Origin of the sequence: Limnohabitans sp. Rim8, assembly GCF_943326455.1 — a bacterium.
GTDB lineage: Bacteria > Pseudomonadota > Gammaproteobacteria > Burkholderiales > Burkholderiaceae_C > Limnohabitans_A.
The window spans coordinates 1-56,436 of record NZ_CALPTI020000008.1; the positions used below are offsets into that span (position 1 = coordinate 1).

General features: G+C 57.7%; 49 protein-coding genes and 2 tRNA genes (1 of these 51 only partly in view). 25 read left to right on the forward strand and 26 right to left on the reverse strand.

Annotated features, from left to right (window positions below; all coding sequences use genetic code 11):
* Positions 1-305 precede the first annotated feature (305 nt).
* From Q1M54_RS07340 to Q1M54_RS07350, 3 genes are all read right to left on the reverse strand, one after another.
* Positions 306-770 carry a DUF4188 domain-containing protein gene (locus tag Q1M54_RS07340; protein ID WP_300555772.1) on the reverse strand — a complete coding sequence of 155 codons (465 nt, stop codon included), beginning with the start codon at positions 768-770 and terminating at the stop codon, positions 306-308.
* 49 nt (positions 771-819) lie between these two features.
* Entirely contained in the window at positions 820-1,053 is a 234-nt protein-coding gene (locus Q1M54_RS07345; RefSeq protein WP_300555774.1) for a transporter suffix domain-containing protein, read from the reverse strand.
* Positions 1,054-1,161: 108 nt separating this feature from the next.
* Complete coding sequence (locus Q1M54_RS07350; RefSeq protein ID WP_300555776.1) at positions 1,162-1,755, reverse strand: TetR/AcrR family transcriptional regulator; 594 nt, start codon at positions 1,753-1,755, stop codon at positions 1,162-1,164.
* An 86-nt stretch (positions 1,756-1,841) separates the two neighbouring features.
* On the opposite strand from Q1M54_RS07350, the gene Q1M54_RS07355 reads away from it, so the two are divergent.
* Positions 1,842-3,020 carry a DUF418 domain-containing protein gene (locus Q1M54_RS07355; RefSeq protein ID WP_300555778.1) on the forward strand — a complete coding sequence of 393 codons (1,179 nt, stop codon included), beginning with the start codon at positions 1,842-1,844 and terminating at the stop codon, positions 3,018-3,020.
* A 187-nt stretch (positions 3,021-3,207) separates the two neighbouring features.
* Here Q1M54_RS07355 and Q1M54_RS07360 read toward each other — a convergent pair whose 3' ends face one another.
* From Q1M54_RS07360 to Q1M54_RS07420, 13 genes are all read right to left on the reverse strand, one after another.
* Positions 3,208-4,419, reverse strand: coding sequence for an acetyl-CoA hydrolase/transferase C-terminal domain-containing protein (locus Q1M54_RS07360; RefSeq protein WP_300555780.1), 1,212 nt, complete (start codon positions 4,417-4,419; stop codon positions 3,208-3,210).
* An 18-nt stretch (positions 4,420-4,437) separates the two neighbouring features.
* Complete coding sequence (locus Q1M54_RS07365; RefSeq protein ID WP_300555782.1) at positions 4,438-5,571, reverse strand: hypothetical protein; 1,134 nt, start codon at positions 5,569-5,571, stop codon at positions 4,438-4,440.
* A gap of 3 nt (positions 5,572-5,574) precedes the next feature.
* Positions 5,575-6,036: a hypothetical protein gene (locus Q1M54_RS07370; RefSeq protein WP_300555784.1), complete on the reverse strand. Its 462-nt coding sequence runs from the start codon at positions 6,034-6,036 to the stop codon at positions 5,575-5,577.
* Complete coding sequence (locus tag Q1M54_RS07375; RefSeq protein WP_300555786.1) at positions 6,033-7,145, reverse strand: phosphotransferase family protein; 1,113 nt, start codon at positions 7,143-7,145, stop codon at positions 6,033-6,035. Before Q1M54_RS07375 ends, Q1M54_RS07370 begins: the two co-directional genes overlap by 4 nt.
* A gap of 5 nt (positions 7,146-7,150) precedes the next feature.
* The gene (locus tag Q1M54_RS07380; RefSeq protein ID WP_300555788.1) at positions 7,151-8,869 is read right to left on the reverse strand and encodes a thiamine pyrophosphate-dependent enzyme; all 1,719 of its coding nucleotides are present in this window, start codon (positions 8,867-8,869) and stop codon (positions 7,151-7,153) included.
* Positions 8,869-9,303 (reverse strand): Zn-ribbon domain-containing OB-fold protein, encoded by a 435-nt coding sequence (locus Q1M54_RS07385; protein ID WP_300555790.1) that lies wholly within the window; start codon positions 9,301-9,303, stop codon positions 8,869-8,871. The genes Q1M54_RS07380 and Q1M54_RS07385 overlap by 1 nt, the downstream gene beginning before the upstream one ends.
* 2 nt (positions 9,304-9,305) lie before the next feature.
* A complete protein-coding gene (locus tag Q1M54_RS07390; protein WP_300555792.1) occupies positions 9,306-10,463 on the reverse strand; it encodes a thiolase family protein in 1,158 nt (385 codons plus the stop codon).
* Positions 10,460-11,773, reverse strand: a complete 1,314-nt coding sequence (locus Q1M54_RS07395; protein ID WP_300555794.1) for an NAD(P)-binding domain-containing protein — start codon at positions 11,771-11,773, stop codon at positions 10,460-10,462. The genes Q1M54_RS07390 and Q1M54_RS07395 overlap by 4 nt, the downstream gene beginning before the upstream one ends.
* 6 nt (positions 11,774-11,779) lie before the next feature.
* Positions 11,780-12,766, reverse strand: a complete 987-nt coding sequence (locus tag Q1M54_RS07400) for a tripartite tricarboxylate transporter substrate binding protein (RefSeq protein ID WP_300555796.1) — start codon at positions 12,764-12,766, stop codon at positions 11,780-11,782.
* An 81-nt stretch (positions 12,767-12,847) separates the two neighbouring features.
* Entirely contained in the window at positions 12,848-14,005 is a 1,158-nt protein-coding gene (locus tag Q1M54_RS07405) for an acyl-CoA dehydrogenase family protein (RefSeq protein ID WP_300555798.1), read from the reverse strand.
* A complete protein-coding gene (locus Q1M54_RS07410) occupies positions 14,002-15,222 on the reverse strand; it encodes a CoA transferase (protein WP_300555800.1) in 1,221 nt (406 codons plus the stop codon). Before Q1M54_RS07410 ends, Q1M54_RS07405 begins: the two co-directional genes overlap by 4 nt.
* Before the next feature lie 11 nt (positions 15,223-15,233).
* Entirely contained in the window at positions 15,234-16,133 is a 900-nt protein-coding gene (locus Q1M54_RS07415) for a cyclase family protein (RefSeq protein ID WP_300555802.1), read from the reverse strand.
* Positions 16,130-17,782, reverse strand: coding sequence for an AMP-binding protein (locus Q1M54_RS07420; RefSeq protein ID WP_300555804.1), 1,653 nt, complete (start codon positions 17,780-17,782; stop codon positions 16,130-16,132). Before Q1M54_RS07420 ends, Q1M54_RS07415 begins: the two co-directional genes overlap by 4 nt.
* A gap of 192 nt (positions 17,783-17,974) precedes the next feature.
* Between Q1M54_RS07420 and Q1M54_RS07425 the strand changes: the two genes are divergently transcribed.
* Genes Q1M54_RS07425 through Q1M54_RS07435 form a run of 3 tightly spaced genes read left to right on the forward strand, consistent with a single transcriptional unit; the run spans position 17,975 to position 20,745 of the window.
* Positions 17,975-18,748, forward strand: a complete 774-nt coding sequence (locus Q1M54_RS07425; protein ID WP_300555806.1) for an IclR family transcriptional regulator — start codon at positions 17,975-17,977, stop codon at positions 18,746-18,748.
* On the forward strand, positions 18,745-19,959 hold the full coding sequence (locus tag Q1M54_RS07430; protein WP_300555808.1) for a CaiB/BaiF CoA-transferase family protein: 1,215 nt from the start codon (positions 18,745-18,747) through the stop codon (positions 19,957-19,959). Before Q1M54_RS07425 ends, Q1M54_RS07430 begins: the two co-directional genes overlap by 4 nt.
* Positions 19,960-19,977: 18 nt before the next feature.
* The gene (locus Q1M54_RS07435; protein WP_300555810.1) at positions 19,978-20,745 is read left to right on the forward strand and encodes a crotonase/enoyl-CoA hydratase family protein; all 768 of its coding nucleotides are present in this window, start codon (positions 19,978-19,980) and stop codon (positions 20,743-20,745) included.
* A gap of 221 nt (positions 20,746-20,966) precedes the next feature.
* On the opposite strand, the gene Q1M54_RS07440 is transcribed toward Q1M54_RS07435, so the two are convergent.
* Positions 20,967-21,224: a type II toxin-antitoxin system PemK/MazF family toxin gene (locus tag Q1M54_RS07440; RefSeq protein WP_300555812.1), complete on the reverse strand. Its 258-nt coding sequence runs from the start codon at positions 21,222-21,224 to the stop codon at positions 20,967-20,969.
* Positions 21,225-21,527: 303 nt separating this feature from the next.
* Here Q1M54_RS07440 and Q1M54_RS07445 point away from each other — a divergent pair, with 303 nt between their 5' ends.
* On the forward strand, positions 21,528-22,283 hold the full coding sequence (locus Q1M54_RS07445) for a hypothetical protein (protein WP_300555814.1): 756 nt from the start codon (positions 21,528-21,530) through the stop codon (positions 22,281-22,283).
* A 93-nt stretch (positions 22,284-22,376) separates the two neighbouring features.
* Here Q1M54_RS07445 and Q1M54_RS07450 read toward each other — a convergent pair whose 3' ends face one another.
* A complete protein-coding gene (locus tag Q1M54_RS07450) occupies positions 22,377-23,453 on the reverse strand; it encodes an LLM class flavin-dependent oxidoreductase (protein ID WP_300555816.1) in 1,077 nt (358 codons plus the stop codon).
* Positions 23,454-23,747: 294 nt separating this feature from the next.
* Between Q1M54_RS07450 and Q1M54_RS07455 the strand changes: the two genes are divergently transcribed.
* From Q1M54_RS07455 to Q1M54_RS07465, 3 genes are read left to right on the forward strand one after another with little or no spacing between them, the layout of a single operon-like run.
* Positions 23,748-24,740 (forward strand): tripartite tricarboxylate transporter substrate binding protein, encoded by a 993-nt coding sequence (locus Q1M54_RS07455; protein WP_300555818.1) that lies wholly within the window; start codon positions 23,748-23,750, stop codon positions 24,738-24,740.
* A 1-nt stretch (position 24,741) separates the two neighbouring features.
* Positions 24,742-26,949, forward strand: coding sequence for an acetate--CoA ligase family protein (locus Q1M54_RS07460; RefSeq protein WP_300555820.1), 2,208 nt, complete (start codon positions 24,742-24,744; stop codon positions 26,947-26,949).
* A 13-nt stretch (positions 26,950-26,962) separates the two neighbouring features.
* Complete coding sequence (locus Q1M54_RS07465) at positions 26,963-28,093, forward strand: nitronate monooxygenase family protein (RefSeq protein ID WP_300555822.1); 1,131 nt, start codon at positions 26,963-26,965, stop codon at positions 28,091-28,093.
* Between the two features lie 333 nt (positions 28,094-28,426).
* Here Q1M54_RS07465 and hemH read toward each other — a convergent pair whose 3' ends face one another.
* Positions 28,427-29,515, reverse strand: a complete 1,089-nt coding sequence (gene hemH / locus Q1M54_RS07470; protein ID WP_300555824.1) for a ferrochelatase — start codon at positions 29,513-29,515, stop codon at positions 28,427-28,429.
* Positions 29,516-29,534: 19 nt separating this feature from the next.
* Between hemH and Q1M54_RS07475 the strand changes: the two genes are divergently transcribed.
* The gene (locus tag Q1M54_RS07475; protein WP_300555827.1) at positions 29,535-30,242 is read left to right on the forward strand and encodes an HAD family hydrolase; all 708 of its coding nucleotides are present in this window, start codon (positions 29,535-29,537) and stop codon (positions 30,240-30,242) included.
* Positions 30,243-30,299: 57 nt separating this feature from the next.
* Positions 30,300-30,950 (forward strand): glutathione S-transferase family protein, encoded by a 651-nt coding sequence (locus Q1M54_RS07480; RefSeq protein WP_300555829.1) that lies wholly within the window; start codon positions 30,300-30,302, stop codon positions 30,948-30,950.
* Between the two features lie 18 nt (positions 30,951-30,968).
* Here Q1M54_RS07480 and hpnD read toward each other — a convergent pair whose 3' ends face one another.
* Both hpnD and Q1M54_RS07490 read right to left on the reverse strand, forming a co-directional pair.
* Positions 30,969-31,808: a presqualene diphosphate synthase HpnD gene (gene hpnD, locus Q1M54_RS07485; protein ID WP_300555830.1), complete on the reverse strand. Its 840-nt coding sequence runs from the start codon at positions 31,806-31,808 to the stop codon at positions 30,969-30,971.
* A 31-nt stretch (positions 31,809-31,839) separates the two neighbouring features.
* Positions 31,840-32,958: a squalene/phytoene synthase family protein gene (locus tag Q1M54_RS07490; RefSeq protein ID WP_300555832.1), complete on the reverse strand. Its 1,119-nt coding sequence runs from the start codon at positions 32,956-32,958 to the stop codon at positions 31,840-31,842.
* Between the two features lie 85 nt (positions 32,959-33,043).
* On the opposite strand from Q1M54_RS07490, the gene Q1M54_RS07495 reads away from it, so the two are divergent.
* The 8 genes from Q1M54_RS07495 (at position 33,044) to Q1M54_RS07530 (ending at position 43,729) form a co-directional block, all read left to right on the forward strand.
* Positions 33,044-34,183, forward strand: coding sequence for an efflux RND transporter periplasmic adaptor subunit (locus Q1M54_RS07495; RefSeq protein WP_300555834.1), 1,140 nt, complete (start codon positions 33,044-33,046; stop codon positions 34,181-34,183).
* Between the two features lie 4 nt (positions 34,184-34,187).
* A complete protein-coding gene (locus tag Q1M54_RS07500) occupies positions 34,188-37,343 on the forward strand; it encodes an efflux RND transporter permease subunit (RefSeq protein WP_300555836.1) in 3,156 nt (1,051 codons plus the stop codon).
* A 116-nt stretch (positions 37,344-37,459) separates the two neighbouring features.
* Positions 37,460-37,546 (forward strand) — tRNA-Leu (locus tag Q1M54_RS07505).
* A 64-nt stretch (positions 37,547-37,610) separates the two neighbouring features.
* On the forward strand, positions 37,611-38,924 hold the full coding sequence (gene tig, locus Q1M54_RS07510; protein WP_300555838.1) for a trigger factor: 1,314 nt from the start codon (positions 37,611-37,613) through the stop codon (positions 38,922-38,924).
* 123 nt (positions 38,925-39,047) lie between these two features.
* On the forward strand, positions 39,048-39,656 hold the full coding sequence (gene clpP / locus Q1M54_RS07515) for an ATP-dependent Clp endopeptidase proteolytic subunit ClpP (RefSeq protein WP_300555840.1): 609 nt from the start codon (positions 39,048-39,050) through the stop codon (positions 39,654-39,656).
* Positions 39,657-39,764: 108 nt separating this feature from the next.
* A complete protein-coding gene (gene clpX / locus Q1M54_RS07520) occupies positions 39,765-41,030 on the forward strand; it encodes an ATP-dependent Clp protease ATP-binding subunit ClpX (protein WP_300555842.1) in 1,266 nt (421 codons plus the stop codon).
* Positions 41,031-41,130: 100 nt separating this feature from the next.
* Positions 41,131-43,554, forward strand: coding sequence for an endopeptidase La (lon, locus tag Q1M54_RS07525; protein WP_300555844.1), 2,424 nt, complete (start codon positions 41,131-41,133; stop codon positions 43,552-43,554).
* Positions 43,555-43,653: 99 nt separating this feature from the next.
* Positions 43,654-43,729 (forward strand) — tRNA-Gly (locus Q1M54_RS07530).
* A gap of 86 nt (positions 43,730-43,815) precedes the next feature.
* Here Q1M54_RS07530 and Q1M54_RS07535 read toward each other — a convergent pair.
* Positions 43,816-44,790, reverse strand: a complete 975-nt coding sequence (locus tag Q1M54_RS07535) for an NADPH:quinone oxidoreductase family protein (RefSeq protein WP_300555846.1) — start codon at positions 44,788-44,790, stop codon at positions 43,816-43,818.
* Between the two features lie 166 nt (positions 44,791-44,956).
* Here Q1M54_RS07535 and surE point away from each other — a divergent pair, with 166 nt between their 5' ends.
* The 4 genes from surE to rlmD all read left to right on the forward strand — a co-directional run bounded on the left by surE (position 44,957) and on the right by rlmD (position 48,927).
* On the forward strand, positions 44,957-45,727 hold the full coding sequence (gene surE, locus Q1M54_RS07540) for a 5'/3'-nucleotidase SurE (protein ID WP_300555848.1): 771 nt from the start codon (positions 44,957-44,959) through the stop codon (positions 45,725-45,727).
* Positions 45,724-46,518 carry a protein-L-isoaspartate(D-aspartate) O-methyltransferase gene (locus tag Q1M54_RS07545; protein WP_300555850.1) on the forward strand — a complete coding sequence of 265 codons (795 nt, stop codon included), beginning with the start codon at positions 45,724-45,726 and terminating at the stop codon, positions 46,516-46,518. The genes surE and Q1M54_RS07545 overlap by 4 nt, the downstream gene beginning before the upstream one ends.
* A gap of 14 nt (positions 46,519-46,532) precedes the next feature.
* A complete protein-coding gene (locus tag Q1M54_RS07550) occupies positions 46,533-47,384 on the forward strand; it encodes a peptidoglycan DD-metalloendopeptidase family protein (RefSeq protein WP_300555852.1) in 852 nt (283 codons plus the stop codon).
* A 106-nt stretch (positions 47,385-47,490) separates the two neighbouring features.
* Positions 47,491-48,927 carry a 23S rRNA (uracil(1939)-C(5))-methyltransferase RlmD gene (gene rlmD, locus Q1M54_RS07555; protein WP_300555854.1) on the forward strand — a complete coding sequence of 479 codons (1,437 nt, stop codon included), beginning with the start codon at positions 47,491-47,493 and terminating at the stop codon, positions 48,925-48,927.
* A 97-nt stretch (positions 48,928-49,024) separates the two neighbouring features.
* On the opposite strand, the gene Q1M54_RS07560 is transcribed toward rlmD, so the two are convergent.
* Positions 49,025-49,717, reverse strand: coding sequence for a Bax inhibitor-1/YccA family protein (locus Q1M54_RS07560; RefSeq protein WP_295503496.1), 693 nt, complete (start codon positions 49,715-49,717; stop codon positions 49,025-49,027).
* Between the two features lie 190 nt (positions 49,718-49,907).
* Between Q1M54_RS07560 and Q1M54_RS07565 the strand changes: the two genes are divergently transcribed.
* The gene (locus Q1M54_RS07565) at positions 49,908-50,315 is read left to right on the forward strand and encodes a heme-binding protein (protein WP_300555857.1); all 408 of its coding nucleotides are present in this window, start codon (positions 49,908-49,910) and stop codon (positions 50,313-50,315) included.
* Positions 50,316-50,385: 70 nt separating this feature from the next.
* On the opposite strand, the gene ilvD is transcribed toward Q1M54_RS07565, so the two are convergent.
* The gene (gene ilvD / locus Q1M54_RS07570) at positions 50,386-52,086 is read right to left on the reverse strand and encodes a dihydroxy-acid dehydratase (RefSeq protein ID WP_300555859.1); all 1,701 of its coding nucleotides are present in this window, start codon (positions 52,084-52,086) and stop codon (positions 50,386-50,388) included.
* Positions 52,087-52,211: 125 nt separating this feature from the next.
* On the opposite strand from ilvD, the gene lgt reads away from it, so the two are divergent.
* Together lgt and Q1M54_RS07580 are read left to right on the forward strand one after the other, a co-directional pair.
* Positions 52,212-53,018, forward strand: coding sequence for a prolipoprotein diacylglyceryl transferase (gene lgt / locus Q1M54_RS07575; RefSeq protein ID WP_300555861.1), 807 nt, complete (start codon positions 52,212-52,214; stop codon positions 53,016-53,018).
* Positions 53,019-53,090: 72 nt separating this feature from the next.
* Positions 53,091-54,470 (forward strand): twin-arginine translocation pathway signal, encoded by a 1,380-nt coding sequence (locus Q1M54_RS07580; protein ID WP_300555863.1) that lies wholly within the window; start codon positions 53,091-53,093, stop codon positions 54,468-54,470.
* 35 nt (positions 54,471-54,505) lie between these two features.
* On the opposite strand, the gene Q1M54_RS07585 is transcribed toward Q1M54_RS07580, so the two are convergent.
* Positions 54,506-55,966 carry an amidase gene (locus Q1M54_RS07585; protein WP_300555865.1) on the reverse strand — a complete coding sequence of 487 codons (1,461 nt, stop codon included), beginning with the start codon at positions 55,964-55,966 and terminating at the stop codon, positions 54,506-54,508.
* 21 nt (positions 55,967-55,987) lie between these two features.
* Positions 55,988-56,436, reverse strand: partial view of an amidase gene (locus Q1M54_RS07590; RefSeq protein ID WP_300555867.1) — the end only. It continues 1,012 nt past the right edge of the window; only the last 449 of its 1,461 coding nucleotides appear in the window; the start codon falls outside the window, past its right edge — the gene reads right to left on this strand; it ends in the stop codon at positions 55,988-55,990.

The window sequence follows — 56,436 nt, forward strand, 5'->3', positions numbered from 1 at the left end:
AATCCCTCTCTCTCCGCCAGCGACTTCTTTCAATATTTCAATCCTTCAAACGCCTGTTTGTAAGTTGTTGATCTGATTGAATTTTTTCTTCTCAAGCTTTCCCCGATCTTGAAGAAAGTCACCCTTTTAAAGGGTGATCGAACTGTTGAGACGGCTTTCTGCTCAAAACCTCTTGACTTAGCCCGTTCAAAACCTGAATTTGAACCGTACCGATTGCACGCGGTTTTATGCGATGCTGCACACCAACATGAGCCCAAAAAATACTCTTGCGAATGCCAGAATCCCGTCAGTCGTCCCAAGGTTTCTCAGCTTTTGAACCTGTCCGATGCTGATTTGAGATGCCCCTTTGCTTCAACCAGCAGACCGGTCTTCCCAAGACCGAAGGCAGGCATGTTCACGTAAAGGTTCTCATAAGTACCGGGGCTGGCTTTGTAGGTTTCGTGCCATATGCCAACACTACCGGCCGTACCAACAGCTTTATTGAACGCTTGCCAAGCTGGCAAATGAGCCGAATCTTTGTTCTTTGCGTAATCAATGAGTTGCTCCATTGAACGCCAGTATTGAACCAAAATGATCGTTCGAGAAAACCACATCTCGTGGTGTAACAAGCCCAACTCTGGTTTTGTATAAAGTTCCGTCAGCATCTTGGGCATCGCATTTAGCACAGGCAAATACTTGTGAACTGCCAATGGCTTGTTGATCCGCATTCCAATGAGAAAGACAACGAAATCGCCATCCATTCGTGCTGTCATTCGGTCTTTGTAAATCATATGTCCTCCAATTGCTAGATCCTATTTGGGTGCTATTTAATCTGAATCTCTATTTTTCTTTTCGGAAAAAATTAAGCTTATTAAAAAAGCTTTTGATTTTTCCTAAAAACTCTTTGCCGAGTAATGCGATGCTTAAAACAAACGCGATCTCACCACCAACAATAAGAGCAGTCGTGATAGCCGCACTCATCTCAATGGATAAATTCAAAAAAGGCAGAATTGCAATTGCAGCCCAAGCCATGAATGACAATACAAAGAGGAAGTAGCCAATTACTTTTTTCATTGTCTTTTTTCTATTGGGGTTTTGCAATTTCCAAGTGTGTTAATTCGTTCTTTAGGAAAAACGATTGGGAGTTTCAAGTGCTCATGGCTGGCTGACCGTTGCGCGGCATCAGGAGGGAAGCAAGCCACCGAACAGATCGGCAATCGCGCAGGCGGTGGCTTTCGTGTCCACTGCCAAACCTACCTCTCTTTCTAGCTGTAGACCGCTGAACAGGGCCAGCAAAATGGTTGCGGTACCCTCGCTATCGATTGACTTACGGATCCAACCCTCAGCCTTTCCCTGCTCGAGTTGACGCGAGATCATCTGTCTCCATCCGTGGTTGACCTCCAGCAGTCGTTTACGACCCTCGCTGTCGCGAGCCAGTTCTAACCAGCTGTCGGTACCAAGCTCGAAACCCTTGGGCTCGATGAGTTGTGCGAGTTCTTCCGCCGTTAACCGGGTCAGCCAGAGGATGCCTTCTCGTGTCGAGAGCTGCTCGATTTCTGATCGCAAGCGCTCGAACTCAACATCGGCGATCGCCGCGATCATTGATCGCTTGTCGGGAAAGTGACGGAACAGGGTGCCTGCGCTTAGACCTGATTCCGCACAGATGTCTTCAGTTCTCGCAAGGTGAAAGCCCTTGGCTTTGAATACGCGGGCTGCTGCTGCGAGGATGTCCTGTCTACGCGTCGCATGCAACGCCTCGTCCCGTGTTCTGGCCATGTGTTACCTCAATAAACAATTATGGATGGAGTAATTCGTCGCATTATATTATGATCGTGGACAGCTTAACTTTATTGAAGTCTGACATGACCACCCCTTCACTTTCCTCGTCTCTTGCCCCGTTGCCGCGGCAAGAGTTCGCTGACGAACTGCGCGGCTTCGCTCTTCTTGGCATCATATTTGTCAACGCCCCATTCCTCGGTATCTCCGCTGAGGGATTCACCGCAGACTCGGTACACGCCTGGTACGACCGCGCGGCAGCATTTGCCGTCGTAGCGTTCGCTCAGGCAAAGTTCTATCTGCTGTTTGCCTTCCTGTTCGGCTACAGCATGCACTTTATAGTCAAAGACGAAGGTGTAACTTCTGTACGTCGCTTCCGGCGTCGCCTGCTGGGCCTCGGTCTTTTGGGTATCGCGCATGCTGCACTACTTTTTGTGGGCGACATCTTGTTTTTATATGCAGTATTGGGTCTTACTCTGACGTGGATGCGCCGTCTCAGTGATCGGATGGTTCTGCGCGTGGCAGTTTTTGCGGGGATTGCTTGGCTACTTCTGCTGGCTGCTCTCCCGATTGCAGTTATGGCGGAGCCAGTCGGATCTCTTACTGATAAGCAGTGGATAGCTGCCGGTCAATCGTTTAATCAAGCGATGCGTGAAGGTGGTTTTTTTGAAGCAACCGTTGCGCGGATTTCTTTCTGGCCATTGGCATCATCAAGTATCTTCTTGCTCAACGGCTTGGGCGTACTGGCGGCGTTTGCACTCGGCCTAGTGGCTGGACGTCGGAGCCTTTTTGCTCGACCCGAACTTCACAGGCCACTTTGGCAGGCTGGTCTGCGCTGGGGCCTAAGCCCTGGACTGTGTCTCGGATTCCTGTCTGCGTGGCTCGTTGTAGGTCCTGGCGCTCAGGTCGGCTCTTGGGAGCTGCGCGAAACGGCAGGGATAGCACTCGGATTTGCCGGAGCGCCGCTACTCAGTTGGGGTTATGTGTCGGTACTCGCCACGATGCATGCAGGTGGAGTGCAGACTCTAGCCATCTTCAGGCCGGCGGGCAGGATGAGCCTGAGCGGGTATATCGGAGAGTCACTCATTTTGTCGATTGTTTTCTGTGCCTATGGTTTGGGCCTGTTCGGCAAACTCAATGCGGGAGCAGTATCGGCGCTGGCTCTGGGTACATGGATCGTGCTGGACCTGCTAGCGAAGGCGACGCAATCTCGCTGGGCGATAGGACCTTTGGAAAGCCTGCTACGGCGATTCAGCGCTAGATGATGGCTGTCATATAGGCATAACAAAAAGGAGTTTGAAAACTCACATAACCAGTTTCTGTCTCAACCTTTAGAAAGATGAACTGACCCCCAAGTGCTTGATTTGCTTACCCATTAAAAACTTAGGTAGTTTGTGATGACGTATGTTCTGGGCCGCCAGTTTGCTGAGCTGCCATAGTGTCTGTGCAGTTTTACTTCTGCCCTGACTGTAACAACGCATCCCGATGTTCTGGCGAAGCAATGGCGGCGATCAGCTGGCAGCGTTCTTGCAGTGTGGTGGCTCGGATGTCTGCCACACCATGCTCCGTCACGATCACATCGACATCGCAATAGGTGGAGGTGACACGATTGCAGTGCTGGATGATGCGGCTGGCACCGCGCCCAGTGCTGGATGTCAGCGCCAAAATTGCCAGTCCGCCGGCTGAGGCGCGTGCTGCACGGAAATAATCGGTCTGGCCGCCCACAGCGCCCACGTAGCGTTCGCCCAACCATTCCGCATTCACCTGCCCAGACAGGTCTACCTCAATGGCCGAGTTGATGGCCATCATCGGCGATCCGGCTATGGGTTGTGCAAGCAGTGCCGGCTGCGCAAATCCAAGAAGACTGTCGCACGACAGCGTGTTGTAAAGATGCTGGCTACCAACTGCCAATGAGCCCAAGCAAGCGTTCGGCGCGCCTGTGTCAATTGCGCCACTGGCGAGCAAACTCAGGAACCAGTCGCCCACCATCCCCGAACGAACTTTCAGCCCGCGACGCGATTGCAACTCTTCTGCAATTGCCCTAGCAAGACTGCCAATGCCCAGCTGCAGCGTGGCGCCATCGGGCACCAGGCTTGCAACGTGGCGGGCCAATTGCCGCTGCAAATCGCCTGGCTCTTCGACCAGTGATTCAAGCAGGGGCGCATTGCTTTGGCGTGCCACCAGCACTTTGCTGCTGTGCAAGCGAGGGGCACCGCGCGTGGTAGGCATGTTGAGATTCACCTCGACCACCACCTGGCGCGCAACCTGGACCGCATCCCAAGCGTAGTCGACTGCGCAGCCCAGGCTGTGGTAGCCCTCTGCATCAGCAGGTGAGACTTGGAGCAACACAACGTCAACTGCAAGTTTTCGCGAGCGCAGCTGTGCCGATAGTTGGGACAGTGAGGACGGCACGAGCCGAGCCCCCTGGCGCGCCAGCAGCTTGCCCATGGTGCCCAGACCACAATAGGTTGTGACGTGCAAACTGTCTGGCACTTGATTCTCCCAAGCCGGATTGAGCGAGTAACCGCAGAACACGTTGAGATGACCCAGTCGAGCCGCTTGTTCAAAAAGGTCTGCGACCAGCCCGACGGGTTCACCACAGGCCTGACCGATCAGGACTCGGTCACCTGGACGAAGGCAGTCAGCGAGCGTGGAAGTGGCCATATCAGTCATGCACACTTGTTAGGGGTTAGCTTGCTGCGACTGCAGCTGCAGGTGTTGCGGCAACTTGCCAGCGATGGTGAGCGTCATGCTGCCCATCCCTGCGCTGATCTCTCCGTTCAAATCGGCGGACAGGCTCACTGGTTGAATACGGTGCCAGTGTTCCTTCTGAGTGCCATCGGGGTAGACAACTTTTGACGGATGCGAGACATCCCAGACATCCGTCTCCAAAAGGTTTTCTGAACGCCAGGCACCGAGACCTTTGCCGTCGTTGTAGCCACCGCTGTAGCCCAGTCCCTGCATCGCAATTGACGCACCACGTGCATGCACGCTGATGCGCAACACACGGCCATCCTCCAGCGTGGCTTCAACGCTGGCCTGACGGAAGCGTCGCGTCCCTTCATGCAGGTCGACGCTGAGGTCGATTTTGGTGGCGTGGTACCGCTCTTGCGTGCGGCGGTCTGTGACAACGCCGGTGGTGTAAGGCTTGTCGTCGCCCCGCCCAGAGAACAGCAGCGAACCACTCATGGTGTCGGTTGAGAAGAACAGAAAGGACATCACATGGCCTTTCTCAGCCAGCGTGACCTTGGGTCCGGTCACGGGCTCTGGCACGCCCATGCCGCGGCGCACGCCCCAGGAGTGATCGCGGCAGGCCCACCAGCGGTCGATTTCAATGCGGCGGCCGCCCGCTTCCAGCCAGCCAATGGCCACGCCAATTTGGTCGAAGCGTCTGTAATCTTCGACGGTGCGCGATTGGAGTCGGGTGTAGTGCGGGTGCTCTTCGTGCGCTGGCTCCACACACTCCCAGCGCAGTTCTCCTTGCAAGGCATGCTCCCCGGGGGCAATGCTAATTTCAAACGACTTGAGCGGCTCGATGGGGCGCACGCGCAGTGGGCCGCAGACAGTCTCAACGCTGCTGCCCAAAGAGCGCGAGACGCGCACGTTGTATTGCTTGTTGTCGACGATCATCACGGCACCGCCGTCTAGCACATTCATGTTGCGATAGGCACCCATGGTGATCTGAATGGCCACGCTGCCATCCTTTGAGTAAATGGCAAACCAGTAGCGATCAAACCAGCGAGGGTCACTGGTCCAAACATGGTCGAAGGTGGTGGGCAACTGGTGACAGAGTGTGTCGTCTAGGGGTGTGAGCATGGTTTAGGTTTTCACAGAAGAAGGCGGGCTGGGCGATGTTGCGACATAGCGCATAGGGACGCGAGACGCGCGCTCGCTCATGTGCTGCACGATGATGCGATGTTGGTCGGCAGAGAGTCCCTGGATGCAAACAGCCTGCGCCAGAAGATTGCGCAGGCTGGTGTTGTGCGCATCGAGGGCGGCCACATCGGTGGGGTCTGGATTGGGTTTGTTCAAGGTGTCGATCACCTGGGCTTGGAGATTGGCAGGCAGCGAGTTGGTCAGAACCAATAGGAGCTGCGCAGTGGTTTCATTGTCTTGTTGAAGGAAGCTTGGCACAGCGGGTAAGGCAACAGTGAGCATGCGCAAGTTGGCAATAAGCCCATCTAGCATAGTGCGGGCCATAGGGTCATTGACGCAAGGCGCCACAACAGTTTCAAGAACTCGGCAGGTGCCTTGCAATTGCTCTTCGATGCTTGGCCTCATGGCAGGCTCCTTTCGATCTCTGCGCTTGGCGCTGTCTCTGAAACCTCAGCTGTCTCTGCTGCCTCCATCATCTGAAACATCGGTCGGTACAACCATGACGGGGTTTGGAACACTCGGTTGTAGCGTCCCGCCACAAACTCGGCCACTGCCGTGAGCTGGATGACCGAGAGCTTCCAACACGAGAACACGTTCCACCACAGCAGGTCGGCTTCGCGCACTGTGCGGCCAGTCAGCTCGCGGTAGGCGGCGACAATCTCACGCCGCTCCCAGTGACCTGTGATCTGGTGCTCGCGTTTGCGAACGGGGTTTGTCACCCAGCCAAGGTCTTCTAATGGGTCGCCTAGGTGCGCGGTCTCCCAATCAAGCTTGGCAATGATGCGGCCGCCATCCACCAGAGCGTTGCCTGGCTTGAAGTCGCCGTGTACCAGCACGATGGCTTCTGCTGATGGGGCTCGGTGCTTGAGCCAAGCCAAGATGTAATCGAGTTCTGGGTGAGGCTCGAGCTGTGCTTTGCGATACTCGGTCTCCCAGTGAGCCAGCTCTTGCAGTGAGAGCTTTTTTGGTTGAACTTGCTTGCTAGGCTGGCCTAGATGGCATGGAGACAGACCCAGGCTGGAGGCGAGGCCATGCGCCTGCCAATCAACAGCGTGTATTTTGGCCATCAGGCCGGTAAAGGCCCTTGCCAATGCCAGACGCACGTCGAGCGGGGCTGAACCGTTGAGGATCAGGTAGTCGCAGTGTCCCGGCATGCGCTCCATCACGACCGAGGGTGAGCCTAAGCAGCTGCCGAGCTTGTCAATCCAGAACACCTTGGGGGCGGGTACGTCTGTGTGGGTCAGCGCCTTCAGCACGGAGAACTCGCGCTCGCGCTCGGTGTTCAACAGCGTGCCAGCCGCATCGCGCATGAGCATCAAAGGGTGGCTGTGTGAACCGGTGTCGTCGGTCCAGGTTGCATCAACCGACCAGTTTTCACGCGAGAGACCACCAGCGCTTCGCACCAGATTGCTCAGCACAATGTTGTGTGCCGAGGGGATGGCTTGAGCAATCAGCTTGCGCATGCCTTTGGTAACCTGCTCGGCTGGATGATTGGAAAGTGGCGCTTTCGACATGGTTGTCAGGGCTTGCGCCTCTCATGTTCTAGTGCCTCAAGCACAAAGGGTGCGGCGATGGCACCATTGATTTTGCAGTCGAGGAAAAGTGGCCCCGCCGCTGCCTGCAAGGTGCTCCCGATAGCCTGCAGTTCATCCAACGTGCGGATGGTGAACGACTGGTACCCAAAGGCTTCGGCAACCGGTGCGAAATCGATGTCAAGAAATTGCGATTTGGCCACTGGCATGTTCCGCTCCTTGAGGTAGTGCAGCTCGGCACCATAGGCGCAGTCGTTCATCAGCACAATGACAAGCGGAAGATCTTCGCGCGCACCTGTTTCAAGCTCGCCCAGCGTCATGAGCAAGCCTCCATCGCCGATGAACAACACAGTGGTCTGCGCTGCCCGTGCGCGAGCAAAACCCAAAGCAGTGCCAAAGCCCATGCCAATCGATGAGGAGTCGATCGACGTCTTGAAGTGCGCGGGGCCAGGGACGCTGAAGTAAGGCACCACCTGGAAGAAGTTGCCGGCGTCATAAACGACATTGCGGTTGGTTGGGAGCAGCCGGTCAAGTGCCAAAGTGAGCGAGCGCGGGTCTACCGTTCGCGGCGTGTTCGCAGGCTGAAATTCGCTGGCAAGGTCAAAGCTTGCCAGCGCCTTGCTGTTGGCTTCGGTGTGGAACGGCTTCTCGGCTGCGCTGCGCTCAGGCAGGGCGCTGAGCAGATCCTCGATAGCGGGCAGCACGTCAGAGACCATGGCCACATCGACTGTCCACCAGCGACCGATGTGGCTGCGGTCGCAGTCGACCTGGATCACGGGCACACCCGCTTGTATCGCGCCTCCATAGCTGGTCGTTCGCTGGTTCAGGCTGGCACCGAAAGCGATGATGCAATCTGCCTGATCAAACAACCGCCGTCCTGCTGCGTGCGAGAACGAGCCTATGAGTCCTGCATTGAAGGCGTAGCCGGAAAACATGTCCTTGGCCTTGAGGGTGGTTGCAACCACGGCACCAAGGCTTTCAGCCAGCCGCTCAATGTGTGGGCGTGCAGCATCTTGGTGTGCACCCAGTCCACAGATGATCAAAGGCTTACTGCTGGTGGCAAGCAAGGCCGCCGCCGCCTTCAGTGAGCCGGGCGTGGGACGCCGCAGAGCGCGTGGGCTAAGCCGAGTCGATGGTTCCTCGACGAGCACCGGGCAGGCGCGCTGCACATCCGTGGGTAACAGCAACACGGCAAGACCTTCTTGCGCCGCTGCCATGGCGGCGGCAAGCGTTGCTCGGGCAGCACTAGCGTGGGTGATGGTGAAGGTGCGCAAGCCAGCTGCCTTGAGAACCGCGTCGGCATCAAAGCGTTTGCCGTCGGGGCCAAGGCTGTTGATGCTTGGCCGCGCAACCGGCGTGGCGCCCATGATCAAGAGGACGCGGGCGCCGCTGCGCTCAGCGAACAGGGCGCCATTCAGAGCGTTGGCGGTGGCCGGCCCGCGGCCGACGATGGCAACGCCAATGCGGCCAGACGCGCTGGCGTAACCTTCGGCCATCGCCACCGCCACGCTCTCGTGCCTAGCACCGTGAAAGCTAACGTCAAGAGAGTCGATGCTTGATACAAGCCGCGCTGTATCGTCGCTCATCAGGCCGAAGACTGCCTCTACGCCTGCATCCTTGATGTCGTGCGCGAGCAGTTCATAGACCGGTCGAGCGGTGGGTTGTTGAATTGCAGATTCTGCTGGTGTCATGACGGTTGCTTTCATCACGGTGTGCCGGTTGCGGCAGTGAAGAACAGCTCAGGTCCCTCGCTGCGCTGATCGAATTGAGCTAGGACTTCATCGCCAATGGAGAGAGCCGTGCCACGCCAACGGCCCAACGCTCGCACGCCTTCGTCGAGGTCAACGGTGACCAAGGTGTAAGGCAAATCTTTAACGAAAGATGGGTGAAATGCATGGTGGCAGATCGTCCAGCTGTGAACCTTGCCACGGCCGCTTGCTTGGACCCAGTCTGTGCTATTAGAGTAGCAGGCATCGCACAACATGCGGGGGTAGTGGCGCACCTTGCCGCAGCTCGCGCACTTTTGCAGCAGCAGGCGACCTTGCGCGGCAGCTTCCCAATAAGGTGCTGACAACGGCGTGATCTTGGGCGATGGCCTTGGCGGGGTGTCTGTCATGGTGGTGTTTGATGCGTGTGTCATTTTTAACCCCTGCGCATGATGGCCACAGCGCCGTCACCGAGGTCACCATAGCCTGTGACCAGCCCGACTTCTGCGTCCTTAACCTGAGCCCTGCCAGCATTGCCGCGCAGCTGTCGCACCAGCTCGACAATGTGGTTCAAGCCCCAGACATGCGCCTGCGACAATAGGCCACCGTGAGTGTTGGTGGGTAGCGCTCCGTCAAGTCGCAGACGGCCACCCTCGACGAACGGCCCACCCTCACCCTTCTTACAAAAACCGAGATCCTCAAGCTGACGGATAACCGCATAAGTGAAGCAGTCGTAGATTTCGGCAACATCAATGTCGGCATGGGTGACACCAGCCATCTGGAAAGCGCGCTGTGCGGCCTTGGCAATGCCAAGGCTTGTCATGTCGGGCCGTTGGGTAATGGCGCCAGGTTGGTCTGGGTGTCCTGCCGCTGTGCCTGAAATAAAAATACGCCGGTGTTTGAGGTCGGACGCGCGCTCGGCTGAGCTCACGATGCAAGCTGCGCCACCATCGCTTTCCAAGCTGCAGTCGAACAATCGAAATGGGTCGGCGATCATGCGGGAATTTGCGTGGTCTTCTAGCGTCATGGGCTTTTTCATCACTGCGTTGTCGTTGAGCAGTGCATGTTGTCGGTGTGCCACCGCCACCTCGCCAAAGTGCGAGACCTTGGTGCCGTACAGGGCCATGTGACGCTGTGCCATCGGGGCATAAATTTGGGCTGGTGCAGCGTTGCCAATGGGGTACTCAAATTCGGTCACGTAATGGAACTGCGGCATCGTGTGAATGCGCGCACCTGCCTTGGTTGCGGCAGCGCCTGTGACGTTGCGACCAAAGGCAATGAGAACGTGATTGCATACGCCCGCAGCGACTGCTGCAGCCGCGCACTGCAAAGCCATGACAGGACTTGCGCCGCCATGAGGGACAAGTGCAGAAAAGCGCAAGTCTGGGATACCGAAGTTGTCGATGAAATCCTCTGCCGTAGCGCTGACGATGCCGATGGGAATGACTCCGTCAATCTGTTTGGGGTCGAGTCCGGCATCGGCTATTGCTTTCAACGAAGCTTCGATTTGCAGCTCGAATGCGCTCTGGGTTGAGCCTCGCATGTAAGTTGTTTCGCCAACGCCAGTGACGCAGGCCTTGTCTCGCAGTGTCACTTCGCGTTCCTTTGTGGGTTGTTGCGAGCACCGATTGCGCGTTGGAATTCGCGCTGTAGTTGCTTGCGGTAGAACACGGGATCGAGTTCCAGCGCATAACGCGGTGCCGCAGGGTAGTGCTTGCGCAGGTATGCCTGCTCCTCTTCCATCCCGACTTGGATGGCGGCCTGATCGGGCGGTGGGAGTTCGCCTGTGACAAGCTGGGTCACCCATTCGGCTTGATCGTCCATCATGCGAATGTTGCCGCCGCCTGCCACGTTGAACATGCCAACGAAATAAAGGCCTCTATGGGCAGGGTGAACAACTCGCAGGAAAAGTTCTAGCTTGTGTCCGTTGAGTGGCCTCAGTTCAGGTGCGAGAAAGGGCAAGTCGACCTGATAGCCAGTCGCAACGATGACGCTGTCGTAGGTCTCGCTCGTGCCGTCAACAAACGTGACTTCTTGTTCCTTGACCGATGCAATGCCTGGCTTGGCTTTGATGCGGTCCCATACGAAATGCGACATCAGGCTTGGGTGACTGGTTGGGTGGGTTCGACTCTTGGGTGTGACAAAGCCCCATTGCTCCATGCGACCGTGCACGATGCGTGTGAGCGTCTCGCGAATGGTGCGCCGCACGGGCCAGGGCATCCAAGGCTTTTCGAGTCGTCCCAGTACGCGTGAGGTGGGTACACCAAACAGCATGCGCGGCATCATCAGGACCGGCGAACGCGCCGAGATGGTGGCAGACTTCGTGACAACACAGATATCAGCCGCAATATCAACCGCGCTATTGCCCATGCCGACCACCAAGACCCGTTTGCCTCTGAAGGGCTCGGGTATGCGGTAGCTGTGCGAATGCAAATATTCGCCCGTGAAATCATCGCGCCAGCTTGGGTGGGATGGCAAGCCTTGGTGGCCGCTACCGACCACCACGGCATCAAACTCCGAGCTGCTGCCGTCTGCCAACGTAACGCACCAGCGCCCCGCCCCCACAGGCGCAACCTCCGTGACGCGCGAACCAAAGCGGATGTGCGGCGTGACACCGAATTTTTCTGCGTAAGCCTCTAAGTACTCTCGAACTTTTCGATGGTCTGGGTAGAGTGGGCCACCCTCTGGAAACGGGTAGTCCTTGTACGCCGTGACCCTGGCTTCGGAGTTCAGGTGCAGCGAGTCGTAAGCCGGCGATAGACCGTTGTCGTTGCCGTAGACCCAGAGGCCACCAATGCAACTGCCAATTTCAAAGACCACTGTTTCTACGCCGCGATTCAGCAGGTGCCTTGCCGAGCACAGACCGGCCGCACCTGCACCAATGACAGCGACACGAATGCTCATACGATGTCAGTCCAGCTTGGCGCCAGAGATTCTGACCACTTCACGCCATTTCACTCGCTCGCTGGCGGCGAAGTCGGCTGTCTCTTTCGGTGACGTGGGTTTGATGATGGCGCCAATCTCTAAGTACTTGGCCTTCAGCGCTGGATCGGCCGCCAATTCGGCGATTGCCTGAGAAAGCTTTGTGGCGATGGCGGCTGGTGTACCCTTTGGCAGAACAAAAGCGCCCCAGGATGTGACCACGAAGTCTGGCACGCCAGCTTCAGCCATGGTTGGCACTTCCGGCATGGTTGGCCAACGCTCTGGGCAAGTGACGGCAAGTGCGCGCACCTTGCCTGATTTGATCAGGGGTGTGTAGCTGGCGATGTTGTCGATGGCGAAATCGGTGTCGCCAGCCATCAGGGCTGGCATCGACTGTGCCGCACCACGGAAGGGAATGTGCACAGCTTGGATGCCGGTGCGTGCGCGGAACAATTCACCCGCCAAGTGAGGGGTGGTGCCAACGCCAGCTGAACCGAAGTTCACACCCTTGGGTCGCTGCTTGGCCCAGTCCAAAAATTCCTTGACGTTGCGCGCAGGGTTGTTGGGTGCGACAACGAAAGCGTTGCAGTTCTCCCAGATCTTTGAAACATATTCGAAATCAACAGCGGGGTCGTAGGGCAGCTTGGCAAACAAGAACTGATTGATCGACAGTGTGCCGATGGTTGCCGAAGAGATGGTGGTGCCGTCGGGTGCTGCGCTCTTAACAGCTTCCATGCCGATGTTTCCGCCTGCACCAGTTCTATTTTCGACGACCCAGTTACCGCCGATTTTGTCTTGTAGGCGCTGTGACAGTGTGCGAGTGAGTACGTCGGAGGCGCCACCGGAAGAGAACGGAACGATGACCTTGACGGACGCGGTGCCTGGCCAGCTCGTCTGCGCTTGCGCGAAAAGACCTGTAGCGATGCTGGCCACGACGATGGTGGATTTGAGAAGGAAGTGAAGTTTTGTGGGCATTGACTTGTCTCCAGTTGTGTAGGTTGGGGGTTCAGGAAAAATTTTTGGCAAAGGGTGGCTCAATGGGGCTGCTGCACAGGCTCAGACTTTTCGCACGCGCGGCAAGAGTGAATTGGCAATGATCTGCTTCATTACTTCGGCGGTGCCGCCTCCAATGCGGCACATGCGCGCATCGGCGAAGGCTCTGGCGATGGGGTACTCCCACATATAGCCCCAGCCACCGAAGAATTGCAGGCACTCGTCCATGACCTTGAACTGCAAGTCAGTTGTGACAAGCTTGCACGAAGCAGCGTCAACTGCGTCGAGCTTGCCGTCAGCATGCAATTGAATGCAGCGGTCAACAAACACACGTTGGGCGAGGACCTGCGCGTGCAGATTGGCCAAGCTGAAGCGAGTATTTTGGAAGTCGGCCAGCGTTTGACCGAACATTTTGCGATCGACTGCGTAGGCCAGCGTCCACTCGATCGCGGCCTCCGACGCTGAGACTGCACGGATGGCCTGAATGAGCCGCTCCCCCGCGAGTTGGGTCATCAAGATGCCGAAGCCACCGCCTTCGGTGCCAAGCAAGTTGCTTACCGGTACCCGCACATCTGAGAAGAACAACTCCGATGTGTCTTGGGCTTTGCAACCAATCTTCTCAAGCTTGCGACCACGGGTGAAGCCTGCCCGGTCGGTTTCAACCAGAATCAAGCTCACGCCTTTGGCTTTTTGCGTGGGGTCGGTCTTGCAAGCCAGCAGCAGAAGGTCTGCGCTGTGACCATTGGTGGTGAAGACCTTTTGGCCATTGATCACGTATTCATCTCCATCGCGAATGGCTTGGGTGCGAATGTTTTGCACATCGCTGCCGCCGGACGGCTCGCTCATACCCAGCGCCACCACCACGTCGCCAGTAGCCATCCGCGGTAGCCATTTGGCTTTTTGCGCCTCGGTGCCAAAGTCCACGAGGTAAGGAGCGACGATGTCCGAGTGCAGGTAAAAAGTCGGACCCGTTGCACCGGCGCGTGCCATCTCTTCAATCAGGATGGCGCTGTAAAGAAAGTCAGCGCCCTGACCGCCATAGGCCTCCGGCGCGTTGACGCACAACAGACCGAGTTCGCCAGCCTTTTTCCAAAGTGAGCGAGGCACCTGGCCCACTTTTTCCCATTCTGCATGGTGTGGTGTGACTTCTGTTTCGATGAAGCGGCGCACGGTATCGCGGAACGACTCGTGCTCGGGTGAGAAGATGGTGCGTGGGATCATATATCTTGGCCTCGGCAGGCGCCGCCAGTAGCGGTCAGGTTTGCAATGGATGTTTCGTCATAGCCGCACTCACGCAGGATCTCTGCACTGTGCTCTCCCAGACGTGGCTGCATGCGTGTCATGCGCATGGGAGAGGTGCGCAGATCTACTGGGCTAGCGGCAAAACGCAGTGGGCCTTCGCTTGGGTGTTCAGCGATGGTCCAGAATCCGACGCTCTCAAGGTGTGGGTCGTGGGTCAGGTCTTCCAGCGAGTTAACCACCGAAAACGGAATGTCTGCATTTGATAGAAGCGCAAGCCACTCGGCATTGGTCTTTCGCGCCGCCTGCCGCTCGATTTCGTCCCAGACCTCGCGGAAGTGCTTCTGCCGCGCAGCGAAGGTAGAAAAGCGCGGGTCGTCCATGATTTGCGGTTCACCTGCAAGTTCGAACAGACTGCGCCAGTTTGCATCCGAATAAGGCAGCAATGCGAGGTATCCATCCTTCGTTTTGTAGGGGCGCCGTGCAGCAGTGCTAACGGACTGATAGCCCATGGGTCCGATGGGCGGATCGAAGCAGAACCCCCATTGGTGTTCGGCCATGTTGAAAGCCACCAGGCTTTCAAACATCGGCACTTCAACTTGCTGGCCTTGTCCTGTAGCAGTTCGATGTGCGATGGCGGCAAGCATGCCGATGCTGGCATGCAGCGCGCCAATTTTGTCCGCAAAGATAGAAGGCATGAAGCGTGGCTGACCTGCTACGGCAGTTTGTAATTGCGCAAGGCCCGAGGCCGCTTGACCAATGTCGTCGTAGGCTGGTCGCCCTGCATAGGCGCCATCGTCGCTGTAGCCTGTGACGTGGCAGTACACGATGCTTGGGTTGATCTGCTTGAGCGTTTCATAGTCAAGGCCGAGTTTGTTGGCGGCCGGTGTTCTGAGCGAGTGCAGCAACACGTCGGTGTCTTTCAACAAGCTGCGCAGGATGGCCTGACCTTCAGCTTTTTTCAGGTCGACCACAATACTCCGCTTGCTGCGGTTACTGGAGAGAAAGAACGAGCCCATCAGTGGTGAACGTCTTGGCCCAATTGAGCGTGTGAGATCGCCCTCAGGTGGCTCGAGTTTGATCACATCTGCGCCGAGGTCACCCAGATATTGGCCTGCCAGCGGGCCGAGAATCATCGAGGCAATCTCGAGGACGCGGATGCCTGCCAGTGGTCCAGGGTTTGTGTTTTGGGGTTTCATGGCCTTGTGTTTCAGAGAATTGCCAGTGGGGTCAGCGGGCTACCGGTGGCGCCAACGATAGGCAGCGCTGCAGCGACAAAAAGGAACTCGCGTCGGCCAGTGTGAACCAGTGGTTCTAGCAGCAGACCTTCAAGCAAAGGAATACCAAAATCACGGATCACACATTGGTGTACAGGAAACACGGTACCGTTTGCGAAGGGCAACACCTCGACAGCGTAGTTGTCGGCACCAATGAGGGAAACGTCTTGTTGCGCCAGCCAGAGACCTGCCTCGTGGTCGATGCCAGGCTCTGTATTGAAGTCGACATCGTGTACGCCTTTTTGAGCGGCCAACCAACCGGTATGCAGCAGTACCGCGTCGCCGGGCTCGATCTGAAGTTGTGCAGCAGCAAGGCAGGCTTCAAGGTCAGCCCTCGAGACCACTTCGCCACCGTGCAAGGGGCGGCCTCGCAAGCCAACCACGTCTAGCAGCAAGCCACGGGTGACGGCTGGCGGCATTTTTTCTACCCCAAGTCGTGTGGCGCCGCTGGTACTGCGCATGGTTTCTTCACGGTAGTTGTTGAACATGCGGCTGTCACACCAAGCGTGACAAAGCGCGTCGATGTGGGTGCCGATGTGCAAAGGCATGACCACGGTGTCTTCTGCAAACTGGAAACCACCGGGACGCTTGGCGCCTGCAGCGTAATCACCGCCGTCGCGTCCCATGAAATGTTGCAGACCCGCACGGTGGCGTGGTACAGGCGTTTTGTCAGAGAGGAGTTGTGCAAGCCGCACCACCTTGCCAGTCTGCACCAAGCCAGCTGCGCGCTTGACTTGCTCGGGGCCAATGAGGTTGAGTGCGCCTGCTTCATCTTCTGCACCCCAGCGACCCCAGGCATTCGGGCGCTCGTTCAAGAAGCTGTCTTCGCTCATGGTTTGGGCTCTCCGTTGGTTGGCAGAAGTGTATGCAACCTGGCCTTCTGCACCTTGCCAGTGGTGGTCAGGGGTAACTCTATTTCGGTGGTGAAGTGGAACTGATGCGGTACTTTGTAGGCGGCCATTTCATTCTTGCAGAATGCCAACAACTCAGCGTGCACTGGTATCAGTCCGGCTTCGGGAATGACAATGGCAACAAGCGCCTCGTCCAGTCCCGGATGCGGTACGCCAATCACATAAGCAGTGCGGACAGCTGGATGGCGCATCAGCACCTCTTCGACTTCGGCGGGGGCGATGTTGATACCGCCACTCTTGATCATTTCCTTGATACGGCCCTTGAAGTACAAGCGGCCATCGGCATCGAGCAAGCCTAAGTCTCCTGTGCGAAAGAAGCCGCTTTCGTCGAAGGATTCTGCAGTTTTTGCTGGATCCTTGAGGTATTCCCTGACCACCGGTCCTTTAACCCTGATCTCACCCACTTCGCCCGCAGGCTGTGGCTCTCCCGAGTCGATGTGGCAAATGCGCAAGGTGACACCAGGCAGAGGAAGGCCGACCGATTGCAGCCTTATCGCGAGTGGGTCGTGCGCATCCGTCACAGCGCAATTGCCATATGTTTCGCTCAGACCGTAGATGTTGCAGATCTCGCGCACGCCCAGGTCAATGGTGCGTTGAACCTGCTCAGGTGTGCCGATGGTGGCGCCGCTGCGCAGCGAGGAGAGGTCGAACTGCGCGCGCTTAGGGTGCTCCCACAAGGCTTGAACGATGTTGGGTGTGCCATAGAAAATGGAGCAGCGCTCGCGCTCGATCAACGCTAACGCCTCACTGGCATCAAAGCTTTCTTGCAACACCACGCAGCCGCCGTGGGTGAGCAAATTGGGCGCTGCATTGACAATCCCAAAACTCCAGAACAACGATACTGCCAACCACAGCCTGTCGTGCTGCGTGACGTGCTGTCGCTCACCAATCTGGAAGGAGTTGCTGATCCAGTAACCGTGCTGCAGCAGGATGCCTTTGGGCGCGGCGGTGGAGCCAGAGGTGTATAACAACATGGCGTCGTCGTCAGGTTGCACGGCATGTGCTGATATGTCTACCTGTTCTTGAGTTATAGCCTGACCGCGGCGCAACAGTTCGCTCCAGTTGATTTCGCCATTCAGTTCGCCGTTCAGTTCGCCGCTAATTTTATCGGTGAGTTCAGACGCCACCTCAGGCGCCAGGTGATCATCGATCCAGACAAGGCTTTGCAAACGGTTCAGGGAGCCACGGCCACGGATGCCGGCAATGGCAGCGCGGAAATCTTGGCTGCGCAGTCGGCCTGCAGCCACCAAGCAACTGACCTCGGCATGCGACAGGGTGTATTCGAGTTCTCGAGCGGAGGACCAGGTGTTCAGCCCCACTGACACGGCGCCGATTTGCTGAATGGCCAGAAATGTGATCAGCCATTCTGCTCGGTTACCCATGAGGATGGCAACGCGATCGCCACGCGTCACGCCAATCGCAAGGAGCCCGCGCGCCACGCTGTTGGTTTCATCAAGAAGCTGCGCGTAGGTATAGCGGCGCGTGCCGTCAATCAGCGCTTCATTGCTGGCGAAGCGCCTGGCTTGCTCCTTGATCAGCAGCGGAATGGTCCTGGATTCGGGCATGCTCATGGCATTGTTCGAGATGTTTAGTATTTCGAAATCTGGAAAACTATTCCATAATTAGGAAATGTTAACGCACCCGAGTCTACTCGGCAAGTTGTTTTTTGATAACAGCTTGACGGATTGTCTGACTTCAGATAATTTCCATCATCCGAATTTAGTTTCGAAATTACGAATTTTTAATGTGAGTCCGCACCGACCATGAGCCCAGAGCGCTACCTGAGAACCTTCGACATCCTCAAGCTGCTGACCGAGCGCAATACCCCTTTGCGCCTGACAGAAATCAAACAGGCTCTAGACCTGCCAGTGAGCAGCCTGCACAACATGCTGCAGACCATGGTGAGCGCTGAGGTGGTCACGATCGATGACGACCTGCGCTATGCCGTCGGTCCGCGCACAGTGTCGCTTGCGTTGCGCACCGTCCAGTCGCTTGACTTGCGCACGGTGGCACGGCGGCCGCTGCAGGACCTTGCGCGCGAACTTGGTGACGACATTTACCTGGCCATGCGAGTTGGCCAACGAGTTATCTACGTGGACCGCGTTTTAGGCAACCAGCGAATCTCACTGGACATTCGACTGGGCGAGCCATTGATGATGCACTGCACTGCCACTGGAAAGCTATTTGCGGCACTCGATGGGCGGCTCGAAGCTCATGCGCTTGCCGGCAAGCTGCCCAAAATGACGCCCGTCACCATCACCGATCCGCAGCAGTTAAAGAAGGAATACGCTCGCATTCGTGACGTGGGCTTCTCGAGAAGCGAGGAGGAAGCCATGGCCGGCGTGGTGGGCTATGCCTTACCAATACGCGACGGGACGGGGAACGTTGTTGCAGCAGTGCACGTGTCGGTGCTGTCCACCCGCGCAACCAAAACACACGAGCGCAAAATATTGACAGAGGCGCGTGCCTGTGTTGATCAGATTGACAAACAATTGGGCCACGAACACCGCGGCACACGAAGGAAAGCCTCCACATGACAAACAGTGACCGCAATACCCACACCCCAAAAGATCTGCGCGGTGCGCTCACTGGACTGAAAGTGCTAGATGCAAGTCGGCTGTTACCTGCCGCCCTCTGCACCCAATTGTTGGGTGATCTTGGAGCTGACATTCTGAAGGTGGAGGAGCCTGGACGCGGCGATTACCAGCGTAGCTTCCCGCCAATGGGCAAGGTCGATTCAGGCACATTTCTCTTATGCAACCGAAACAAGCGGAGCATGACCTTGAACCTCAAACACGAGGAAGGCAAAAAGATCTTTCGCGAACTCGCTGCGCAGTCCGATGTGGTGGTCGAAGGTTTTCGTCCAGGCGTCATGGACCGTCTAGGCTTAGGTTACGAAGAACTCAAGAAGATCAACCCTCGTCTGGTTTACTGCGCCATCTCCGGGTATGGTCAGGACGGACCTTATCGGCGTGTTGCGGGGCATGACCTCAATTACCTTGGCGTTATCGGGGCGCTGCCCCTCTTTGGCAAAGCAGGCGAAGGCCCGATGGTGCCTGGGCTCCTTGCCGCAGATATTGGTGCTTCGATGATTGGCGCCTGGGGCATTCTGGCAGCCGTGCTCGCGCGACAAAACACAGGAGAAGGCCAGTTCGTCGATGTCTCCATGATGGACGCCGCTGTGGCGTTCCTTACCTACCATGCGGCGGAGCCCTTGTTTGGCAGCGTGGAGCCCAAGGGGGGTGAATACCGCAATACTGGCGGCGCGCCGTGCTACGGCATTTTTCGCTGCAAGGATGGTCACTATGTGACGCTGGGCGCGCTAGAGGATCATTTTTGGGCTCGCTTTTGCGATCTCGCAGGCGTGCCACAGCTGAAGGAAGATCAGTTTCCCGAGGGCGATGCCCGTGAGAGCCAGTTCCAACTGATGGAGAATGTCTTTCGCCAGCGAACACGACAGGAATGGGTTGACCTGTTTTTTGCCAACGACATTCCTGGTGGCCCGGTCAATTCCATGCGTGAGGCATTCGACGACCCGCACATGCGTGCGCGTCAAATGCTTTTGCATGTAGACCATCCGATCGAGGGCCGCATTCCGCAGCTGGGTTTCCCAGTGAAGTTCTCTGGCACACCGGCAAGCATCAACTCGCCACCACCTTCGCTTGGGCAGCATACGGGTGATGTGCTTGCGGCACTTGGTTACGATGCGGCTCGCATCGCCACGCTTGCTCAAAACGGCACCACTTGACTCAACATTGACACCCTCATGAACACTCCTGAAGTTTTGATTGAACACTCAGACGGCCTGGTCATCATCACCATCAATCGGCCTGAGCAAAAAAATGCAGTCAACCGCGCTGTCTCTTACGGTGTGTGCGAAGCCATCGACGAGATGGAGCGCAACCCTGCGTTGCACGCCGCCGTCTTGACTGGCGCGGGCGGTACCTTCTGCTCGGGCATGGACCTCAAGGCTTTTTTGCGTGGTGAGGTTACGCGTGTGGAAGGTCGCGGTATTTTGGGCATAGCGCGCACGCCGCCGCTTAAGCCGCTGATTGCTGCCGTGGAGGGCTACTGCCTAGCAGGTGGCTTCGAGGCCATGCTGTGCTGCGACTTGGCCGTGGTGGCGCGTAATGCCCAGTTTGGTCTGCCTGAAGCCAAGCGCGGCCTAGCTGCCGCCGCGGGGGGATTGATGCGGCTGCCCCGCCTGTTGCCCCAGCGCATCGCCATGGAGATGGCGCTGACCGGTGAAATGTATTCTGCTGAACGCTTGGCGCCTTTCGGCCTTTTCAATGCAGTGGTGGAGCCAGGCCAGGCCTTGCCTGAAGCCATCGCGCTTGCGCGGCGTGTGATTGCCAATGCCCCAATGTCTGTCGCTGCCAGCAAGCGAGTCATCGTTGAGCAGCGCGACTGGCCGCTGGACCTCATGTTTGCCCTGCAAGATCCGATCACTGCGCCGGTGCTTGCATCAAAGGATGCACGAGAGGGCGCCCTAGCGTTTGCTGAGCGTCGTCCGCCTGTGTGGGGTGGTGAGTAGTCGGTTCAGTTTTTTTCTGTTCTTTCTGAGTTTGCTGAGGTCGCTGGGCGAGGGTGTATGGGGTGGGCTGACTCATTAACAAATTTATAAAAACCACATTAAATCAATCGATCACCAACGGCGAATAAACACACAAAATCAAGCATCTCTAAAATCCAGCGATGATGAAATTCTGAAAATTCATAGTCTTTGGTGGCGCCATTGCATTGACCTGTGCATTGCTAGTGGCTTGTGTCAGTTTGGCGTCTTGTTCTAGCCTTCACTTTGGCCCCGACATGCAGCATAACGTCTGCACTGACTACGGCATTCTTTTTGGCGCGTCGGATTTTCCAATCGAGAGACTTCACTTGGTCTGATAGGACCGCACAATCAACGCCGTTGACTTGGGTGACCACTTCGAACGGATGATCTTTGATTTTGGTGAACATCGGGCAACAGGCCATCAAGCCTGTTTTGCCGTTCGCAAATACGATGAACACACCTTGGCCGAACTCAAGTTCATGTCCGCAGCGCGTGGATCAGTTGATTAAGCGGTTTAGCCGGCAGTAGGGGCTTTAGCGAATCTCTCGGTCTAAAGCCATGGGTAGTGGCGCCGCCCCAATATTTAGAAAGATGAACTGGACACCAAGAGCTTGATCTACTTGCCCATCAAAATCTTAGGCGGTTTATGATGAGGTATGTCATGATCTGTCGGTACAAAGACTTCAAACCTGAACCAACTGGCACCCTCGCCCAAAAGCTAGGGCAGCCAACCAAGTTCATACCTCCTTGGGAGACGCAAGATGCTCAAAATTCAAAACTGGGAAACCGCAGAACTCGGAAGAAAAGCCTTTAAAAAAGACACATTTGAAGGACGAATCACCGACATCATTGGCACCCACACGCAAAGACATCCGGGCGCACAGGCTTTTTTAGTTGAGCAAGACCCCCTATGGGTGACTCCGACGCACTTCCACTTAGAGCACCAATTCCAGGTCATCATGGCCGGCAGTGGGTCTATCGGAAAGCATGTTGTTAATCGGCTCAACGTACATTACTCAGCGCCAGAAACGGCGTACGGCCCGATCACCGCAGGGCCTGAAGGCGTCTCGTACCTGACCATGCGCATGTCGGGTGACACGGGGGCTTGGTACATTCACAAGCCTGGCTCTCTGGAACGACTCAGATCGGGCGTCCGACAAAAACGAGAACAAACTCATGGCGTACCGACTGGCTCGGTTGGCACCTGTGACTTGCCTGCACTCATGGCACCCAGCGTCGAAAATTTAATTGGCCCCCGCGCGGATGGCTTGGCGGCACACTTTGTCCGTCTGCCGCCCGGCAGCCGTCAACAACTGCCGACGCAAAGTCCTTACGGTGGGCGTTATTACATTGTGACAAGCGGCTCCGTCAAACTTAATGACGCCGAGGCACAGACCATGACAGTCGCTTTCGGCTCGCATGAGGAAGACTTGTTGATGCAAGCTGGAAGCGAAGGTGCAGAACTCTTGGTTTTGCAATTTCCAGTGCAGGCCCGAAGCGGCATTGACACGCAATGAAAGAGTGTTATTTCTCAAACATCTAATGCCGCCCAGCTCGGCAATGGTCTGCTCGGTGCGCAGCACGATCTTGGGTAATGGGGCTGCGCCTGCTCAGCGGCCCACGAGGGGGGCAACCTTCTCGGCCATCAGAGTCATGGACTGGCGGGCCAGCGCCGGGTCTTTCCAGTCCACACCCGCGTAAAGCAGGGTGCCGAAATCGCCTGTGACTTCTCGGAATTCATGAAGCTTATCGACCACCCGGCCTGGTGAACCATGAATGACCAACTGTTCCATCACGCCTTCGAGCGTGACCTGGTCGTCAGGCATTTTAGGGTCTGACTTGAACACCCCCAGTGCGCCGCGCCGTTTGAGCTTTTTGAACAAAGTGTTGTAGTAGTAGTGGTAAGGGCCTGCGGGGTCCATCGCGTAGGCCTTGGCGGTTGCGTCGTCTTTGGCCACAAACACCGTTTTGGCCACGCGCCAGTTTGCCTCATCGGCAACGCGTCCAGTGCGCTCACAACCTTCGACGTACTTTGTCCAATGCGTGCGCACCCACTTGGGCAGCAAAAAGTTGGCTGAAATCGGCTCCCACCCACGGGCAGCGGCCTCGGCAATGCCCTGCGAGAAGGGGGCCACCGCCGTCACCACAATGGGCGGGTGCGGGCGTTGAAGCGGCTTGGGGATGGTGCCCATGCCTGTTTCAGGAATGTGCGTTCGCGCAGAACTGATGTTCCAGAACTGGCCCTGGATGTTGTAGGGCGGCTCGCTCGCCCAAATTTGCAAGACCTGGTTAATGGCCTCCAAAAACATGGCCGGCCTGGCCATGTCCATGTTACCAAAGACCTCGGCATCTGACGGCAGTGCGCCCGGGCTGATACCCAAGATGAATCGCCCGCCCAAAAGGTGGTCAAGCATGGCAATTTCGCTGGCCACCGCAGCCGGGTGGTGGTTGGGCATGTTGAGCGTGCCCGTGCCCAGCTTGATGCGGCGCGTGGCATGGGCCAGCGTGGCCATGAAAATCGCGCTGGAGGTGATGTTTTCTTCAGGGTCGGTGGAATGCTCGCCACAGTAACCCTCGACGAAGCCCAACTCGTCGGCCAAGATGAACGCCTCCCTGTCCTCACGCAAAGATTGCTGCCAATCCTTACCAATGGGGTGCATGGGCATGGTGAAAAATCCGAGCTTCATGCGATATATCTCCTTAGGTGGCGGTTAGACGGTGGCGCTTTCACCACCGGTTTTGCGGTTGGGGCAAGAAAGCCGGTCCTGAAATCTTATTTTCGAAATTTAGGCCTTAAGCTAAAAAAATGTTTACAGAACTTTTGCGCTTAGAGTAGCCTGTAAAGAACGTTATCAAAGCCAGCAAAAGACCGAAAGAGGGCAAAACCCCATTGACCCTGGGCTAGGTCACTGCTACATTTTTTGTACCCTTCGGTTGACACTTTGCAACCGCAGTCTTTATAGACAACTGAAAGACTCTCCATGACCCAAGGTAACTCTGGTTTTTTGCAGCGCCGCCAAATCCTCAGCGCCGCAGCCGGCCTGTGCATGAGCAGCCTGAGCGCTACGGCGCAAATACCCTCCAGCGAAGGCACAGCAAGGCTGTTTGTAGGTTTTCCGCCGGGCGGCTCAGGAGACTTGTTTGCACGCATTTTGGCTGAAGCCCTGCGCGAGGAGCTCAGTCGACCCGTGGTCGTGGAGAACCGCCCTGGCGCGGGCGGTCTGACGGTGGCGGTGAATTTCTTGCGAGCCCCAAAGGATGGCAGCCATCTCATGTTGGCCACTGGCTCCACCGCGGTGTCGGCACCCATTTCACGGGCCAAGCCACCTTACAACCCCATTGAAGACTTTCAGTGGTTAGCACTGCTCACCAATGCGCCCTTTGTCATTGCGGTCAACCCAGCCTTGCCCGTGACCGACTTGCCGGGGTTGGTGGCCCACTGCAAAGCCAATGCGGGCAAGTTGTCCTATGGGCATGCCGGTTTGGGGACCACGGTGCACTTGGCAGCTGAACTGTTCAAGGACCGTGCTGGCCTACAGGTGGTGGACGTACCTTACGCCGGCAGTGCTGGGGCCATTACCGACACCATCGCGGGCAATGTGCAATTCATTGTTGAAACATCAGGCACCTTGCTGCCCCACCACAAGAGCGGCAAACTGCGCATCATCAGCTGCATGGCCGAGGCGCGGGAGAAAATTTCACCCGACATACCTACTGCGCGAGAAGCTGGCTACGACCTGATTGCTGGAACCTCTAACTTGTTGGCCGCTCCCCAAGGTACACCGGCAGACGTGGTGGATTACTTGGCGAGGTCCACAGTGCGCGCCATGCAAAAACCATCGGTCCAGCAAAGGCTGGACCAACTCGGCATTCAAGCCTTTTCCAAGTCAAGCCCAGAGTTGGCGCGCCAGTATGTGACAGCCGAGGTCAACCGCTGGTCTGCGGTGGTTAAAAAGCTTGGTATCGCACTCTGAGATGTCTAGGCTCGTGGATGCCTCTCACGACAGCAAGTTGGCCGAATCCGCCCGGGCCTTGTTGACACCGCAAAGTGTGGTCCTCGTAGGTGCCTCAGATAAATCCCGCTGGTCGACCAGCGTGCACGACAACTTGGTCCGCCACGCTTATGCGGGCAGCCTCCACTTGGTCAACCCGCGCGGTGCTATGGCGCATGGCCGCTTGTGCGCTACTCACTGCGCAGCAGTGGGCGAGCAACTGGACTTGGGACTCATCATGGTGCCCCGTGAAGCCGTGCCTCAGGCGCTGACTGAATTGGCTGACGCGGGCGGGCGCTCTGCCGTCATCTTGAGCGCTGGCTATGCCGAGCTTGGCCCCGCAGGCCGTGCCGAACAAGATGCTATTTTGGGTTTAGCCAAGCGGCTCGGCATTCGTCTGCTGGGCCCCAACTGCTTGGGCTTCATCAACTTCACGCAAAACGCCATCGCCTGGACCACGCCTGTTCAGGCGCCTTCGCGAGCACATGGCGTTGCGATCGTGTCCCAAAGTGGCGCCACTGCGCATTTTCTTGCTCAATTGGCGCATCAGCAGGACGTGGGTTTGAGCCATGTCATCTCAACCGGCAACGAGGCAGACCTGGACATCACCAGCTTTATCGACTGCTTGATTGAAGAGCCGCAAACACGCGCCATTGCAGTTTTTGCTGAGACGGTGCGGGAGCCGGAGCGCTTTTTACGTGTGGCCGCAAGGGCCTTGCGAGCTGGCAAACCCTTGGTGGTGCTGAAGGTAGGCTCCAGCGAGGTGACCGCCCAATCTGCCTTGGCACATACAGGGGCCCTAGTAGGTAATGATAAGGTGTTTGACGGCATTTGCCAGCAGTTTGGAATCCTGCGTACCTACGCCATGGAGGACCTGCTTGCAACCGCCGACATTGCAGGCCGTTGCGGCGTTTTGCGCGGCCGGGGGGTGGGCATCGTGACCAATTCGGGGGGGGTGGGCGAGATTGCAGCCGATACCGCACATCGCCATGGTTTAGTGCTGCCACCGCTCAATGATGCAGCAGCAGCAGCGATGGTGTCCACCATCCCTTCCGTGGCCACAGCCCAAAACCCACTCGATCTTACCGGTACCGTCACTCCTGAACAATGCGAGGGCGCAGTGCTTGCCATGGCGAGCGTGGCCGATTGCGCCGCACTTCTGTGTCCCTGGTATGACATTCCCAGCGAGCCCCAACAGGTCAATGAACGATTGACCGCATTGCACCTGCACCTCGTGCGCGGATTGCGTGAGGCTGGCGTGCCGGGGTTTTTGGCCAGTTACACACCGGCAGTGGTGAACGACATGGCGCGCCAGACGATTGCCGACATCGGCGCCAATTACTTGGCTTGCGGGATGGACCGAGCACTGGCGGGGGTGGCCGGGGCGGTGCGATGGTCACAGCGTTATTTAGAAGAGTCTAATGACTCGGCCGAGCCGCCGCCTTTCGCTACGCCAAAGCCTTCTTTTGGAAAGCACAAGCCAAAATGGCAAGCGCGCTCTGAGCGCGAGGCACTGGACGCGCTGGCCGCTTGGGGCGTCCCAGTGGTCCCAGGCCGCATGGCCACGACGGCCGAACAGGCGGTGAAATACGCGCAGATCTGGAGCGGCCCAGTGGTGCTTAAGGTGGCCAGCGCCGATATTGCCCATAAAAGCGACATAGGCGGGGTGATCTTGAACTTGCTCGGTGAAAGTGCCGTCAAAGAAGCCTTTGCACAAATCACCAATGCAGTCCGCCTGCATGCACCTGAGGCCAGGCTCGATGGTGTGTTGGTGGCTCCTATGCGGCCGCCGGGCACCGAGCTGCTGGTCGGATTCAGTCGCGATTCACTGTGGGGGCCTGTGATGGCCGTCGGCTTGGGCGGCGTCTGGGTCGAGGTGCTGCAGGACGTGGCTTTGCGCCCCCTGCCAGTCAGCGCCCAGGAAGCACTCCGAATGCTCAAAAGCTTGCGGGGGCTGCCTCTGTTACAAGGTCACCGCGGCTTGCCTGCCGCCCACTTGGACGTGCTGGCGACGGTGATCGCGCGCATCAGCCAAGCAATTACTGCAATGGGACCCGATCTGCTTGAACTCGACATCAATCCGCTGTGGGTGCGCGGCGATCAGGTGGAAGCGCTTGATGCTTTAATGGTTTGGCGGCCCGATGGGACAGCCGTCAAATCGACCCAACACAGCGCTGTCCATTTATTGTGAACCTTAAAACTCTATGAAAACTCCTTTGTGTCAACGGCTAGGCTGCGAGCTGCCGATTTTTGCTTTTTCTCACTGCCGCGACGTGGTGGTCGCCGTCACCCGCGCTGGCGGATTTGGGGTATTGGGCGCATCTACCTTTTCACCCCAGCAGCTTGAGGCCGAATTGCGCTGGATCGACAAACATGTCGAAGGCCGGCCGTATGGTGTAGATGTGATCATCCCCACGCGCTACGACCAGGCGTCAGAAGACAGCACCGAAGACTTGCGTGCGCTAATTCCACAGGTCCACAAGGATTTCATGGAAAACTTGCTGTCTAAGGCGGGCGTGGCAGCTTTGCCCGATGGTGAGAAAGAAAGGATTGAACAAGAAATTGTCGATGGTCGCGGCAACATGACCCCCGACGGTGCCAGACGGCTTTTGGCGGTCGCACTGACCCATTCGCAGGTGAATTTTGTGGTCAGCGCCTTAGGTTCTCCGCCGCCTGACGTGGTGGCCGAGTTGCGAGATCGCGGCATCTTGATTGGCGCCCTGTGTGGCAAAGCCGAGCACGCGGTGCGCCACATCGCAGCAGGCGTCGATGTGATCGTGGCGCAAGGCACCGAGGCAGGGGGCCACACTGGCGAGATTGCCACCATGGTGTTGGTTCCCCAGGTGGTCGAGGCTTGTGGCGACGGCGTGGCCGTGCTGGCCGCAGGCGGCATTGCCCGTGGCAGCCAAATTGCGGCCGCTCTGGCGCTGGGTGCACAAGGTGTGTGGTGCGGCACTGTGTGGTTGGGCACGCGCGAGAGCGAGCTCAACCCATTTGAAAAAGGTGTGCTCTTTGAAGCCCGTGCGGACGATGCCGTTAGACGCAAGGCCCGCACAGGCAAAACTGTGCGCATGCTCAAAAGTCAGCTTTCTGAGGCCTGGGAGCAGCCAGGCGCGCCCCCATACTTGCCCACACCTTTGCAGGGCATTCTCTACAACGAAGCACACGCACGCGTGGTGCGGGCTCAGCGCAAAGACCTTTACTCCGCGCCAGCCGGGCAGGTGGTGGGCATGATCAATGAAGAAACCAGCGTGCGTGAGCTGATGTACCGCATGCAGACCGAATACCTGGAAGCCGTCGAGCGCCTGCAGCGGCTTAACGCCGCCAACGATTGAAAAGAGCAGCCCATGACCGAAGAAGTTCTGGTCGAACACGATGATGGCATGGCGATCGTGACCATCAACCGCCCCGAGCAGCGTAACGCGGTGAACCGCGCTGTGTCACAGTGGGGGTAACTATACCTATCAGGTTCGAATTCCGTAGCAATCAAACACAGAGGTTTGGCAAACTTACGCAGCACGCGGCTGTCTCCACATTTAGAATGATGAACCGGACCCCAAGAGCTTAATTTGCTTGCCCGTCAAAATCTTAGGCGGTTTGCGATCTGGTATCTTCTGGCCCGCCAAGACCAAACCCTGAACAGTCTGACTGTTTAGGGTTTTTTCTTTTCAGACCTTGGACCCGTGTGACAAGGCCCTTTCGCGGCTGGCGGCCAAGGCTTTTGCGTCAGGCGCCGACAAGTCCCAGCCCTGCATGTGGTCGAGGCTGATGTCGGTCAGGGCATCGATCCACTGGGCGTTGTTGTTCAGGCAGGGGATGTAGTTGAAGCTTTCTCCACCTGCGTGCAAGAAGGCTTCTTTGGCTTCAAGCTGAATTTCTTCGAGTGTTTCCAAGCAGTCGCTGGTAAAGCCCGGGCAGATCACGTCGACAGATTTCACGCCTTGGCCCGCTATGGCAATCAGGGTCGGTTCGGTGTAGGGCTCGAGCCATTTGGCCTTGCCAAAGCGTGACTGGAAGGTGAGTTTGTATTGGTCTTTGCGCAAGCCCAAGGCTTCGGCCAGCAATCGGCCGGTTTTCATGCACTCGCAGTGGTAAGGATCACCCAATTGCAAAGTGCGTTCGGGCACGCCGTGAAAGCTCATCAGCAGTTGTTCGGATTGGCCGTTGGCCGCCCAGTGGTCGCGCACAGTTTGCGCCAGCGCGGCGATGTAACGCGGGTCGTCGTGGTATCGGTTGACGAAACGCATTTCTGGAATGAGGCGGGTTTTGAGTCCCCAGTGGTAAACCGCGTCGAACACGCTGGCTGTGGTTGTGCCACTGTATTGCGGATAGGCCGGCACAATCAGGACGCGCTGCACGCCTTCTGCTTTGAGGGCGCTGAGTTGCGCAGGGATAGACGGCTGGCCATAGCGCATGGCGTAGCGCACGGTGACATGGTGGCCACGCTCTTGCAGTGACGTGCCCAATGATTGGGATTGTTGGTCGGTAAAAGCTTTCAGGGGCGAACCTTGCTCGGTCCAGATGCTGGCGTATTTGGCGGCAGACTTGGCCGGTCGCACGCGCAAGATGATGCCATGCAGGATCAGCCACCAAATGGGTTTGGGGATTTCGACCACGCGGCTGTCGCCTAAAAACTCGGCCAGGTATTTGCGCAGGGCGGGTGCTGTGGGGGCGCTGGGCGTGCCCAGATTGCAATACAAAACAGCCGTGCGAGCTGCCTGACCATGCTGGAAAGAGGGTTCTTGTTGAAATGCCATGCGTTATTCTCCCACCACCATGATTGACATTACCAAAATCAGAGCCATTACCCTCGATCTGGACGACACACTGTGGCCCGTCTGGCCCACGATTGGCCGTGCAGAAACCGCCTTACAAGCTTGGTTGGCTGCGCATGCGCCAAGCACAGCGGTCTTGTCGGCCGATGCTGAACTCAAAAAGGCCGTTCGCGCCGAAATCAACGCCCGCTATGCGGACAGGGCTCACGACTTGTCGTTTTTGCGTCTGCAATCCATTCGCGCCTTGTTGCAGCAAGCCGGTGATCCGCTGCACTTGGCCGAGCCGGCTTTTGAGGTCTTTTTTGCCGAGCGTCAGCGGGTGGATTTGTTTAACGATGCGTTGCCGGCCTTGCGTTTTTGGAGCCAACGCTACCCTGTGATCGCCCTGTCCAACGGCAATGCTGACGTGCACCGCGTGGGCATTGGGGAGCACTTTCACGCCAGTGTGAGTGCGCAGTCCTTGGGCGTGGCCAAGCCCGATTTACGCATTTTTGAAGCGGCTGCTGCTGCTGCCGGCGTGCAGCCCCATGAGGTCTTGCACGTGGGTGACGATGCTCACGCCGACTGTGTGGGTGCTTTGGCAGCGGGCATGCAAGTGGCCTGGCTCAACCGCGAAGGCCACGACTGGACCCATGGCGACACCCGTCCGAACTTGGAGGTGCGAGACTTGCATCTGTTGTGCGACAGTTGGTCTGACTATGAGCGGTAAGGCTGCGGCTTGAGAACCAGCTTGAAATTTTTTGCAATTTGACACTTGGAGAACCTGATGGCTTTGAGAATTTACGGCATTGGCGCGTCCCGCGCAGCACGACCCTTGTGGACCGCCTTGGAACTGGGCGTGGCCTTTGAGCACACAGGCACGCCTTATGCTGGTGGCGCGACCCGAACGCCCGAGTTTTTGGCGCTCAACCCGAATGGCCACATTCCGGTGGTCGTGGACGAGCGTGCCGATGGCGCTGTCACCGTGTGGGAGAGCATGGCTTGCGCTTTGTACATCGCCCGCGTGCATGGCCAAGCCGATGGCCAGTCCATCACGCCCGCTTCACCCCGCGAAGAGGCTGAGGCTTTGCGTTGGAGTTTTTGGACGGTGTCCGAGTTGGAAAAAGACGCGCTCATGGTGTTGATGCACCGCATGGCCATGCCCGCTGACCAGCGCAAGCCCGAATTGGCCGAACAGGCTGAAAGTCGTTTGAAGGTGCCATTGGCGGTGTTGGAAGCCCACTTGCAGGCCCAAAACGCCAAAGGCGAGGCGCATTTGGCCGCCCAACGCTTCACGGTGGCCGATGTCTGCGTGGCCAGTGTGGCGGGTTGGTTGCGGCCTGCGCCTGCCTTGTTGGCGCAGTACCCGGCCGTGTCAAGCTGGATGGAGGCTTGTCTGGCCCGCCCGGCCCAGGCGCAAGCCCGGGGCATGAAGTGAAACTTCTGAGTCAGGCCGTTAAAACCGCCCCAGCGCCTGCATCTTCCAAGCCAGCCACAGCTTGCGCAGCGGTGTGAGCGCGATGCGTTGGTGCAAGACCTGAAAGCCCGAAGCCTCGATTTCGCGCAGCAAGGTGCGGTAAATGCTGGCCATCATCAGGCCTGGCTTTTGGGCGCGGCGGTCGGCAGCGGGCAGCAGGGCCAGGGCTTCGTCGTAAAGGGCATGGGCACGTTCGGTCTGGAACTGCATCAGCGCTTTGAAGCGGTCTGAATAATCCCGTTGGATCAGTTCATTGGCCTTGACGCCAAAGCGCTGTTGCTCGTCCAGCGGCAAATAAATGCGTCCGCGCATAGCGTCTTCGCCTACGTCGCGGATGATGTTGGTCATTTGGAAAGCCAGACCCAGCTTGTGGGCGTACTGGGTGGTGGCCTCGTCAGTCTGGCCAAAGATGCGGGCGGCGACTTCGCCCACCACACCGGCGATCAAATGGCAGTATTTTGTCAGGCCCGCAAAGTCCAAATACCGGGTTTGGTTCAGATCCATCTGACAGCCTTCGATCACGGCCATCAGGTGTCGGCTTTCTATGCCAAAACTGGAAGCCAAGGGCATGAGGGCGTGCATCACGGGGTGGCTGGGCTGTCCGGCGAAGGCCTGTAACACTTCTTTTTGCCACCAGGCAAGTTTGGTGGCGGCCACGCCTGGGTCTTTGATTTCGTCGACCACATCGTCCACTTCTCGGCAAAACGCATAAAAAGCAGTGATCGCGGCACGCCGCTCAGGCGGCAAAAACAAAAAAGCGTAATAGAAACTGCTGCCTGAGGCGGCGGCTTTTTGTTGGACGTAATCTTGCGGGCTCATGGACTGGGATTCTCGCATTCAAAGCGCAGGATCAAGGCTGGGGCTGGCCAGACAATTGGAGAAATTCTCTTTCTAGAGCGGGCACAGACCCAAGGCCCAAGGCGATGCGCCAGAGCAGTGCGCGCACCTCATGGCGTGGCATTTTGATGCGTTGGGTCAGGGCGGCAGGACCCGCCTCTCGCAGCAGAGCCACAGTGCGGGCACCGATCAGGGCGGGCAAGGCACTGGCCAGACGCAAACGCCAAGGCTTGACCGCCAATGCGTAGCGCATGCCGCTGGCCAACTGAGACTGGGTTGTGTCCAGCCACTGGTTGTAAAGCGGGGTGATGGATGTCAGTGTGTTGATTTTTCGAGAGCTTGGTACGCTGGCATCGCCTGTGCCGTTTGTGGCGCGTGCAGCTTCTGCCAGCCATTCGGGCGTCAGGCCCGCTTGCGCCAAAGTTTCGACCGGCCAGTAGCAGCGCCCGTCTGCCAAGTCGGCGCCCATGTCGCGAACAATGTTCAGGCGTTGCAGGCCCATGCCGTATTGGCGACCGATGTGCATCATTTCTTCTTGTGTCAAAAGTGCATAACCGGGCAGGTGGCGGCCGCACAACTCCGTCCAGAATTCCCCCACGCATCCAGCCACCAACCAGGTGTAGTCTTCCAATTCCGTCTCGTTTTGCAAAGACTCAAGCCGTTGAGGACCCGATCCAAAGCGGGCCATGTCCAGATGCTGCCCTAGTGTGATGTGGCCAAGTACGGTACGCACGCTGGCTTGGTCAGGCTCAGACAATGTGTGCAGCAATGGCAGACATTGCGGCAGCGCTTGCATCAAAGCGCGTTCGTGCGGGTTGGTTTGCTGCGCTGCAAAGGCTTGGGTCAGCTTGGTCAGTGCGCTGTCTTGTGTGTCGCCTGCCGAAGTGACAGCGATGGCCTGCGTCATGAGTTGCAGCAAGGTTTGTCGCTCGGCCAAGGGCAGGGCGCTGGTGTCCGCCACGGTGTCTGTCGCGCGTGCCAACAAGTAGCCGATGGTCACGGGGGCCTGCAAAGCGGAGGGTAAAAGCCGGATTGACAAGTCAAACGAGCGAGACACGCGGCGCAGCAGCAGACGTTGTTGCCGGTTCAATCCGGAGCCGGTAAGTCGTCTGGATGGGGGGGCTTTTGTCATGGTCAATCGGTATTGTCGCTTGACAGCTGCATCCGCTTTGAATAAATTACTAACCAATCGGTCATTATTATTCTTTGGATACACCATGCATTTTTTGATGTCACTCGCCTCAGGGCGAGTTCTTCGTTTCTGCGCGTTCACCGGTTTTTTGATTACTTTGGTGGCATGTTCCAAGACCGAGGCGCCACTGGAGCCTTTGCGTTCGGTCAAGTTGATCACTGTGTTGGGCAGCGATTTGACGTCGGACGGGACATTTTCAGCCGAGGTGCGTGCCCGAGTCGAGACCCGATTGGGTTTCAGGGTTGGCGGCAAACTGATGCAGCGAGCCGTTGAACCAGGCCAGCGGGTGGCCGCCGGGCAGCTTTTGGGCGTGCTGGATGCACAAGATTTTGAGTTGGCCGCCTCGGCAGCTCAGGCGCAGGTCAGCGCTGCCCAAAGCCAGCGCGACTTGGCCCTGGCTGATTTCAAAAGATTTGAGGCGTTGAAAGCCCAAAACTTCATCAGTGGCGCCGAATTGGAGCGGCGCGAGGCCAGTTTGAAGGCGGCCGATGCGGCATTGACTCAGGCCAAGGCCCAAGCACAGGCGCAAAGTAACCAAACAGGCTATGCCCGTTTGACGGCCAGTCATGCCGGTGTCATCACTGGGGTTGATGCTGAGGCAGGTCAAGTGGTCTCAGCCGGACAGCCCATTGTGCGGTTGGCGCATGATGGCCCGCGTGATGCGGTTTTTGCGGTCTCCGAAACCGCCATCATGACGCTCAAGATCGGCCAAAACATGCACGCCACGGTACTGAGCACGGGACAAACTGTTCAAGGCAAGGTGAGGGAGTTGGCCGCCATGGCCGATCCGGTCACGCGCACCTTCACAGTCAAGTTGGCCTTGGATGGCGGAACATCCTTGCCCTTGGGGGCCACGCTGAATGTCCGGGCACCGGGTTTGTCTGGCTCAGCGACCACGGCGATATTGCTGCCCACCAGCGCTTTGCGACAAGAGGGGCAGGGCACGGCGGTTTGGGTGCTGGACGAAGCCACCATGACGGTCAACAGCCAGCCGGTGCAGTTGGGGCCGGTGAATGGCAACGATGTCGTGGTCAGTTCGGGGCTCACACCGGGGCAAAAAGTGGTGAGCGCCGGAGTTCATGTGCTGTCGCCGGGTCAAAAGGTCACGATTTATGGCGCCGTGCCAAGCATGGCACCCGCTGCGCCGGTTGCCCCTGCACGGTGATCCCATGAGCAGCACCGACAACACCCGTTTCAACCTCTCGCGCTGGGCGCTGGAGCACCCGGCCCTGACCCGCTACCTGATGGTGGTGTTGATGGTGCTGGGCATGGCGTCTTATTTTCAGCTGGGGCAAGACGAAGACCCACCCTTTACCTTCCGTGCCATGGTGGTGAGGGCCTATTGGCCCGGGGCCACGGCTGAGCAAGTGGCCGAGCAGGTGACCGACAAGATCGAGCGCTCCCTCCAAGAAGTGCCTTTTGCCGACAAGATTCGAAGTTATTCCAAACCCGGCGAGGCGCAGATCATTTTTCAGATCAAGGACAACTCGGACCCCGGGGCTGTCCCGCAGATTTGGTACACCGTGCGCAAGAAAATCGGCGACATGCGCGCAAGCTTGCCGCCGGGGGTGGTGGGACCATTTTTCAACGATGAGTTTGGTGATGTGTTCGGTGTGATTTACGCACTGGGAGGAACGGGTTTAACGCCAGCTGAGATCAAAACCCAAGCCGACATCTTGCGCCAACAATTGCTGCGCGTGCCCGATGTGGCCAAGGTCGAGTTGTTTGGCGTGCAAGACGAAAAGGTGTTCGTTGAAATTGCTCAGCAGCGCTTGGCGCAAATGGGTTTGGACATGGGGGCTGTGCTGGCTCAGCTGAACCAGCAAAACGCGGTGGAGCCGGCGGGCAGCATCCAGTCGCCAATGGATGTGGTTCAAGTGCGGGTGGGCGGGCAGTTTCAGAGCCTAGATGAGCTGAGGGCCATGCCGATTCGCGGCGCATCGGGTGCGCAAATTCGCTTGTCTGACATCGCCACGGTCACCCGCGCTTATGCCGATCCTGCCAGCGTCAAGGTTCGTCACGATGGCCAAGAAGTCATTGCGCTCGGTGTGTCCATGGCCAAAGGGGGCGACATCATCGCCCTGGGCCAGTCTTTGCGCTTGGCGATCACGGCCTCGCAGGCCACGCTGCCAGCTGGCATGACACTGACGCAGGTCCAAGACCAGCCCAGCGCGGTGGCCTCCTCGGTCAACGAGTTCATCAAGGTGCTGATCGAGGCGGTGGTGATCGTGTTGGCGGTGAGCTTTTTGGCGCTGGGGCTGCACAAACGCCCCGGTCAGCACCCCTTGTGGCGGCGCTGGACCCTGGACATCCGTCCGGGGTTGGTGGTGGGCATCACCATTCCGTTGGTGCTTGCCGTCACGTTTTTGGCCATGCATTACCTGGGCATTGGTCTGCACAAAATTTCATTGGGTTCGCTCATCATTGCGTTGGGCTTGCTGGTGGACGATGCCATCATCGCGGTGGAGATGATGGTGCGCAAGATGGAAGAGGGCTACGACAAGCTGCGGGCGGCGACCTTTGCTTATGATTTGACCGCCATGCCCATGTTGACGGGCACCTTGATCACCGCCGCCGGGTTTTTGCCGATTGGCATGGCCAAGTCGATGACGGGTGAGTACACCTTTGCGATTTTTGCGGTCACGGTGGTGGCGCTCTTGGTCAGTTGGGTGGCTTCGGTCTACTTTGTGCCTTATTTGGGGGCCTGGTTGCTCAAGCCGCCTGCGCACGCCGTGTCTACGGAGCACCTGAATTCGGCCGAGATGTTCAACACGCCTTTTTACCAACACTTTCGTGCTGGGGTGACTTGGTGCGTGACCCACCGCTGGAAAACGATTGGCATCACGGTCTTTTTGTTCGCCATGGGGATCGTGGGCATGGGCAAGGTGCAGCAGCAGTTCTTCCCGGACTCTTCACGTCCTGAAATCATGGTGGACTTGTGGTTGCCTGAGGGCTCTCCCGTCAAGGCCAGCGAGGACATCACCCGTCGTGTGGAGCAGCGCTTGGCGCAAGAGCAGGGCGTCAAATCGGTCACGTCTTGGGTCGGCTCGGGCGTGCCGCGCTTTTATTTGCCACTGGATCAAGTTTTCCCTCAATCCAATGTGTCTCAGCTGATTGTTCAGCCCGTTGACTTGAAAACCCGCGAGGTGCTTCGGGCCAAATTGCCTGCCTTGCTGTCGCAGGAGTTCCCTGAGGTGCGCGGTCGAGTGAAATTGCTACCCAATGGCCCGCCTGTACCTTACCCGGTGCAGTTCCGTGTGGTGGGTCCGGACCCCAAGGTTCTGCGCCTGAAGGCTGACGAGATCAAGGCCCAGATGCGCCTGAACCCCAACACGCGTGGCGTGAACGACAACTGGAATGAGTCGGTCAAGTCGGTGCGGCTGGAGGTAGACCAGGCCAAAGCCCGCGCCTTGGGCGTGAGCAGCCAGTCGATTGCCCAGGTTTCACGCACCTTGCTGTCGGGTGCCACCGTGGGCCAGTACCGTGACGGTGACAAACTGATCGACATTGTGTTGCGCCAGCCGCTTTCCGAGCGCGATGCCTTGTCCGACTTGAACCAAGCCTATGTGCCCACGGCCACGGGTCGGTTCATTCCTTTGTTGCAAGTGGCGACCCCGGTGTTGGCTTGGGAGCCAGGCGTGATGTGGCGCGAGGGTCGGGAGTTTGCAATCACCGTGCAGGCCGATATTGCCGAGGGCCTGCAAGGGGCCACGGTGACGGCGCAGTTACTGCCTGACCTGAAAAGGACCGAGGCCTCTTGGCAGGGGCAGGGTTTGAACGCTTACCGCATCGAGGTGGCGGGCGCGGTCGAAGAAAGCGCCAAAGGCTCGGCCTCCATTGCGGCAGGTGTGCCGGTCATGCTCTTCATCACCTTCACTTTGCTGATGTTGCAGCTGCAAAGCTTCAGCCGCGCCATGCTGGTGTTTTTGACTGGGCCACTGGGCATGGCGGGTGTGGCAGGGGCTTTGTTGGTGCTGGACAGGCCCTTTGGCTTTGTGGCTCTGCTGGGCGTGATCGCGCTCATGGGCATGATCCAACGCAACTCAGTCATCTTGATTGACCAAATTGAGCAGGACCGGGCTGCAGGTATGGCACCGTGGCAGGCGATTGTGGAATCGGCGGTTCGGCGTTTACGTCCCATCGTGCTCACGGCTGCTGCGGCGGTGCTGGCCATGATTCCACTGTCGCGCAGCATTTTCTGGGGTCCTATGGCGGTGGCGATCATGGGTGGGCTGATCGTGGCCACGGCCTTGACGCTGCTGGCGCTGCCGGCCATGTACGCGGCTTGGTTCCGAATTGAGCGCCCAAATCAAGCCCGTGCATGATTTTGGCCAATCTAAGCGGCTAAAATATAAAGTTGACCGATTTCAAGCGGGCGGTCAGGCAAACCCAAGGTTGACATAGCCTTGTGGTGAGCCTGTCGCCCTTTTTGTTTGGACATGCGCGGGTGGCGAAATTGGTAGACGCACCAGGTTTAGGTCCTGACGGTGGCAACACTGTGCGGGTTCGAGTCCCGCCCCGCGCACCAACTGACTGGTGGCCAAGGGTTCAAGCCTGCGGCTCGAGAGACATTCAATTAACCGAGAACGACGATGACTGTGACTGTTGAAACCCTGGAAAAGCTGGAACGCAAGATCACCCTGACTGTGCCTGTGACGGCCATCCAGTCTGAAGTGGATGCACGTTTGAAGAAAATGGCCCGCACGGTCAAGATGGACGGTTTCCGTCCCGGCAAAGTCCCCATGAATGTGGTGACTCAGCGCTATGGTTACTCGGTTCAGTATGAAGTTCTGAACGACAAAGTGGGCGAGGCGTTTGCCGTTGCCGCCAACGAAGCCCAAGTGCGCGTGGCCGGTCAGCCCCGTATCTCCGAAAAAGAAGGCGCGCCTGAAGGTGAGCTGAATTTCGAAGCCATTTTTGAGGTGTACCCCGAAGTGAAGCTGGGTAACTTGGTCGACACCGAAGTCGAAAAACTGACGGCTGAAGTGTCTGACGCCGCCATCGACAAGACTGTGGACATCCTGCGCAAGCAGCGCCGTACCTTTGCTCAGCGCGCACAAGACGCCGCTGCGCAAGACGGAGACCGCGCCACCATCGACTTCGAAGGCAAGATCGACGGCGAAGTGTTCTCTGGCGGCAAAGCCGAAGACTTCCAGTTTATTTTGGGCGACGGCCAGATGCTCAAGGAGTTTGAAGACGCGGTGCGCGGCATGAAGTCTGGCGAGAGCAAGACTTTCCCGCTGGCTTTCCCCGCCGACTACCACGGTCAAGATGTCGCTGGCAAAACCGCCGACTTCATGGTCACCGTGAAGAAAATTGAAGCGGCCAACCTGCCCGAAGTGAACGAAGCCTTGGCCAAGTCTTTGGGCATTGCCGACGCATCAGTCGAAGGTCTGCGTGCAGACATCCGCAAAAACCTGGAGCGAGAAGTCAAGTTCCGCTTGCTGGCCCGAAATAAGCAAGCTGCCATGGACGCTTTGGTCGCCAAAGCCGAGTTGGACTTGCCACAGTCGATCGTGCAAAACGAAATCGAGCGCTTGAAAGAAGGTGCCCGCGCCGACTTGAAGCAGCGCGGTGTCAAAGACGCCGACAAGGCGCCTATTCCTGACGACATCTTCCGCCCTCAAGCCGAGCAGCGCGTGCGTTTAGGTCTGGTGGTGGCCGAAGTTGTGCGTGGCAACACCTTGCACGCCAAGCCCGATCAGATTCAGGCGCACATTTTGGAGCTCGCTTCCAGCTACGAGCGACCCGATGATGTGGTTCGCTGGTACAACAGCGACAACCAGCGCATGGCCGAAGTCGAAGCCGTGGTGATCGAAAGCAATGTGTCCGACTTTGTTTTGGCCCAAGCCAAAGTGGTCGAAAAAGCCATCTCTTTCGAAGAGCTGATGGGGCAACAAGGCTGATCGCTTTCTGATTCCCTCGACAATGGGGCTTGTGCCGAACAGCTTGTTCGGCTGACAAGCCCTATTTCGTTGGTGGGCTTGACTTCTCGGGTTAAAGTCTCTTTCATATTTTTTGGAGAAATGATGAGCGCAATGGACATCACAAGCTTGGGCATGGTCCCCATGGTCATCGAGCAATCGGGTCGTGGCGAACGCGCCTATGACATTTATTCGCGTTTGCTCAAGGAGCGCGTGATCTTTTTGGTGGGCGAGGTCAATGACCACATGGCCAACCTGATCGTTGCTCAGTTGTTGTTTTTGGAGAGTGAGAACCCTGAAAAGGACATCTCGCTTTACATCAACTCGCCAGGCGGCTCGGTGAGTGCAGGCATGGCGATTTACGACACCATGAATTTCATCAAGCCCGATGTGTCCACTTTGTGCAACGGCATGGCGGCCAGCATGGGCGCGTTTTTGTTGTCTTCGGGTGCCAAAGGCAAGCGTTTTTCGTTGCCCAACTCCAAGATCATGATTCACCAGCCCTTGGGCGGTGCGCGTGGTCAGGCGACTGAGATCGAAATTGCGGCCCGTGAGATTGTCAAGACCCGTGCCCATTTGAACCGCATCCTGGCCGAGAACACAGGACAGCCCTTGTCCAAGATCGAACTCGATACCGAGCGCGACTATTACTTGTCAGCAACCGAGTCCAAAGACTACGGGTTGATTGACGAAGTGATCTCCAAACGCGCTTGAGTTTGGCCGGGCCAACCGGTAACCATGGCGACGGCGTTTACCCGGAAAGGGTGAGCGCCGTTTTTCTTTCGTTATCATTGACGGATTCCGGATTCCGAGGCGAGATTTATGGCCGATAAAAAAGGCGCCAGCACTGAAAAAAACCTGTTCTGCTCTTTTTGCGGCAAAAGCCAGCACGAAGTCAAAAAGCTGATCGCAGGGCCGTCGGTTTTCATCTGTGACGAGTGCATCGATTTGTGCAACGACATCGTGCGCGATGAACTGGCTACCACCACGGTGGCCGCAGGGGCCAAAGAAGGCTTGCCCACACCTCTGGACATCAAGACCAATCTCGACAACTACGTGATTGGTCAAGAAAAAGCCAAGCGCAGCTTGGCAGTGGCGGTTTACAACCATTACAAACGCCTCAAGCACAAAGATGGTGCCAAAAAAGACGAGGTGGAGCTGGCCAAAAGCAACATTTTGCTGATCGGGCCCACGGGCTCAGGCAAAACCTTGCTGGCGCAAACGATGGCCCGCATGCTGGACGTTCCTTTCGTCATGGCCGACGCGACCACCCTGACCGAAGCCGGTTATGTGGGCGAGGATGTTGAAAACATCGTGGCCAAGCTGCTTCAAACTTGCAATTACGACGTCGAGCGTGCACAGCGCGGCATCGTGTACATCGACGAGATCGACAAGATCACCCGTAAATCTGACAACCCCTCCATTACCCGTGATGTGTCGGGTGAGGGCGTGCAGCAAGCATTGCTCAAGCTGGTCGAAGGCACCATGGCCAGCGTGCCTCCGCAGGGCGGCCGCAAGCACCCCAACCAAGACTTCCTGCAGATCGACACCACCAACATCTTGTTCATCTGTGGTGGTGCGTTCGCGGGCCTCGAAAAAGTCATCGAAAACCGCACCGAGTCGGGTGGCATCGGCTTCGGCGCGACCGTCAAGAGCAAGAAGCAACGCTCGCTGACCGACGTGTTCAACGAAGTCGAGCCTGAAGACCTGATCAAGTTTGGCTTGATTCCTGAGTTGGTGGGCCGTTTGCCGGTGGTGGCTACTTTGGCCGAACTGAGCGAAGAAGCTTTGGTGCAAATCCTGACCGAACCGAAAAACGCGGTGGTCAAGCAATTCACCAAACTCTTGGCCATGGAGGGTGTCGAACTTGAAGTGCGGCCCAATGCGCTGACGGCCATGGCCCGAAAGGCGCTGGCCCGCAAAACGGGAGCCCGTGGCCTGCGCTCTATCATGGAGCAGGCTTTGATCGACACCATGTTCGAGTTGCCTAACCAAGCGAATGTTGAAAAAGTGGTGGTGGACGAGTCGGTCATCGACGACAACAAGCCGCCATTGCTGGTTTACCGCGAGTCGGCCAAACAGGCCTGACCCACATGAGAAGCACCCTGATTCACTCCCTTACCAGTTTGTGGGTTGAAATCTGGGGTGCAGCATCCATGTGTAGCTGAATTGACCTGAGGGACACACCATGTCTGGACACACGCCTTTGCCGCCCACTTTGATCGAACTGCCCATGTTGCCTTTGCGCGATGTGGTGGTGTTCCCTCACATGGTGATTCCTTTGTTTGTGGGCCGTCCCAAGAGCATCAAGGCCCTTGAAACGGCCATGGCAGCTGAACGCCGCATCATGCTTGTGGCGCAAAAAACAGCGGCCAAAGACGAGCCTGGGGTGGACGATATGTTCGATGTGGGTTGTGTCTCCACGATCCTGCAGATGCTGAAGTTGCCTGATGGCACGGTCAAAGTGTTGGTTGAAGGCCAGCAACGCGCGCTCGTCAAGTCCATCACAGACGGAGAGGTCCATTTCGTGGCCTCTGTCACACCGGTCGACCCCCTTTCTGAGCAGTCAGACGCCAGCAGCGAAATCGAAGCACTGCGCCGTGCCGTGATGCAGCAATTTGACCAGTACGTCAAGCTGAACAAAAAAATCCCACCAGAGATCCTGACTTCGATCTCCAGCATCGATGACCCAGGCCGTTTGGCCGACACCATTGCCGCGCATCTGCCGCTCAAGCTTGAAAACAAGCAACAGGTCCTGGACTTGGCCAACATCAAGTCGCGCCTCGAAAACCTTTTTGCCCAGTTGGAGCACGAAGTTGATATCTTGAATGTCGACAAGCGCATTCGCGGCCGCGTCAAGCGTCAAATGGAAAAGAACCAGCGCGACTTCTACCTGAACGAGCAGGTCAAGGCCATCCAGAAAGAGCTGGGCGATGGCGAAGAGGGCGCAGACATCGAGGAAATCGAAAAGAAGATCAAGTCAGCCAAGATGTCGGCCGAGGCCCGCAAAAAGGCCGAGGGTGAGTTGAAAAAACTCAAGCTCATGTCGCCGATGTCGGCCGAAGCCTCGGTGGTGCGCAATTACCTCGACGTGCTCATTGGTTTGCCATGGGGCAAAAAGACCAAGCTCAAGCACGATTTGGCCAACGCCGAAGATGTCCTCAACCAGGACCACTTTGGTTTGGACAAAGTCAAAGATCGAATTCTGGAATACCTCGCAGTGCAGCAGCGCGTGGACAAGGTCAAGGCCCCCATTCTTTGCTTGGTTGGGCCACCTGGTGTGGGCAAGACTTCGCTGGGTCAGTCGATCGCCAAGGCTACCGGACGCAAATACGTGCGCATGGCCTTGGGCGGTATGCGTGACGAAGCCGAGATTCGTGGTCACCGTCGCACCTACATCGGTGCCTTGCCCGGCAAGGTGCTGCAAAACCTGAACAAGGTTGGTACCAAGAACCCATTGTTCTTGCTCGACGAGATTGACAAGCTGGGTACTGACTTCCGGGGTGACCCGTCCAGCGCTTTGCTGGAGGTACTGGACCCCGAGCAAAACCACACATTTGGCGACCATTATGTTGAGGTCGACTTTGACCTGAGCGATGTGATGTTCGTAGCCACCTCCAATTCGATGAATATTCCTTCGGCCCTGTTGGACCGGATGGAAGTGATCCGCTTGTCTGGGTACACCGAAGACGAGAAAACCAGCATCGCCATGAAGTATTTGCTGCCCAAGCAAATGACCAATAACGGCGTGAAAGACACCGAGTTGCAGGTGACCGAAGCCGCTGTGCGTGATGTGGTGCGCTACTACACCCGCGAGGCTGGTGTGCGATCCCTTGAGCGCGAGCTGGGCAAAATCTGCCGCAAGGTGGTCAAGGCTTTGTTGCTCAAACAAATGACGCCTCAGGTGGTGGTGAATGAGGACAACCTGAACGACTTTTTGGGCGTGCGCAAGTACACCTACGGCCGCGCTGAGCAAAAAAATCAAGTTGGCCAAGTAGTTGGTTTGGCTTGGACCGAAGTGGGCGGCGATTTGCTGACCATCGAAGCGGCCCTGATGCCGGGTAAAGGCGTGATCACCCGCACCGGTTCGTTGGGCGATGTCATGAAAGAGTCGGTCGAGGCCGCCCGCACTGTTGTCCGTAGCCGCTCGCGTCTTTTGGGCATCAGAGACGAAGTCTTTGAAAAGAAAGACCTGCACATTCACGTGCCTGACGGTGCTACGCCCAAAGATGGCCCAAGCGCTGGTGCTGCCATGACCACGGCCATGGTGTCGGCCATGACGGGGATTCCTGTTCGGGCCGATGTGGCCATGACGGGTGAAATCACCTTGCGCGGTGAAGTCACCGCCATTGGTGGCCTGAAAGAAAAGCTGTTGGCTGCTTTGCGCGGTGGCATCAAGACCGTGTTGATTCCCGAGGACAACGTGAAAGACCTGCAGGACATTCCTGAGAATGTCAAAAATGGTTTGGAGATCGTGCCCGTTAAATGGATCGACCAAGTTTTGGAGGTGGCTTTGGAAGCCAAACCCGTGCCTTTGAGCGACGAAGAAGTCGCCGCTGCGGCTTTGACGGCTGTACCGGCCACAGCCAAAGCCGAGGCGGTCAAGCATTGATGCAAAATTTTCAGGTCGACCTCAAAGTCGGCTTGAAATTGCATTACAATTTGGCCATTGCAGCGTACAAGGCATACAATGCCAAGTTGTCTGAAATGCGCGGGAATAGCTCAGTTGGTAGAGCGCAACCTTGCCAAGGTTGAGGTCGCGAGTTCGAGCCTCGTTTCCCGCTCCAAACAAAGAAAGACTCACCAAGTCTTTCAAACCAAAAAGGAAGCTTCTGCTTCCTTTTTTGTTTTCAAATTGGGTCAGGCCCGCCCATCAATTGACCATGACCAATTTGCCCTTCACGCTGCGTGAGCCCATCAAGGCGTAAGCCGCTTTGAGTTCGCTCATCGGCAAAGTGCGATCGAGCACGGGTTTGATTTTGCCTTGGCCGTACCACTGCGCCAGTTCGCCCATCATGGCCGCGTTGGCTTGGGGTTCTCGTTTGGCAAAGTCACCCCAAAAAACACCCACCAATGAGGCGCCTTTGAGCAAGGGCAGATTCAGGGGAAGAGAGGGAATAGGCCCACCTGCAAAGCCCACCACCAGATAACGGCCACGCCATGCGATGGAGCGGAAAGCTGGTTCAGCCAAGTCGCCTCCAACCGGGTCGTAGACCACGTTTGGCCCTTTGCCATCGGTCAGGCTTTTCAACGCCTCACGCAGGTTTTCACGGGTGTAGTTGATCGTGGCGTCGGCCCCCAATGTCATGCACAAAGCGCATTTTTCATCGGTGGAGGCCGCTGCAATGACTTTGGCGCCCATCGCCTTGGCGACCTGAATCGCGGCGGTACCGACGCCTCCGGCTGCGCCCAGCACGAGCACCGTTTCTCCGGCCTTGAGGGCGGCACGGTCCACCAAGGCGTGATGCGAGGTGGCGTACGTCATGATGAAAGCCGCGCCATCAGTTGCTGGAAAACCAGCAGGCAAGGGCATGCACAACTTTGCAGGAGCGAGGGTATGGGTGCCAAAGCCGCCCGTGCCCGACAGACAGGCCACGCTTTGGCCCACTTTCAGGTGGGTCACGCCTTCGCCTGTAGCCTGAACGGTGCCCGCATATTCCGAGCCTGGCACAAAGGGCAACTCGGGCTTCATCTGGTATTTGTTTTGGACGATGAGGAGGTCGGGGAAATTCAGGCTGGCGGCTTCGATTTTGACAAGCACTTGACCAGGACCTGGTGTCGGTGTGGGCAGCTCTTTCCAGTTCAGGGCATCAACGCCTGTTGGGTTTTCGCAAAGCCAAGCGTGCATGTTTTTTCTCCAAATCTTTTCAATGAAATCAAACTTCTATCTTAGTCATCATGGATATCCGTTTCATGTCTCGCCAGCGACCACTTGATGTGTTTGGTTGTCGCTGCGTGTTGTGTCCCATAAAACAGTCATCGACCTACAATGGACGATTGATCAAAAACCAGCCATGAAAATACTGATTTCCAACGACGATGGCTTTCGGGCCGAAGGCATCGTGGCCCTGCATGCCGCGCTCAAGGACATCGCCGAGGTCGAGGTGGTGGCCCCAGAGCACAACAACAGTGCCAAATCGAATGCATTGACGCTGCACACACCGCTGTATGTCAACCGCGCAGACAACGGTTTTCGATACGTCAACGGCACGCCCGCTGATTGTGTGCACATTGCTTTGACGGGTTTGTTGGGCTATCGCCCGGATTTGGTGATCTCCGGCATCAACAATGGCGCCAACATGGGAGATGACACCCTGTACTCGGGCACGGTTGGCGCGGCCATGGAGGGGTTTCTGTTTGGCATACCGGCCATTGCCGTTTCCCAAATTGACAAGGGTTGGGCCCATTTGGATGGGGCGGCCAGCACGGTCAAGCGAATGGTCCAGCAAATGATTCAGCAAGACCTGATCGGCATGCGGCCTTGGTTGTTGAATGTGAACATTCCCAATCTGCCGGAGTCGCAGATCAAATCGCCCAAGGTTTGCCGTTTGGGCCGCCGCCATGCTGCTGAGCCGGTCATCACCCAAGTTGACCCCAGGGGTCAGACCATGTACTGGATTGGTGCTGCGGGTGCCGCCATGGATGACAGCGTTGGCACAGACTTCCATGCGGCTGATCAAGGGCATGTCGTGGTGACACCTCTGAAAGTGGATCTGACCGAGCACGACCACCTGCAAGCCTGGACTCAAACTTGCAGTCGCCTTTGGCAGCAGGACGGCGAATGAAGCCAAGGCCCAGTTTTCCTGCCAATTTGAATGGCTCGGGCGTGAAGCCCAAGCCCAGCTTGAGCATCCCCGTATCGAAAACGCTGGCAAACGGAACATCCAAGAGCATCTCTGCCCATCGCCCACCACCTGTATCAATGGGCTTGGGCTTGGATTCGGGTGCTGTCAGGGCTCAGATGGTGGCCAAATTGGCGGCGCAAGGGGTCCAAGATGCGCTGATTTTGCACGCCATGGGCCGGGTGGAGCGACACCTTTTTGTTGAATCGGCATTGGCCGGTCAGGCTTACGAGGACACCAGTTTACCGATAGGATTTGAACAAACCATCTCCAAACCCAATGTCGTGGCCCGGATGATCGAGTTGCTGCGTCAAGGCGCTCAAGGCAAGTTGGGTCGGATCTTGGAGATTGGCACGGGCTGTGGTTACCAAGCAGCCGTGCTCAGCCATGTGGCGAGCGAGGTTTACAGCATTGAACGTTTGCGCGGCTTGCACGAAAAAGCCAAAAAGAATCTGCTTCCATTCCGTTTGCCGAATGTGCATCTGATACTGGGAGACGGCATGCTGGGCTTTCCTAAGGGGGCGCCTTACGCTGGCATCATTTCAGCGGCGGGTGGAGACAACGTCCCTCAGGCTTGGTTGGATCAGTTGGCCACAGGAGGACGCTTGGTCGCACCGACAGTGACGCCCTCCGGCCATCAAGCGCTGGTGGTGATTCACAAAACGAGCCAGGGGTTCGACCGTCAGGTTTTAGAGGCGGTTCACTTTGTCCCCCTAAAATCAGGCATTGCTTGAAGGATTGAACCCGGATGATTTTTAGTCATGTTTCCCGTCTTTGGCTTGCAGGGCTCGCCCTGGTACTTTTGGCGGGCTGCAACACGCCGCCCAGAGTGCCTGCCCCTGTGGAAAGCCGAAGTGTCTCAGGCCGCCCTGCATCCCCTGCGCCTTCACCTATGTCTTCAACTGCGCCTGATGTTCCTGCAGCGAGCACTTCAGCAAAACCGATGCCTGGTGCAGAAAATGCTGGTAAGCCTGGTTTTTACACCGTGCAACGCGGCGATACCCTGACACGGATTGCGCTGGACAACGGTCAGTCTTGGCGTGATTTGGCCTTGTGGAACAGTTTGTCCAATGTGAACTTGATTGAGGTGGGTCAAGTCTTGCGGGTAGCCCCACCCAACGCCATCACCGAGCCCAGCGGCGTCGTCGTCCAGCCCATGGGTCCTGCGACTCAAGCTGCGCCTAAACCTTTGCCCCAAGCTCAAACGCCGCCCACGCAAGCTGCCCCGGATAAAGGTTTTGCTTTTTCTTGGCCAGCCAATGGTCAAGTCATTGGCAACTTTGACGAGGTGAAAAACAAAGGCTTGGACATCGCAGGCCAAGCGGGCGATCCGATCTTGGCGGCTGCCGATGGTCAAGTGGTTTATGCCGGTGCGGGATTGCGCGGTTATGGCAACCTGATCATCTTGAAGCACAACAACACCTTCTTGACCGCTTACGCCCATAACCAGGCGCTGCTTGTCAAAGAAGACCAGCAGGTTCGCAAGGGGCAAAAGATCGCCGAGATGGGCAAAACCGATGCAGACCGCGTGAAGCTGCATTTTGAAATTCGGCGTCAAGGAAAGCCTGTCGATCCCACCAAGTTTTTGCCAGCTCGCTGACCTTGTCTGTGACACCGGGCCTGGTGCCCGAAGTCAGCGTAAAAATCCATTGAGCAGCGCCATAGCCCTTTGATTTTTCTGTCGCTCATCCTGAGACAATCGGGGGATGAGTGAATTAGACATTTCCCTATCCCAAGCCCACGCCGACGACACCAGCCACTCCAGTGAAGACCTGCCCGCAGGGTTTTTGCGTGTGGGGTCGTTGGACATGGATGCCCAAGGCATTGCCCGTCGGCCTGATGGCAAGGTGGTTTTCATCGAAGGCGCTTTGCCCTTTGAAATTGTTTCGGTCAACGTGCACCGCAAGAAAAACAACTGGGAGCAAGGCACCGTCACCGAGATCCACCACGAATCGTCGCAGCGTGTTCGCCCTGGGTGCCCTAATTTTGGTTTGCACCAAGGCGCTTGTGGCGGTTGCAAGATGCAGCACTTGGAGGCCTCAGCCCAAGTGGCGGTCAAACAGCGTGTGCTCGAGGACAACCTCTGGCACTTGGGCAAGGTCAAGGCCGAAACCCTGTTGCGCCCGATCGAGGGACCGACTTGGGGCTATCGTTACCGTGCCCGACTGTCTGTGCGCTATGTGATCAAAAAGGGCGAGGTGTTGATTGGCTTTCACGAGCGCAAGAGCCGCTACATCGCCGACATGAAGGCGTGTCCCGTGTTGCCGCCGCATGTCAGCACCATGCTCATGCCCTTGCGTGCGCTGATAGCTCAAATGGATGCGCGCGAGACACTGCCGCAGATCGAGTTGGCCTGCGGTGACGATGTCACGGCATTGGTCTTGCGCCACCTGGAGCCCTTGAGCGATGGCGACAAAGCCTTGCTGCGCGCTTTTGCCGCCGAGCACCAGGTGCAGTGGTGGTTGCAGCCCAAAGGGCCTGACACGGTGCATTTGCTGGACGAGGGTGGGGCGCAACTGAATTACGGCTTGCCCGACTTTGGCATCACCATGCCGTTTCGGCCTACTGACTTCACCCAGGTCAACCCCTTCATCAACCGCGTGCTGGTGGCGCGTGCGCTGCGCTTGCTGCAAGCCAAAAAGACCGAACGCGTGATCGACTGGTTTTGCGGTTTGGGCAACTTCACGCTGCCCATTGCCACCCAAGCGGCGCAGGTGTTGGGTATTGAGGGTGCCGAAACCCTGGTGGCCCGCTCGCGTGAGAACCACATGGCCAACCAGGCCATGCGCCCAGCCGGTCAGGCTTTGGCCCCCATAGAGTTTGTGGCGCGCAATTTATTTGACATGACGCCCGCCACGCTGGTGGCCGATGGCACGGCCGACAAATGGTTGGTGGACCCTCCTCGTGAGGGCGCTTTTGCTCTGGCCAAGGCGCTGGCAGAGTTGAACGAAAACAAGGAGTTGCGACAGGGCTGGACGCCGCCCCAGCGCATTGTGTATGTGAGCTGCAACCCTGCCACATTGGCGCGCGATGCGGGTTTACTGGTGCACCGCGCCGGTTACCGCTGCGTGAGCGCTGGCGTGGTCAATATGTTCGCTCACACCGCGCATGTCGAGAGCATGGCGGTCTTTGAATTGGCATGATCTGAACGCGCTTCTTGCTTTGGAGCCTCTTTGGACAAGGGGGGCCACAAAAAAAGGCTCCCAAGGGAGCCTTTGTTTTGAGGTGAGGGGTGGGAGTTCAGTCGCGCTCGCCGCCCATGATGCCGAGCAGAGCCAACAAGCTTTGGAAGATGTTGAAAACGCTGAGGTAAAGGGCCAAGGTGGCGCTGATGTAGTTGGTCTCGCCGCCATCCAGGATGCGCTTGAGGTCATACAACAAGAATGCGCTGAAGATGCCGATGGCCAGTGTGGACAAGACCAACATGCCTGCGGTAGAGCCCACAAAAACGTTGATGATGCCGCCCACCATCAGGACCATGGCCCCGACAAACAGCCATTTGCCCATGCCAGACAGATCGCGCTTGATGACGCTGGCCAGGCTGGCCATCACAAAAAACACGCCAGCAGTGCCTGCAAAAGCGGTCATGACGAGGTCAGAGCCGTTCTTGAAGCCAAGCACCATGGCGATCATGCGCGAGAGCATCAGGCCCATGAAGAAGGTGAAGGCCAGCAGCACGGGCACGCCAGCGGCCGAGTTTTTGGTTTTCTCGATGGCGAACATGAATCCGAATGCGCCGCCCAAGAACACCACCAGACCCATAAAGCCTGTCAGGGACTGGGTGATGCCTGTGCTGACGCCGACCCAAGCGCCCAGCACGGTGGGCAGCATGCTCAAGGCCAGCAGCCAATAGGTGTTGCGCAGAACGCGGTTGCGTGCCGCCAGGTCAACATGGCCCCAGCCAGCAGAATTGAGGGTGCGAAGGTCGCTCATGGTGTATCTCCTAGATAAGCCTTTAAAAAAGGTATTTCCATTGTAGAGGGCAGATTCTTCCTTGGACCTTGTTTGGCTGATTTCCCATAGTTGATGGGGTTATCCAGTTGAATCAGTTTTGCTTTGAGGTGCTCAATCTGCTGATCTGACGCGTGTATGCTCTCTTTTTTCTTTTTTGAATGATTCCGCCATGAAGACCCAATCCTCGCTAGAACTGTCCGATGTCAAAGCCATCGCCGCTGCAGCCGAAGCAGAAGCCCTCAAAAACAACTGGGCGGTGAGCATCGCCATTGTGGACGCGGGTGGCCATTTGCTCCATTTCACCCGTTTGGATGGCGCCCCCCCTGTGTCTGCCCATATTGCCCCGTCCAAAGCCAACACGGCCGCTTTGGGTCGCCGTGAAAGCAAGGTTTACGAAGATGTCATCAATGGCGGGCGCACCTCCTTTTTGTCAGCGCCCACCATCCACGGCATGCTGGAAGGCGGCGTCCCGATCATGAAAGATGGCTTTTGTCTCGGTGCAGTGGGTGTGAGCGGCGTCAAGTCCACCGAAGACGCCCAGATCGCCAAGGCAGGTATTGCTGCGATCGGCTTGTGACCCGCTAAGGTTTTTTCGGTCACAAAAAAGCCACCTTGCGGTGGCTTTTTTCATGGATGGGGGTGATGGATCAAAACATGTCCAAAACGGCGCCCTTGCTGGCACTGGAGGCGTTGAAAGCAAATTTGGCTTGAACGCCGCGGGTGTAACGCGGGGCTGGAGCCTTCCAGCCTTCACGGCGTTTGGCCAATTCGGCTTCGGGCACGTTCAGCTCCAACAGCAGCTTGTGCGCGTCGATGGTGATGCTGTCGCCCTCATGGACAAAGGCGATGTTGCCGCCCGCTGCCGCTTCCGGCGCCACATGACCCACCACCATGCCCCAGGTGCCACCCGAGAAGCGGCCGTCTGTGATCAGTCCCACTGTCTCGCCCAAGCCAGCGCCGATCAAGGCACCTGTTGGGGCCAGCATTTCGGGCATGCCAGGGCCGCCTTTGGGGCCCAGGTAACGCAACACCATGACGTCGCCCGCCACAATCTTGCCGGCCAAAATGGCTTCCAGGGCTGATTGCTCATCGTCAAACACGCGGGCAGGACCCGTGATGACCGGGTTTTTCAGGCCCGTGATCTTGGCCACAGCGCCTTCAGGCGACAAGTTGCCCTTCAAGATGGCCAAGTGGCCTTGCTTGTACATGGCATTTTCGATGGAGTGGATGACGGTGTCATTGGGCGGCGCGTCAGGAACATCCTTCAAAACCTCGGCAATGGTTTGACCGGTGATGGTGATGCAGTCGCCGTGCAACAAGCCGGCGTTGAGCAAAATCTTCATGACTTGAGGGATGCCGCCTGCCACGTGCAGGTCGACCGCCAACGCCTTGCCACTGGGCTTGAGGTCACACAAAACGGGTGTGCGCTGACGGATGCGTTCAAAGTCGTCGATGCTCCATTCCACGCCCGCACAGTGGGCAATGGCCAAGAAGTGCAGCACCGCGTTGGTGGAGCCGCCAGTGGCCATGATCACGGCCACCGCGTTCTCGATGGATTTGCGTGTGACGATGTCTTTGGGCTTGATGCCTTTTTGGATGGCTTGGACCAAGACTTTGGCCGACTCTTTGGCGGAGTGAACTTTTTCTTCATGCACGTTGGCCATGGTCGACGAGTAGGGCAAAGAAATGCCCAAAGCTTCAAAGGCGGATGACATGGTGTTGGCCGTGTACATGCCGCCGCAAGAACCCGTGCCGGGGATCGCGCGCTTTTCGATTTCTTTCAAGTCGAAATCGCTCATCTTGCCTGCAGCGTTTTCTCCCACCGCTTCAAACACGCTGACGATGTTCAGGTCTTTGCCTTGGTAGCGACCCGGCAGGATGGTGCCGCCATAAACGTAAATGGCGGGCACATTGGCGCGCAGCATGCCCATCAGGCCGCCGGGCATGTTTTTGTCGCAACCACCAACGACCAAAACACCGTCCATCCACTGGCCCTGAACGCAAGTTTCGACGCAGTCAGCGATGACTTCGCGGGAAACGAGGGAGTACTTCATGCCCTCGGTGCCCATGGCCATGCCGTCGGAAATGGTGGGCGTGCCAAAGATTTGGGCATTGCCGCCCGCTTCTTCGATGCCTTCGACGGCGGCATCGGCCAGTTTTTGCAAGCCGCTGTTACAAGGTGTGATGGTGCTGTGACCGTTGGCCACGCCCACCATAGGCTTGACGAAATCGCCTTCTTCGTAACCCATGGCGTAGTACATCGAGCGGTTGGGCGCGCGTGATTTGCCTGCGGTGATGTTGGCGCTGCGCTCGTTGATGGGCTTGATCGGAATGATTTTGTCGGTCATGGTGGCGTCTCTTCAGCTTAGAAAAAAATTTGTCACATTCTAGCGGTCAGTCCAAAACCGAAGCGGCTTGACCACAGCATTTGTCCCGGGTCCTTCAGGGCATCTTGCCGGTGCACAATCCGGGCATGCTGATCCACCCACAAATTGATCCCGTCGCCCTGCAACTGGGGCCCTTGGCCATCCATTGGTATGGGTTGACCTATTTGGCCGCATTTGGTCTTTTTTACTGGCTGGGCACCCGGCGCCTGGGGCATCTGCCTTTCTCCAATCTGCCGCAATGGCAAAAAAGAGATGTGGAAGACATCTTGTTTTTAGGCGTGTTGGGCGTTGTCCTGGGCGGTCGCGTTGGCTATTGCCTGTTTTACAAACCGGCGTATTACTTGTCTAACCCACTGGAAATCATGGCGATTTGGCAGGGAGGCATGAGTTTTCATGGCGGTTTGCTGGGGGTCATGCTGGCCATGGTCTGGTTTGCCCGAACGCGTCAGCGGCCTTTTTTGCAGGTCATGGACTTTGTGGCGCCCTGTGTGCCCACGGGGCTGGCCGCTGGGCGAATTGGCAACTTCATGAATGGTGAACTTTGGGGCCGTGTGGCCGATCCGTCCTTGCCTTGGGGCATGGTGTTCCGTGGGGCGGGTGAATTGCCGCGCCACCCTTCGCAGCTCTACCAAATTGCGCTGGAAGGCTTGTTGCTGTTTGTGTTGTTGTGGTGGTTTGCCCGGAAAGACCGCCCCATGGGCCAGGTTTCGGGTGCGTTTTTGCTCGGATACGGCTTTTTTCGCTTTGTGGCCGAGTTTTTCAGAGAGCCTGATGCGCACTTGGGCTTGCTCTCCTTGGGCATGAGCATGGGTCAGTGGCTGTGCTTGCCCATGATCGCCTTGGGTGCTTTTTTGTGGTTGGGGTTCGGCCGGGCCCAAAACAAGGCCCGCTGACGCGCAGGAGTCAGGCTTTCGGCCTCTACCGCAGGAGGATGTGTGCTTTGCCATGCACACGATTGGAATGCCATGAACCTTCAGCGTCGCTCATTCGGACTTCTTTCGGCAGCATTGCTGCTGAGCGCGTGCGCATTGCCGGAGCCCAGACCCTTGGCAGAGCGAACACCCATCGTGTTTGTGCATGGCAACGGTGATTCCGCTGCCTTGTGGCAATCCACCATTTGGCGTTTCGAGTCCAACGGCTGGCCCACCGACCGCTTGCACCCTCTCGACATGCCTTACCCACTGGCTCGCGATGCTGACAACAAAGCGCAAGCCGGACGATCGTCCACGCAAGAACACATGGCCTTTTTGCAGGTCGAGGTGCAGGCCGTCTTGCGCCGAACCGGGGCAAGCCAAGTGATTTTGGTGGGCAACTCGCGTGGCGGCAATGCGATTCGCAACTTCATTTGCAACGGTGGCGGTGCCGCTGTGGTCAGTCACGCTGTGTTGGGTGGTACCCCCAACCATGGGGTGCAGGCTATTCCCGGCCTGAATGAGGCCAACGAATTTTCAGGCACGGGTCCGTTCCTCAAGCAACTCAATGCCCCCAAAAATACCCAAGGCGATGAGGTCTGTGGCCCTACCCGCTGGATGACCATCCGCTCGGACAACAACGACAAATTTGCGCAACCCGATGGCCTGTGGTTGGGCATGAAGGGCAGACCCACGATGGTGGGCTTCGATGGTCCCGAACTCAAAGGGGCCACCAACGTGGTCATTCCCAAAATTGACCACCGGGAAACGTCTTACTCTCAAGCCGCCTTTGAAGCCACACACCGTTTCATCACCGGTCAAGCACCCAGCTCGCGTGTGGTTCGGCAGAACGAGGTGGTGCTGAACGGCAAATTGGTGGGCCTGGGTTTGGACCCGATGGATTCGGGCAGCGGTAATTTCGTCAACAACCTGCCTTTGCGCGGTGCTCGCATGGAAATTTTCGCCACCGATCCGGCCACGGGCCAGCGCCGGGGGGCTGCGGCACATGTTCAAACCACCGGGGCTGATGGCAAGTGGGGGCCTTTTCGGGGGCGAGGCGACACAGCGTATGAGTTCGTGATCCAGGCGGCAGGTTACGCCACCACGCACATTTACCGCAGCCCATTGCCCAGATCAAGCCAGTGGCTGAACATGCGGCCAGAGCGTGCAAGTGACGCCGACCGGGCAGCGCAGGCGGTGCTCAGCTTCACGCGGCCCCGGGGGTATTTCGATCCGGGGCGCGACGCCATGAACCTGGATGGGCAAAGCAGCTTGCCCGGCGTGCCGCCCGGAGCAGGGGTGGCATCGAGCCGCTTGCGCTTGAATGACAGCACGCAGCGCAGCGTGGGCGCAAGCTTCAACGGCGAAAAAATCGTGGGTTTGACCTGGCCCATGGCCCAAGGGCACACGACGGTGCTCGAACTGACCGATTGAGCGCCGGGTGCTGTTAGGCCTGATCGCGTCCTTGGTCAACTAGGCCGCTTTTTCAGCCAGTCTCCTCGCACCGCTTCGTAGGCCGCTGCCACCTGCAACAAAGCCACATCGCCTTGCGGCTTGCCGATCAACTGGATGCCCATGGGCCAGCCGTGTGTCGGGTGAAAACCCGCGGGCAGGCTGATGGCGGGCAGGCCTGCGAGCGTTGCGTAGATCGTGCACTCCATCCAGCGGTGGTAGGTGTCCATGGCACGTGCGCCGATGTTTTGCGGCCAGCGCTCTTGCAGTGCAAACGGCCAGGTCTGGGCCACGGGCAAGGCCAGCAGGTCGTATTGGCCGAACAGGCCGAGCAGGTGCTGATAGAACGCGCTGCGTGTCTGGCTGGCCTGCATGAAGTCCATGTAGGACAGCTTGACCGAGTTCTCGTATTCCCACAGGGCCTCGGGTTTGAGCTGGTCTTTCGCACCCGGAATTTGCAGCAAGGCCGCCACCTTGGGGCCCACCAGCGCCCGGCGCCAGACCAGCCAGCAGTCCCACAGCGAATGGGTGTCAAAGCCCAAACCGATAGCGTCCACATGGGCGCCTTGGCCCGCCATGTGCTGCAGCGCGTCTTGGCACACGTCCAGAATGCCGTCCTCCATGGCCAGGTGGCCGTTCAGGTCGCCCAGCCAGCCTATCCTCAGGCCTGGCAGGCCAGGCAAACTACGCTGCGCATCGGGTGTGTACTCCAATCCTGATGCATCGACACTGCCATTGATCGACAAAGGCTGGCGTGCGTCATGCCCGGATTGCGTGGCCAGCAGGCGGGCCAGGTCGCGCACGCTGCGGGCCATGGGGCCTTCGGTGCCCAGTTGGTCCACCCACACATCAGCACCGGGGCCAAAGGGCACGCGGCCCTGCGAGGGGCGCATGCCAAAAATGTGGTTCCAGCCTGCCGGGTTGCGCAGGCTGCCCATGAAGTCCGAACCATCTGCGATTGGCAGCATTCGTTGAGCCACAGCAACTGCAGCGCCGCCGCTGCTGCCGCCTGCGCTCACCGCCGTGTCCCAGGCGTTGGGTGTGGCCCCAAACAGGGTGTTGAAGGTGTGCGAGCCCAGGCCCAGCTCGGGCATGTTGGTTTTGCCAATCACGATGGCCCCGGCCGCCTTCATGCGCTCGGTCATGATGCTGTCTTTGGCGGGCAGGGCCGCTTGCAGCACGGTGCTGCCAAAGGTGGTCGGAAAGCCCACGGCGTGCCCGGTGTCCTTGATGGCCTGCGGGATGCCGTGCAGCCAGCCGCGCGACTGACCTTTGGCCAGTTCGGCATCGCACTGGCGCGCCTGTGCCAGCAGCGTGTCTGTGGGTGCCAGGTTGACGATGGCGTTAAAGCGCGGGTTCAGCCGCTCGATGCGCTTGAGGTAAGCCTGCATCACTTCGGTGCAGGACAACTTCCGCTGGTGGATGCGCTCAGACAGTTCGCTGGCGTTGAAGTCGGTAATGTCAGTCAGGTCGGACATGGGCAGGGGGATTTCAGAGGTTCAAGCCAGGTGCGGTGGCGGCACAAAACCGCACCATTCGGTTTCAAGCCAGCGGGCCATGTTCAGGCACAGCGGATCGGCAAAACTGTTGCCGATGATTTGCGCGCCAACGGGCAAGCCGCCTGGGCTTTGACCGATCGGGACGGCGGTGGCGGGTAGGCCCACCACGCCGGAATAGCCCGCCCAGAACAGACTGTCGGTGTGGGCTTGGTCCTGGCCGTTGACCTGCAGCATGCGCTCCCAGCGCTCGCCTTGCTGGTTGTGCAAAAAGGCGGGCGATGTGGCCACCGGGGTGATGAGCAGATCCACCGACTCGAAGTAGCTTTGCCACTGTGCCCGCAGCACCGCGCGTTGCTGGTCGAACTCGACCCAGTCGCGGTGCGTCAGGGTGCTGCCGCGCCAGACGCGTTCGCGCATGGTGTCGAGTGCCGGGTCGGCCTGCTGGCCCA

What these genes read in the sequence shown, in the direction of transcription:
- Q1M54_RS07340 (WP_300555772.1), bottom strand. Translation starts at nt 770, where the DNA reads ATGATTTACAAAGACCGAATGACAGCACGAATGGATGGCGATTTCGTT.
- Q1M54_RS07345 (WP_300555774.1), bottom strand. Translation starts at nt 1,053, where the DNA reads ATGAAAAAAGTAATTGGCTACTTCCTCTTTGTATTGTCATTCATGGCT.
- Q1M54_RS07350 (WP_300555776.1), bottom strand. Translation starts at nt 1,755, where the DNA reads ATGGCCAGAACACGGGACGAGGCGTTGCATGCGACGCGTAGACAGGAC.
- Q1M54_RS07355 (WP_300555778.1), top strand. Translation starts at nt 1,842, where the DNA reads ATGACCACCCCTTCACTTTCCTCGTCTCTTGCCCCGTTGCCGCGGCAA.
- Q1M54_RS07360 (WP_300555780.1), bottom strand. Translation starts at nt 4,419, where the DNA reads ATGGCCACTTCCACGCTCGCTGACTGCCTTCGTCCAGGTGACCGAGTC.
- Q1M54_RS07365 (WP_300555782.1), bottom strand. Translation starts at nt 5,571, where the DNA reads ATGCTCACACCCCTAGACGACACACTCTGTCACCAGTTGCCCACCACC.
- Q1M54_RS07370 (WP_300555784.1), bottom strand. Translation starts at nt 6,036, where the DNA reads ATGAGGCCAAGCATCGAAGAGCAATTGCAAGGCACCTGCCGAGTTCTT.
- Q1M54_RS07375 (WP_300555786.1), bottom strand. Translation starts at nt 7,145, where the DNA reads ATGTCGAAAGCGCCACTTTCCAATCATCCAGCCGAGCAGGTTACCAAA.
- Q1M54_RS07380 (WP_300555788.1), bottom strand. Translation starts at nt 8,869, where the DNA reads ATGAAAGCAACCGTCATGACACCAGCAGAATCTGCAATTCAACAACCC.
- Q1M54_RS07385 (WP_300555790.1), bottom strand. Translation starts at nt 9,303, where the DNA reads ATGACACACGCATCAAACACCACCATGACAGACACCCCGCCAAGGCCA.
- Q1M54_RS07395 (WP_300555794.1), bottom strand. Translation starts at nt 11,773, where the DNA reads ATGAGCATTCGTGTCGCTGTCATTGGTGCAGGTGCGGCCGGTCTGTGC.
- Q1M54_RS07400 (WP_300555796.1), bottom strand. Translation starts at nt 12,766, where the DNA reads ATGCCCACAAAACTTCACTTCCTTCTCAAATCCACCATCGTCGTGGCC.
- Q1M54_RS07405 (WP_300555798.1), bottom strand. Translation starts at nt 14,005, where the DNA reads ATGATCCCACGCACCATCTTCTCACCCGAGCACGAGTCGTTCCGCGAT.
- Q1M54_RS07410 (WP_300555800.1), bottom strand. Translation starts at nt 15,222, where the DNA reads ATGAAACCCCAAAACACAAACCCTGGACCACTGGCAGGCATCCGCGTC.
- Q1M54_RS07415 (WP_300555802.1), bottom strand. Translation starts at nt 16,133, where the DNA reads ATGAGCGAAGACAGCTTCTTGAACGAGCGCCCGAATGCCTGGGGTCGC.
- Q1M54_RS07420 (WP_300555804.1), bottom strand. Translation starts at nt 17,782, where the DNA reads ATGAGCATGCCCGAATCCAGGACCATTCCGCTGCTGATCAAGGAGCAA.
- Q1M54_RS07425 (WP_300555806.1), top strand. Translation starts at nt 17,975, where the DNA reads ATGAGCCCAGAGCGCTACCTGAGAACCTTCGACATCCTCAAGCTGCTG.
- Q1M54_RS07430 (WP_300555808.1), top strand. Translation starts at nt 18,745, where the DNA reads ATGACAAACAGTGACCGCAATACCCACACCCCAAAAGATCTGCGCGGT.
- Q1M54_RS07435 (WP_300555810.1), top strand. Translation starts at nt 19,978, where the DNA reads ATGAACACTCCTGAAGTTTTGATTGAACACTCAGACGGCCTGGTCATC.
- Q1M54_RS07445 (WP_300555814.1), top strand. Translation starts at nt 21,528, where the DNA reads ATGCTCAAAATTCAAAACTGGGAAACCGCAGAACTCGGAAGAAAAGCC.
- Q1M54_RS07450 (WP_300555816.1), bottom strand. Translation starts at nt 23,453, where the DNA reads ATGAAGCTCGGATTTTTCACCATGCCCATGCACCCCATTGGTAAGGAT.
- Q1M54_RS07455 (WP_300555818.1), top strand. Translation starts at nt 23,748, where the DNA reads ATGACCCAAGGTAACTCTGGTTTTTTGCAGCGCCGCCAAATCCTCAGC.
- Q1M54_RS07460 (WP_300555820.1), top strand. Translation starts at nt 24,742, where the DNA reads ATGTCTAGGCTCGTGGATGCCTCTCACGACAGCAAGTTGGCCGAATCC.
- Q1M54_RS07465 (WP_300555822.1), top strand. Translation starts at nt 26,963, where the DNA reads ATGAAAACTCCTTTGTGTCAACGGCTAGGCTGCGAGCTGCCGATTTTT.
- hemH (WP_300555824.1), bottom strand. Translation starts at nt 29,515, where the DNA reads ATGGCATTTCAACAAGAACCCTCTTTCCAGCATGGTCAGGCAGCTCGC.
- Q1M54_RS07475 (WP_300555827.1), top strand. Translation starts at nt 29,535, where the DNA reads ATGATTGACATTACCAAAATCAGAGCCATTACCCTCGATCTGGACGAC.
- Q1M54_RS07480 (WP_300555829.1), top strand. Translation starts at nt 30,300, where the DNA reads ATGGCTTTGAGAATTTACGGCATTGGCGCGTCCCGCGCAGCACGACCC.
- hpnD (WP_300555830.1), bottom strand. Translation starts at nt 31,808, where the DNA reads ATGAGCCCGCAAGATTACGTCCAACAAAAAGCCGCCGCCTCAGGCAGC.
- Q1M54_RS07490 (WP_300555832.1), bottom strand. Translation starts at nt 32,958, where the DNA reads ATGACAAAAGCCCCCCCATCCAGACGACTTACCGGCTCCGGATTGAAC.
- Q1M54_RS07495 (WP_300555834.1), top strand. Translation starts at nt 33,044, where the DNA reads ATGCATTTTTTGATGTCACTCGCCTCAGGGCGAGTTCTTCGTTTCTGC.
- Q1M54_RS07500 (WP_300555836.1), top strand. Translation starts at nt 34,188, where the DNA reads ATGAGCAGCACCGACAACACCCGTTTCAACCTCTCGCGCTGGGCGCTG.
- tig (WP_300555838.1), top strand. Translation starts at nt 37,611, where the DNA reads ATGACTGTGACTGTTGAAACCCTGGAAAAGCTGGAACGCAAGATCACC.
- clpP (WP_300555840.1), top strand. Translation starts at nt 39,048, where the DNA reads ATGAGCGCAATGGACATCACAAGCTTGGGCATGGTCCCCATGGTCATC.
- clpX (WP_300555842.1), top strand. Translation starts at nt 39,765, where the DNA reads ATGGCCGATAAAAAAGGCGCCAGCACTGAAAAAAACCTGTTCTGCTCT.
- lon (WP_300555844.1), top strand. Translation starts at nt 41,131, where the DNA reads ATGTCTGGACACACGCCTTTGCCGCCCACTTTGATCGAACTGCCCATG.
- Q1M54_RS07535 (WP_300555846.1), bottom strand. Translation starts at nt 44,790, where the DNA reads ATGCACGCTTGGCTTTGCGAAAACCCAACAGGCGTTGATGCCCTGAAC.
- surE (WP_300555848.1), top strand. Translation starts at nt 44,957, where the DNA reads ATGAAAATACTGATTTCCAACGACGATGGCTTTCGGGCCGAAGGCATC.
- Q1M54_RS07545 (WP_300555850.1), top strand. Translation starts at nt 45,724, where the DNA reads ATGAAGCCAAGGCCCAGTTTTCCTGCCAATTTGAATGGCTCGGGCGTG.
- Q1M54_RS07550 (WP_300555852.1), top strand. Translation starts at nt 46,533, where the DNA reads ATGATTTTTAGTCATGTTTCCCGTCTTTGGCTTGCAGGGCTCGCCCTG.
- rlmD (WP_300555854.1), top strand. Translation starts at nt 47,491, where the DNA reads ATGAGTGAATTAGACATTTCCCTATCCCAAGCCCACGCCGACGACACC.
- Q1M54_RS07560 (WP_295503496.1), bottom strand. Translation starts at nt 49,717, where the DNA reads ATGAGCGACCTTCGCACCCTCAATTCTGCTGGCTGGGGCCATGTTGAC.
- Q1M54_RS07565 (WP_300555857.1), top strand. Translation starts at nt 49,908, where the DNA reads ATGAAGACCCAATCCTCGCTAGAACTGTCCGATGTCAAAGCCATCGCC.
- ilvD (WP_300555859.1), bottom strand. Translation starts at nt 52,086, where the DNA reads ATGACCGACAAAATCATTCCGATCAAGCCCATCAACGAGCGCAGCGCC.
- lgt (WP_300555861.1), top strand. Translation starts at nt 52,212, where the DNA reads ATGCTGATCCACCCACAAATTGATCCCGTCGCCCTGCAACTGGGGCCC.
- Q1M54_RS07580 (WP_300555863.1), top strand. Translation starts at nt 53,091, where the DNA reads ATGAACCTTCAGCGTCGCTCATTCGGACTTCTTTCGGCAGCATTGCTG.
- Q1M54_RS07585 (WP_300555865.1), bottom strand. Translation starts at nt 55,966, where the DNA reads ATGTCCGACCTGACTGACATTACCGACTTCAACGCCAGCGAACTGTCT.